This window comes from Rhodohalobacter sp., assembly GCF_041686455.1.
In the GTDB taxonomy this organism is placed as follows: domain Bacteria; phylum Bacteroidota; class Rhodothermia; order Balneolales; family Balneolaceae; genus Rhodohalobacter.
This window is the reverse complement of the sequence record NZ_JAWLDW010000003.1, coordinates 1-57,671: the sequence shown is the minus strand read 5'-3', so window position 1 is coordinate 57,671 and position 57,671 is coordinate 1. Positions and strand designations below refer to the sequence as shown.

Genomic DNA, 57,671 nt, shown 5'->3' with positions numbered 1-57,671 from the left:
TTGTGCATTCCCAGCGGATCAAAAAGATTATTTTTCATCCATTCATCGAAAGGAGTATCCGTAACCCGTTTTATCACTTCGGTCATCAGCGCATATCCGGTATTGTTGTAGTTGAACTCACTGCCGGGAATATTTTGCAGTTCCGGCTGACGCTGTACAATGTCGATGATTTTATCGATATCCAGATTCGAACTTATATTTCGGCCTGTCATGACCATTAGGTTAATAAACTCCCTGTATCCGCTTGTATGTGTAATTAAATTCCGAAGAGTAACGGTGTGTTCAAATTCAGGAAGTTCGGGGATATATTCCCGGACATCATCATCGAGGGAGAGTTTCCCTTCTTCCTGCAGCAGCAACAGACCGAGTGCAAGAAAATGCTTGGAAGTGGAGCCGATATTATGGAGCGTATTTTCGGTCATGGAAACATCATATGTGAGATTTGCCATTCCATAAGACTCCTGAAATATGACCTCCCCGTCTTTCATGACCAAAACGGCGGCACCGGGCACATCATCTCCGGTATATTCTACCATCATCTGATTTATCCTTGCCGCCGGTTCCGTGGCAATCGGTTCCACCACGTCAACCCTGATGGAGTACTCTCCTTCATCCTCTTTAAAGGGTTTTATCTCAATTCGGTAGGTTCCGGCGTTCTTCGTATTAAACTGAAATGAATCTCGACCCACTGCTGAAGCGTCAAATTCAGCGGCTTTTTCACCTGTGGGACTGTAAATTGTAACCACAGCATCAACACTCTCCTGAATGACGAAACCGTGTACAAATTGTTCTTCCTCGAGTTCAAGGGGGTATGTGTGAACTGAACCCGCAGACAGCGAATTTTCAATGGATTCCCCAACAGTTATAGGTTGTTCCGATTGAACTGAAGTTTGAGCAAAGCTTGTGGCAGCAACTAAAAGAAATGAAAAAGTGAAACAGAGAGAAGGTAATGTTTTCATGATTCCCCGATTATTTGATGTGTGGACTCTCAATTATTTAAACATATATACTGATAAATATGAATTGTTCAAATCCTTCGTAATTCTACGTAAATCAAATGTACGGAGTTTCACCCATGGTTAATCCGAAACGCATGTTACAACATCCTTGTTTTTACAAATGAATAGACGAAACCAATTAATTTAAATTGAAAATGAGTTATGAGTAAGAAAATGAAAGCTGCTTATTATGAAGAGTTTGGCGAATTAAATCAGATTAAAGTCGGAGAGTTGGATAAACCGGAACCGGGAGAGGGTGAGGTGCTTATTCGGATTCAATCGGCAGGAGTGAATCCTGTGGATGCTGCAGTGGCTCGCGGAATGTTGAAGGATGCCATACCCGCTGAGTTTCCCGTGATTCCCGGCTGGGATGTTGCCGGCGTGATTGAAGAGAGGGGACACTCCTCACGAAGATTTGCAAAAGGAGATAAGGTTTACGCCTATGCCCGGAGGCCTGTCATTCAACACGGAACGTTTGCAGAATACATCTCCATACCCGAAAGCTATGTAGCAAAGAGTCCGGAAAAACTGACTATGGAAGAGTCCGGAGGTGTTCCGCTAACCGGATTAACCGCCTACCAATCTCTGTTTGACGCTGGTAGATTGAAAGGAGGGGAGACCATTATGATACTCGGAGCCTCCGGAGGAGTCGGTTCTCTGGCCATTCAGCTAGCCAACTGGAAAGGAGCTACGGTTATTGGTGTTGCCGGATCTTCAAACCAGGATTACATGAAAGACCTTGGTGCCGATTACACCATTGACTACAGCAAGGGTGATGTCGGTGAAGCCGTTGATAAGATTGCTCCGGATGGAGTTGATATGATTTTTCACTGTTCCAGGGGAGACTCCTTGGCTCAGTCGCATGACAGACTCAAGGAGGGAGGCCGACTCATCTCCATCACCAATAGTGATCCGGAACGAAGAAATGATGTACAATTTCAATATGTGTTTGTGGAACCGAACGCCGTTCAGCTCGCTCATTTAAGTGAACTGGCTGACAGTGGAACGCTGAAGGTACCCGTCTCCAAAACATTTAAACTGGATGATGCTCAACAGGCTCTTCAGGAGATCGAATCACTGCATACCAGGGGTAAAACAGTGATTACACCTTAAAATGACATAGGTTCGATGAAATGTTTTGAATAAAAAATTAAACAGTAGAATTTATTGCCACGGAATCACGGAATACTAGGTACACCTCTGTGATTCCGTGGTTTTTATTTGACAGACTCCCCAAAGGCGAACTATTTCTTTTTAACGTTAATCCTGATTCTAAAATGTCTTAAAAAATAATTCAAAAATATTTTGTAAGGAATTGATCTTTCTTGTGTCATACAGTCAGATAGGTTGAAACCAATCGAATTGACGTGATGATTATCAAGACAGAGGCTTTTGAGAGGGAGTTTGAGCGGTTCCTTTCAGAAGTTAGTCCTATAAAAAAGGGAGCGGCCAAGGGGATAGTCGCTCCTTTTTTTGTTTTATCTATTATTCTATATCATTCTCTTTTCGGATTCTCCAACGAAACGTCTCGCATCTCTGCGGGAAAAATCCTCCATGATTAAGACATCTTCAATTTCGGCCTCTTCAAACATCTCTTCTCCATCATTATTGGTAATAACCAACCGGCCATTTTCGTAATCGATCTCTTCGATTTCATCAAGGGGAATGGTAATGGCACGATCCAGCAGTGTTTGAACCCCGCTGCTTATTGCAGACCGTAAAACATCTCCAAAGTGGCCAGAATCATCCGATTCATTTTTTCCGCGAATATCATCGGCAATCTTTTCTAAATATTCGTCTGTAAACTGAAGATAGATGGCACTGTTTGTAAGCAGAAGGGTAACACTCTTCTCTTGTGTGGTAATGTGGTACTCTGCATCGTTTTTTGGATACCGTGGCACAATTTCAGCTTCTGTTTGATTTGAAGAAATAAATGTACCGTTCTCTTGTGCTGCGGTCTGCAGTGGAAAAGAGATAAATAAGAGTATGACGGCTAACGCAGACAGTAAATATCTTTGAATCGGATGTATCATAAACGTTTGATTTAATGACCGGTTAATCCTCTCTACGATTTTGAAAAGATTCGGTTTCACCGATTGTAATGATCAATAAAAAAACCGGCACTGTGATGAACACAATGCCGGTTTGATAATCATTTAAAATGAGAAAGATTGTTTAAGAAGCAGATCCCAGATCACGAATAATTCGAGCCAGTTCCATAACCTTATCACTGTTGGATGATGAGGCTGCACTGTTAGACACGGAAGTCGCAACTTCATTCAGAAGTCGAGATTTTCCGGAATCGTTACTGTTTTCAGCCTCATTCAGGCCGTTTCGAATCATCTGAATAGTACGCATATTCAACTCACGATTTCTTTCAAGCTGATCAGTATAAGCCCGCGCCAAAGCATAGGTTGTTGGCCACTCGTATTTGGGCTGTCCCTGAGCATTTTTGTATTCAAGTACAACGGTATTGGCTGCATCAATCTCGTTCTGAGTCAGAAATTCACTTGGCGTCAATTCAAATATATCGAGGCCTCGGGCAATTTCTGAATTTACAAGATAGCCATTGTACCAATAAATAGACCAGCTGCCCCCGGTTTCCACTCGCTCGGGGTTAATTGGACCACGATCATGGAATGCGATCTCAACAGGGTTTTTGGGATCAGTGAAATCGAATAGATTAATTCCCCCTTGGTACCAGGACTGAACCATAATATCGCGATCCGGAATAGGAATCATTGACCCGTTGTGGGCTACACAGTTTTCTGCTGATGTTTGTGGAGCCGGCATTTTGAAGTAGCTCTGAAATTCCATAGTTCCATCATCATCGATGGAGTAGATTGCATTTGCTCCCCACTCGTATGGATCAGTTTCTCTACATTTTGGCTGTGTACCGCCACCCCATTCGTCAGTAAAAAGAACGGTAGTTCCGTCATTGTTAAACGTAGCTGAGTGCCAGTAAGAGAAGTTTGAGTCAGCAACTGCATCAATTCGTGTTGGGTTCACGGGATCTGTAATATCCAGTAACAGTCCGTAACCTTCACAAGCACCGCCTGCGAGTCCTACTTCTGGGTAGAGAGTGATATCGTGACATTGGTTCGGCCCAACGTCTTCTCCGCGGCCTCTTGCTGCCAATCGTTCTTCCATAAACTGAGTATAATATGTATCCAGATTTTCACGAAGTGTGGTGCTGTCAGCTTGTGAAGGTTCCCCTTCACCGCCTCGTTCTTCAACAATCTGTTCAAGGAAAACTTCTACAAGTCGGTTATTTACCACACGCGGTGAACCATCATAGTTTGCTACGAACCGCCCTTCTTCACGTGCTCTTTCAATTGCAGCGAGCTCTTCCGGTGCAGGACCGTGAGTTGGAGGAGCTGTCAGGCCTTCAAAAATACGGGGAGAGTTTGCAATCGCCGCCTCTTCAGGATTAGCCAGGGGAACTTTGATCACTTCAATACGGAACAGTGCACTTTCAGGATCTTCATCCGGGAAAGCACTTGAACAACCCGGTAATTCCTCTTCCGGACGTACAGGCGCAGAACCTGAGATGTACACGAAGATGTTCTCATCGTCATTAGGATCTTTCAGCACTGAGTGGGTATGTGAACCACGGCAAGTCTGTACATTGGAAATATACTCTGGATTTTCTATATCACTGATATCAAAAATTCGAATTCCGCGAAGCCTTTCTGAACTAACAGTTTCTCTGACGCCATCGGTACCACAGTCTAATCGACCGCCTAGTCCTTCACCTGAAACAAAAAGCAGGTTTTCGTAAATAGAAACGTCACTTTGAGAAGCGGGGCATAAGAAATCAACCACAACTTCCGGATTTTCAGGGTTGGTCATATCCCATACAATGAAACCGTTATAATTCCCCTGGATGATATAGTTATCTTTAAAGGCTAAATCTGTTGCCCAGGATCCCAGAAAATCTTCTGGCGGGGGTGTAGCAGAAAGCAGGTTTAAATTCCAGATGGCTTCTTCGTAATCAAAAAGGCCATCGTCGAGGCCAACACGCGGATCAGGATCCGGTTGTTCTATTTCGGTTATTGGAGACAGGGTAGGCTGAACATTTTGTTCAGGCATGTCGGAGGATGCACAGCTATACACAGCCAATAAAGAGGCAAATGCAAGTACCATCCCGGGTAGTAATCGTTTCATACTTGAAGGATTGTTTGTTTGGGTTTTTAAGAGATCGATTTGGAAAATAGAGAGCAGCTAACCTATTCCTGACCTACAGCATAATAGTTTTTTAGCACAATGAAGAGCTTAACAGGGGGCAGTAGCGTTTAGTCGATATTTTCCAGCATTAATTTCATTCTTTCAATTTCTGTAACCTGCTCAGCATTGATACCTGAGGCAAGTTCAAAAGACGCCGTATCGGAAGCTGCACCGTCTGCGGCAAAAAGTTCTTCAACCATAATAACGGCGCCATTGTGGTGTTCAATCATATAGGTTAGAAAAAGGCGATCAAATTCTTTACCACGGGCTGCCGCAAGATTTTCAAGCTGTTGCTGAGTAAGCATACCCGGCATACCACTGTGATCGTGCATCATGTCTGACCCGTGCTCCATATTGTGTTCCATATCATGATTCATTTCCGAATCCATATCGTGGTCGCCGTGCTCGCTATGATCGCCCTCCGATTCGGGCTGTTCCATTTCAATTGTCATGTTGATACCATCGATATGAACAATGGGGACCGATTGTCCTCTGTCGCGCAGCCATCGCTGCATGAAGGCAATTTCATCAGACTGGGCATTGATGATGCGGCTTGCAAGTACTTGTACTGATCGGCTGGCTCCATTCTCCGGTGCCAGTCGAGACATAATCAGAGCCTGTGAGTGGTGGCCGATCATACCGACCATAAAGTCTATATCAGCCTGGTTAAAATTCATTCGGGACTGCTCAATACGGTCCCAATAAATTTCTTCCATTTCTGCGTGGTTTTGTCTCTGTGTTTCTATAGCCTGGCCCTGAGAAGTCTGCTGCTGTGTGGCCGGTTCGGAGGCTTGCTGTGTCGTTGAACATCCAACAAATAGGAAAAAGAGTATTGCTGCTATACTAAAAAAGGGAATAAAAAATCGGTTCGAAATCATTACTAACATGCACTCAGTTCAGATAAAATTCAATGATTCTGAACGTTACATCATATTTTTAAGTAATCAAAAACGAATTGAAGTGAAAAAGTGTAAAAAATTACCAGTTATACGAATATTGTTCATTCACAACCATGTTTATAAAACAGAGTTGTGAATGAACGGAGAATCAATAATCAGCCGAACCGGTACAGAAATTAATTCTCCTCATCTTCTTCGTTATTTTTGCCCATCAGGGATAAAACTTCTTCACCGGAAACTTCTTCTTTTTCGATGAGAAGATCCGCCAGTTTGTCAAATGCTTCCCTGTTCTCTTTCAGGATATCAATAGCTCTGTCATAGGCTTCCCGAGATATAGCCTGAACTTCCTGATCAATTTCCCTGGCGGTTGAATCGCTGTAACTTTTTTGACGGGTCATATCCCGGCCTAGGAATACATCCTCTTCCTCGCTGCCAAATGCTAGATGACCAAATTTTTCACTCATTCCCCACTCTACAACCATTTTGCGGGAGAGTTTAGCTACGCGCATCAGGTCGTTCTGAGCACCACTTGTGGCAGTGTTAAAAATAAGCTGTTCGGCTGCCCGGCCTCCCATAATCACGGCCATTCTGTCCAGCAGGTATTCTTTGTTGTAGAGATACTTTTCTTTATCGGGCAGTTGCATGGTTATACCCATCGCTTTGCCTCTTGGGATAACAGACACTTTATGTAGAGGGTCACTATTGGGCAGCGCTGCGGCTACAATCGCATGGCCTGCTTCGTGGTATGCCAGAATTTTTTTCTCTTCATCATCTATTTGCATCCCTTCTCTCTCAAGTCCCATCATAATTTTATCACGCGCATTCTCAATGTCTTCCATGATGATTTTTTTGCGCTTATTTCTTCCGGCGTAAAGTGAAGCTTCATTGAGCAGATTTTCCAAATCGGCACCGCTAAAGCCCGGCGTACTGCTGGCAATTTTCTTAAGATCAACACTCTCATCAATGGATTTATTTCGGGCATGAATTTTCAGAATCTCATACCTTGAATTCTGAGATGGGAGGTCAACACTGATCTGCCGATCGAATCGACCCGGTCGCAAAAGAGCTTTATCCAGAATGTCAGGTCTGTTCGTAGCAGCCATCACAATTACATTTTCACTCGGTTCAAAACCGTCCAACTCTGCCAGAAGCTGATTTAGTGTCTGTTCTCTTTCGTCATGTCCACCACCCAGACCGGCGCCTCTTTTTCGTCCTATGGAGTCGATCTCATCAATGAAGATAATAGCCGGAGATTTCTCCTTTGCCTCCTTAAACATTTCGCGTACTCGTTTGGCGCCCACACCTACAAACATTTCCATAAAATCGGATCCCGTGATGGTGTAAAATGGAACATTTGCTTCGCCGGCAACTGCTCTGGCCAGAAGTGTTTTACCTGTACCCGGAGGCCCCATCAAAAGAACACCTTTGGGTAATTTTGCACCAATTTCTTCGAACCGGCTTGGATCTTTCAGAAACTCGATAATTTCGCGAAGTTCGGTTTTGGCTCCATCCATTCCGGCAATGTCATCGAATGTGGTTTTGTCCTTACCGGGTTCCTGAAGCTTCGCCTGGCTTTTGCCGATGTTAAACATTCCTCGTCCTTGCATTTGCATTCTGCGGTAGAAGATATATCCGAAAATGAGCAGAAAGAAGAGAGGCATGGAGAAAATCATGAAGTACCACCAGAAGCCATCCGATTCAGACTCTGCTGAGATTACTACATCCTTATCCTCGAGCATGTCGGTTAACCGGTCGTCTCCAAAAGAGGGAATCACCGTGATAAAATTTTTATAGTTTGTAGTATCAGTATCGGTAATTTGAAGTTGCTGCTCGGTACGGAAGGTTCCGTCAATACGATCTCCCTGGATGTGGACACGTTCTACATTATCGTTTCTAAGCTGCTCTTTAAACGTACTGTATTCAATTTCGGGCTGCGTGCCGAAAAATGCATTGCCGTCTGTAAGTATCCAGTAACCGAGTACAACAAATACGATGAGGTAGAACCAGTAGATAAAACCGGTTGGACGCTGAGCCTTATTGGGCCCTTTTTTGGGGTTTTCGTCCGAATTTTTATTTGATGGGTTAGATTTATTTTTCAAATCTGTGAATTTCTTTTTGGTTGAATGACAAATAGAGTGGTTTCTGTAAGCTACTATAACTTAGATAAAATAGGTTTTTATAAATTCGTTCGCGAATAGAATGATCTTAATAGCTGATTCGATGAACTCGATGAATAAACTATGGAGCTGGGCTGTTAAAATCGATCAACAATGTCGTCTACAATAGATCGATTCCTTACTGCACTGACAATGGATGCTCCCAGAATCAAAATATGGATGACAGGCGTAAGCCAGCTAAAACTGATTCCAAAATAGCCCATGCCTAATCCAAACATGTAGTTAAGCACAAAAGAGATCAGATAATAGAATATATAAAGGACGCCAAACGTGGTAAAAAATATCATAATCCTGTCCCCATATTTCCCGGTATGCTTTTCCCGGATTTCCTGTTGACGGATCTTCTGTTCTCCGGTTTTAAGCTCACGTTTTAATCTGTTTAGCTCTTCTCTCTTTTTAAGCTCAAGACGTCGCTTTTTTGCTAATTTTAATCGCTCTTTTTCATCCATTTATCAGTACATATTTTGAAGGTCATCTCTGCAATGATGAAAAACTACAAAAACATGAGGTCATAATAATTTTAGGTTAGCTAAAATTTGAAATAGACGAAAAGCCTGCCATGGTTTTTGCTGTCTTTATCAATGCGATGATATTTCTGTTTGATATGTTTTTGATCCAGAAACTTTAGCACCCTTTTCTTTAATTGTCCCGATCCTTTTCCGGGTATGATTTCTACAGTTTTAATTTTCTTTTGGATGGCTTCATCTATGATATTTTCCAGTTCCCTGTCAATTTGATCCCCTTTGTTATAAATGTCGTGCAGGTCGAGTTTCAATTTTGCCATAAAGCCGGATTAAATGAGTATTTATTTATGAAACATATTCCGAAGTTCTGAAATTCACAAAAATCACGTTATTTTAACAACAAATCTCATTAGAATGAGATGAAAGTTAATTCAAACAGCAGCAATATTATGGATCTGCATATCACAGGTAAAGTCATCAAGATATTAGAAGAAAAATCGGGTAAGGGAAAGAACGGACCCTGGAGGAAACGCGATTTTATTCTCGAAACGGAGGGAGATTATCCGCGCAAAATCTGCATCACGCAGTGGGGAGATCAAATTGATAAAAACTCTGTAACGAAGGATGAGACTGTAACGGCATTCATAGATATTCAAAGCAGAGAATACAAGGAGAATTGGTATACCGATGTAAAAGCCTGGAAGATCGAGAAAGGCGCTCCAGCAAAAGGAGAAGGAGCATCAGACGAAGTAGTGATAGATTTTGGAACCGACAGTGATGATGAAAGAGCCCCCTTTTAGAGAATAATTATCCGCATTTTCTAATTTATCACTACTCTGTTTGAGCCTGTTAAATTTTTCGTTGTTGCGCAAATAATAGCGTATTTTATTTGTGATAAAATTATCTACAAGTCGAGGGTAACCATTGCAAAAGATTTCTAAAAAAGGATTAGTATCAGCTTTATCCATTACACTTGGGCTGTTATTGATCTTCTACTTTGGGTGGAGGTCTGATCAGAATCAAATCAAGGATGCGAGAACACAAACTGTAGAATCAACAGCAAGTCTACTCTCAGAACTTATTGAAGAAACGGTTAATGAGAATCTTCTGCTGCTTGCCAATCATAAATCAAGAGTGGAGTTTACGAATGGTCAGTATTTCGAAAACTTTGAGTTCGAAACAAACCTTCTTTTAAATGTGAAACCGGCATTTACCTTTTTTGAATGGATTGATCAGGATGGAGTAATCCAATTGATTGAACCCTACGAAGGGAATCGGGAAGCGGTAGGTCTCAACATCCTCGAACTTGATTACCGTCGCGATGACTGGATGGAGATGAAAAAGGATTCATCCATTAATATGACTCCCTGGAGCGATCTGGTTCAAAGCGGAAGTGCCTTTTTGATTGATGCCCCTATCTACTACAATAATGAATTTAAAGGGTCTTTAACGGTGGGAATGGATTTTACCGATGATTTTGATGATATCATGGCTGGACGAGACATGTTCAGTGTAGAAATCCGTGATGAAAACGACCGGGTATTCTATGAATATTCGAAGAATAGCTCGCCGGGAGATGAGCAATTCAAGAGTACTCAAAAATTAAATTTCATTAGCGGATCATCGAATAAATGGTCGCTTACACTAAGTTTGGATGAGGATTATTTTTCTTCCGGTATTCTGTCTTCAGGGCAGATCAGTCTGTTTTTCCGAATGCTGATCGCACTGCTGTTTGGTAGCGCGATCTACTTTATGATTGCGGCTTATCGGGCAAATAAGCAAAATATAGAATCTCTAAAAGAGAAGGAAGTGTTGATCTCAGAAATTCATCACCGGGTTAAAAACAACCTGGCGGTTATTTCCAGCCTGATTGATCTGCAAAGGCTTGAAACAAATGATGAGTATGTTATAGACATTTTACAGAAGACACAAAACCGAATTCACTCTATTGCAGGCGTACACGAACTTCTCTACAATTCTGATGACCTTTCAAGTATTCCATTTCGGCAATATTTAAGCAACTTGATTAACAGGCACCTGGACGTCTATGTGGAAGACAAAAAGAATATCGATGTAAAAATAGACAGTTCCGTTGAAACATTAAGTATTAATCAGGCGCTGCCGCTTGGAGTTTTATTTAGTGAATTGGTCACGAATTCTTTTAAACATGCATTTAAAGATAAAAACGAGGGAGAGATTCTTTTAAAAGTCAGATCTGATGAAGAGTATGTTCATGTCCAGTATTCTGATAACGGTCCGGGATTTAAAAAAGAAGACTTTGAAAAAGGTAAGGGACTCGGTATCACGATAATCAAAGCACTGATAGGTCAGTTACACGCTGACTATGAGCTTGCTTCAGAACATGGGTTTAATCTGAAATTCAGTTTCAAGCGAAATTCCTGATAATCTACGGTTAGAGGGAGTCTGGATCTGTATCTGAATTTCTGGCTCTGCTTCGAATTTGTTCACGAATTTCATCCGGACCAAGCTTGATTTCGTCTTTATGCCTTCGCTCTGCTGCCTGAATTGAATCGCGTTCTGTTTTGAGGCGATCCTGTATATCTTTCACTCTTTCCATCTGGGCATCTATATCGGACTCATAAATCTCATGTGATCTGCTGAACTTATCCTCCTCAACACCGTAACTCTGAAAGATTTCTTGCCGCAGTTCATCTTTATCCCGCTCCCCCAAAACTTCCTGATCCATTTGGTTGAGAATTGCGAGCTCTGTCATGATGGTTTTATACAACTCCTCTTCAACCAATTCCGGTTCCTTCTCACAGGCATAAAATGTGAGAGGAAATAGCAATATCAGAGCAAAAATTAAGTAATTCTTCACGCTTTTCGATCCGGTTTTTTAGGGTTTAACGGTCGCATGGTCACTTCATTAATAAGCAGATTGTCGGGTGTTTCAATCAGATGTATTAATGTATCTGCAACGTCACCGGGCTGCATCATATTTGAATGAGTTTCGCTGCCTACATTTTCAAAAAAGTCTGTGGCAATAGACCCCGGAAACATAGCTGAGACTTTGATCTTATCGTATCGAAGTTCCTTAAACAGAGCCTCGCTGAAGCCTCTTACACCGAATTTTGTTGCGTTGTAGCCGGAAATTTGTGGATTTCCCAGTAGTCCAGCAACAGATGCAATATTAAGGATATGGCAGTGCTCCGGATTATCTTTCATAAGCGGAACAATAAGACGGGTCAGATAGAAAATACCGCTTAAATTAGTATTGACCATGGTATCCCAATCTTCTACGGACAGATCGTCTACATTGCCAAACTTGGCAAGCCCGGCATTATTGACGAGTATATCGGGAAGATGGTTTTCTGAAAATTGATCTGTTACCCACTTCTCAAGGTCTTTATGTTTTGTTACATCCATTTGAACGGGTATAAAACGTTCACCTAGCTTAGACTGTATCTCTTTGAGTTTATTCAATCGGCGTGCAAGACCGTATACGGTAGCTCCTTTTTCAATCAATTTATGAGCAAATGCGGTGCCAATTCCGCTGCTGGCGCCTGTAACGATGGCAACTTTATTTTTTAATTCCATTAGATAGGATCAAATTTTCGTTAAATTAGTTGTTTGACAATATAAAACATGAAAAGCAGCAATCATTCCAAATTGATAAGAAAAAATGTCAATTTTATATCTCGATATCGGTAACTCCCACATAAAATTAGCCCAAAAAAAGGGAATTGAGTGGGAGATCATCTACAAGGCGTCAAACGGATCTGCAGACAGCATCTCTGAGGTGATTAAAGAATATCCTGGTACAGAATTGATTGTAATAAGTTCTGTGCGTAAAGATGTTCTGAATAACTTACTACAGGCTCTTCATTTTGTGGATATAAATGTTCTGACCAACACACTTATCGATCGGGTCAATCTGGATTATAAATCTCCCGAAACGTTAGGTATGGACCGGTTTTTGACCTGTTATGGTGCATTATCAGCCACAGATAACGATGTAATTTGTATCGATGCGGGGACAGCCTGCACGGTTGACTGGATGACGAACGAAGGAGTTTACAGGGGAGGAGTGATCATGCCTGGTTTAAAGCTTTTCCATAAGGCAATTGATAATGAATTTCCGGAACTGCCTTCAGTAGAGTATCGCACACCCGGTAACTGGCCGGGGAAAACCACAAAAGAGAGTGTTCAATGGGGTACAGGAGGATCTTTTGTCTTGGCCATTGAAGGATTTATCCGAAAATACCTGGAGCACACGGATTCCGAAACCGATCTTTTCATAACCGGGGGAGATTCACTCTATCTAATGGAAAATTTAGAAACTTCTCTAAAAGTGCATCACAGGCCACACCTGATATTTGACGGGATGGAGATGTTTTTGAATGAATTGAAGCATAACGGTTAAGAAGAGAGTTTTCCTTCAATTAACGCGGTAACCATTTCCAATGCGACCAGATTTTCTCCACCTCTGGGTATGATAATATCCGCATATCGTTTACTTGGTTCAACGAATTCGAGATGCATGGGGCGTACATATTTTTCATACTGATTGAGAACGCCATTCAAGTCCCGGCCACGATCGTTGATATCCCTCTGCAGTCTTCTCAGTAGCCGGACATCACCATCGGTATCCACAAAAAGTTTGATGTCCATAAGTTTTCTGAGTTTTGGTTCACTGAAAATCAAAATACCGTCTACCAGAATTATGCGGTGAGGTAGAGCAGATATAGAATCATCCGATCGGGTGTGTTCTACAAAATCATAAACCGGAATATCTACCGGATAACCACTTCTTAGGGCGTCGAGATGGCGGATCATCAATTCTGTTTCGAGGGAGGAGGGATGATCAAAATTTTGCTTAGTTCTCTCTTCGAATGGTAAATGGCTTAAATCCCTGTAGTAGGAGTCGTGTTGTATAAGAAGAACTCTGTCGGGCCCAATAGAATCAATAATTTTACTTACAACGGTTGTTTTCCCCGAACCGCTGCCGCCGGCAACCCCAATAATTAATGGATTATCATTCGTTGCTTGCTTGCCGTTCTCCATTTGCTTTGATGCTTCTATCATATTCTAATTTAAAATCCCGTATTGCCCTGAAAATTGCAGAAGCCATAATGGTCTGGCCATAGTCACTATTTAAAAATCTTGCCTCAGAAGGATTAGATAGGAAACCAAGTTCAATTAGAACAGCCGGAGTGGAGGCGTGCCACAATGCTTCGAGACCTGCCTGTTTTACACCGCGAGACCTGCGCTGTGCACGATTTTTAAATTGATCTTCAACCATGGAGGCGATGCGTTCACTAATGGCTAAATTACCGGTATTGGTAAGCTCATAAACCAGCAGTTCCTCTTCACTGAGATCGAGTGAGCCGGGGCCATTTTCCAGATCAACCACACTGTTTTCTCGTTTCATAACTTCCAGTGCAGATTTGCTTCGCGCCAATCCAAGAAAAAACGTCTCTGTACCGTGAGCAGAAGGGGAGTTTACTACTGAATTCACGTGTATGGAAACAAAAAGGTCACCTTTATTTCTTGTTGCAGTCAATCCACGTTCACTCAGCGGCACAAATGTATCATCCGTTCTTGTGTAGACCACTTCCATTTCTGGTATGTGCTCTCTTATGTATTCGCCCACCTTTAAGGTCACAGCAAGAGCGATGTCTTTTTCATAGAGCCTCTTGGATCTGTTTTGAGTGCCCGGGTCGTGCCCTCCATGACCCGCATCCAGAATAATTACATTAAATTCCTGATTGTCTCTAATCCGAAGAAATGAGTTGTCTGCTTCTTCATCATCTTCAAATCCGTGAAGGTCTGCGATATAACTCGTAAAGTCGATTTCAGATGAATTAGCCGTAATTTCATCTATTTCAGATGAGGAAATAGTCTCCATTGCCAACAGCAAGTCATTGCCATTCTGATCGGGATAGGCTTTGGTTTTGAAATAACTTTCCGCACGTAGAGAAATTTCAACGCCCATTCCGTCATCAACCGGATAAAGATCAAAATGATTGAACGTATTGGTTTCCGGAGGATACTGAAAATTCAGGGTGTCGAGATCCTGGGCAAATAAAAGCATCTGAATTCTATCGGAAGATGGCTGTTCAACTTTCACGGAATCAACCATATCGGAGAGGTGATTGCGAACAACAAAACCTTTACCGTCACTTCGCTCAGAGATAGATATCCTGTTAAGCTCAGTCTGAGCAATAAGTGATTCGGCCGGTATGAGCAGCAAAATCGAACTACAAAGTAAGAGAAGGGCAAGAAATTTACTCTTCATTTGACTAAAACATTCATTATTCAGAGCAGCCTGTTTGATGATTTTTTAAATGTAAACAAATTTTTGTGTTAAGTATAATAAATGCAACTAATGAGTAGAGTTACATCCAATTATTTTTAAAAATTTGTCTATGTTACATCAAACGGGCTGTACAATCTTTCAGTATACTCAAAAATGAATAAAAACTATCCATCAGTAACAGATCATCTAGAAAAGCAGATTGATGAGAGTTTTGATAAGGCTTATTCCAACTTAAAATCAGATTTCAGAAACGAACTTTTAGGTTGGTTTCAGAAAACCTACAAAGAGATTTTAGGAATTAAGAAAGAGGATGATCTACGCAAAAAGCGTGTGATTGATACTTTGAACAAAAATATCTCTGATCTATGGCATGTTGTAGAGAGATATGATGAAAATCTGTGGTCCGAAAAATGGAAAGAACTAGTTGATGAAATAACAGCACCGCTGCCGGAAACAGTGGTAGAGTATCAGTCTGAAGAGCGTTTCATGGAACAGGAGGAAGACTCCTACAAACTGAAGCTTCAAAAAAAGATCAAGCGACTGGCCAGAACGGTCAGTATGACATTTAAGAATGATAAGAAAGGCTGGAAACAAGTAATTCAGCTTAAAAAAAGTACAAAACTTGAGCTTGCAGGTTTATCGGAATTACCGGAAGAGCTGATGGGTGAGGAGTTTGAACTCCTGAGCCGGGCCATTGGTAAGCTGTTAGAACAAGAACCGGTTAAAGAACAGCCTTCCGAGGCTGAGACAGATGAGAGTTCAGAGAATGGAGAAGGTGGTGAGTCGTCTGCTGATAAGCCGGAGCCGAAAAAGAATGAGTCTGAGAATATAGAAAAAAGCGCTAAAAACGGTTATAGGGTTCAGGTTATTGATGAAATTGAGTCTCATTTGCAGGACGCTATTCAAATTCTGAAAAATGTAGACACCGACTCTTTTGTCTCAGATAGAGTTTTTAATGAGTGTTATCAAGCGGCTGTGAGAAGCGGTACTGTAGAAGATGAAAGGAAATTACTGGAAGAAGATCAGTTAGATGGGAAGTTGTCTGCAAAAGAGCTTCTTCTGAACAAAAGACAAAAAGAGTGGCAAACTTTTATAAAGTCTCAATATTCAGACTTTGCGATTCAGATCGAAATTGCAAGATTTTCCTTTCTTGCCGAAAGAGCACGGGAAGAGATCCTGGGATTTACCCATCGGTTTTTCAGGGATTATGGGTATTTGCCATTAGAGAATACCGTTACAAGGATTAAAGAGATATCGGAAGTATTAAAAAATCAAAAAGCTGATAAGCTTCCTGCTAAACTTGTGCAAGAGCTCAGAGCTGAGATTTCTGAAAAATTATCGTATGAACTTTTGGAAACGATAGGAAACCAAGAGAGCCAGCAGCATTTGATCAATCAGATTCAGAAAACAATTACAGATCTCCAGCTTGGGTTTTACAACTTTACTGAGACATTTACACTCGCAGAGAAAAGATCGATTGTCGAGGGTAGGCCTCAGGTAAAAACCGACAGTGTAAAATGGAAAAAACTTGCTACACGATATGTGCAGGAGAATGCGCTGCGGGAAATGGACCCCGAAAAATGGGAGTGGGTAACCTTTTTTAAGGAACTCTCATCTGAGGCAGAAGAGATTATGCAGGTAGTGGATGTAAACCTGCTATCCGCAAAAGAGTCTGAAAAGGAGAAAGATGAAGAAGAGTCTGTACTGGAAATTGCGATTTCCGGGACAGATCGGGCCGTGAGCCAACTTGAAGCGGCTATAAAGCGTGTACGTGAGCGTCAAAACTCATATGAGAAAATCGTTAAAGAAGAGTTTCCCAAGAGTATTGAATCTCTAGCCGAGAGTATGCTTTCAAGGTCATACGATGATCTGGAGATGCAGGATAAAGCGCTTCAGGTAAAAGCCAAAGCCTATAACTGGCGGGAAAGGTTCCTAAAGAACTACTACAAATCCCTGGAAAAATTTGAGCTGTTCAGGCGCTTTTTTGTGAAAAAGTTTAAGGAGCTTAAAAGTATATTAAGCCGGTTTCTGGGTTTTAAAGACGAGGGGTCAGTAAGCACAACTGAAAAACGTAATCTAGCGGAGTACCTGGCAAAGGTTAATGTTCATCATAAATTTCCATTCGTTTATAAGCGTATGTTTAGTTATGAATTTGAGATTGATGAACGCTTTTATATCCAGCCGCAGGGATTGTTTACGTATTTCGAGCAGTCCCTTGAGGATTGGAACCTAAATATCGATACCAACTTTTTAATTGTCGGAGAACGTGGCAGCGGAAAAACACTGGCTCTTAAATTTATCGGTCAGCGATTTATTGAGGATCAAAAAACTATCACTGTCAACTTTATGAACACAATTCATAGAGAGAAAGATCTTGTTGATACGATTTGTAAAGCATTTGGATATGAAGGTATTGAAACCCTTGATGAGCTCATTAAAAAGATTCAAAATAGAAGAACCCGAACTATTTTGATTGTGGAGAATATCCACAACATTTTTGTTCGAAATATACATGGCTTTGAGGCCATTGAGAGTTTTTGGGTGTTGATGGCCTCCACGAGAGATAAGTTGTTTTGGGTTGTAACCTGTTCAGCGTTTGCATGGAAGTTTTATGAGAAGATGTTCGGTGCAGATCAATATTTTTCCCATATCGTACGTACTGATAATCTGGACCGTGAGATGCTTGAAAAATCTATACTAACCCGTCATAAGGCCACAGGGTACGAATTAACCTTTGAGCCGGGCACAGCTACGCAAAAGAGCAGAGCATTTAAAAAAATCATGTCTGATGAATTAGAAAAGCAGGAGTATTTGCACGAGCAGTATTTTAATCGATTGAATCAAATAGCGGAAGGAAATTTATCTATTGCCATGAATTTCTGGCTGCAGTCGATTAAAGAGTTTGACGACAGATCGGTTAAACAGTTACCCACTGAAGTTGCTGATCTGGATAAACTTGAGGTACCGTCCCGGGATGTTCTTTTCACACTGGCTGCATTGGTTCTGCATGAAAATTTAACCGAAGCACAACTTTCCATGGCGCTTCATCAGGATGAAGCTGAGAGCCGGTTGATGCTGGCAAGGCTAAAGAGTAAGGGAATTGTACAGATCAGTGATGAGGGATATAAACTGAATCATCTTATTTACAGGCAGGTTGTGAGATTGCTCAAACGCAGAAATATTATTCATTGAGGGGGGATCAGGCCATGAAGTATAAATGCATATATCAACTCTTCAGAATTGGAATCAGTATAATCTTATTAATGATTTCAGCTGAGCTTTTTCACGCAGAAACGGTTCGTGCAAATAGTGCTGAACCCTTTTTAGCTGACGAATGGGTAATGGATGAAGTGGCTGACCAGCAGCAAAGTACAGCGGAAGAGGACAATCAGTCCGGTGAAGAAATAGCTAAAGAGAACAGTGAAATCGCTAAAATTCGTGAGTTAATTTCACTTAGCAAGGTTTTTTACATCATTGTTATACTTGTTCTTACCTATTTCATTAACAAGTATCTAACACTGATTCTGGACAACCTTTCTGAGAAGGCAACAAACTACAGACTATTTATTAAACGCCTTGCACCGATTAGCCGCATAGTGATCTGGTCTTTTGCGATCTATATTGTGATTGCAGGCGTGATCGCTCCTCCATTTGAGACGATAGTTGCCATTGGTGCATCGGTTGGTATTGCCGTAGGTTTTGCATCTCAGGATATTTTGAAGAATATTTTTGGAGGAATAATCATCATACTGGACCGACCGTTTCAGGTAGGAGATAAGATCGAAGTTGGTCAGCACTATGGAGAAGTATTAAATATTGGCCTTAGATCTTGCCGGATTGTTACACCCGATGACTCGGTTGTATCTATTCCGAATGCTGAACTGATGAATACTGCCGTTTCTAATTCAAACTCAAGTGCACTGGACTGTCAAGTGGTTGCGGAAATTTACCTACCGGCAGCGGTAGATATTCAAAAGGTAAAGCAGATTGCTTTCAAAGCTGTCTATGCTTCATCCTACACTTATTTAAATAAACCGGTGGCTGTAATTGTGCTTAACGAAATGGAGAATAGGCACTTTCTTTATAAGCTTAGAGTAAAAGCTTATGTGGTAGATATTCGGTTTGAATTTTTCTACAAAAGTGATCTCACAGAGATGATTGTGGACGAGTGCAATAAACTTGGAATGGTTCCGGCATCAACTGCAGATATAGCTGTAGCAAAAACAGAAGATTAAAGAAGCTACGTATTGTCCCGAACCTCGCCCGGATTCCACGCATAACGTCCTTCACCGATGCATTTTCCATCTTGAAGTTGCAGGGTAGGTTCTGTAGCAAAATCTGCGGTAGAGAATGTGTCTGTCTCTTCATTTCTTGCAGCATCCAGTTTATTGTAGTCACTTACTAAATCTTCCAGCTCTCCACGGTCAGTATCTTTTGATGAATAAACCAGGTATCCCCAGGGGCCGCCTGCGGGCTTTACGCCAATTGGCATAATAGCACACTGTTCGATGGAGTCAGCTTCAGCATTCCCGATGAGTTCATCAATTTCATCGGCAACTTGTTCGATTGTTTTATCCTGTTCTACTGCGGCACAGGAGAATAGAAATAAGGTTGTGCTGACCAAAATTAAAGTAAGTGTAGAAAAATCCATTTTACTAGTTGTTGAGATTATGTCGTTCAATTATATCACCGGCATTCCACGCATACCCTTCACCGTGGCAACTTCCATTTTCGAGTGTAAGAGTTGGTTCCGTGGCATAATCGCAAGTAGAACCGTAACCTTCTTCTTTCATTCTGATCTCATCCAGTTCATTATATCTTTCTACGAGTAATTTCAGTTTTTCAGGATCACTCTCCTCCTCCGAATAGACCAGATATCCCCAGGGACCGCCACAGGGTTTTGCACCGATTGCAACTACACTGCAGCTGCTAAGTGATTCCGCACGGGCATTTCCCACTTCCTGATCAATTAATTGTGCTACTTCATCAATAGACAGATCTTCAAAATTGTCCATAGATAACTCTTCACAGGATGTACTAAAGATAAAAAAGATCGTAAGAATAAAGTATATCGTAATGTTTGACAGTACTTTCATAGGCCGGAACTGATTAGGAGACTTCAATTTATCTACGTTGGCAGTTCGATAATATTATATCGAAAATGTTGCTTCTAAAACTGATTTATTCTCTCTCCTGAATTTTTCTGACTATAGCTGTCACCCATCTGCGTGGAAAATATTTTATAATGTTTGCCATAATTTTATTCACCACCCCATAAATGGCCACGCGTTTTCTATTCACCATAAGTGCATTGAATCCGTATTTTGCTACTTCTGCAGATGACGGCATAGAAAACCGGTCCATCAGTTTCGATTTCTCCATATTGGCGGTTTCCTGAAATTCAGACTGAGTAGGGCCTGGACAGAGAGCTGTAACCGTAATATCATGTTCTGCGACCTCATTAGCGAGTGCCTCACTAAAAGCAAGGACATAGTGTTTTGTTGCGTAATATACACTCATTAAAGGGCCGGGTTGAAAAGCAGCGGTAGAAGCAACATTCATGATTTTTCCACTTCCGTTTTCGATCATACCGGGCAGAAACAGATGAGTCAAGTGTGTGAGTGATTTGACATTCAGATCTATCATGGTTGCTGTTTTGGCCCAATCGGCTTCTGAAAAAAAGCCGTAGTCACCAATTCCGGCATTGTTAATCAAAACCTCAATCTGAAGATCTTGATTTTCACAAAATTTAAAGAGAGTATCCGGAGCATCAGCTTTTGATAGGTCGGCTGCAAATATGTGTACACTGACAGAATGGGCATTTTCTAACTCTCCTTTCAGAATCATCAAACGTTCTTCACGCCGAGCCACTAAGATCAGATTAAAGCCTTCGCCGGCAAAAATCTTTCCCATTTCAAAACCGATGCCGCTGGATGCTCCGGTGATTAATGCATATTTACTCATCTACTGTTATTCGCCTTTATATTTGTAGATCGTCCAAGCAGTGAGTCCCAGTAATACTGTAGCAGAACCCACTAAAAGTGCTAAATTTACATCTCTCTGAATACGTTCGGCACGATTAAGGTATTCGGAACCAATTCCTTTTTCAGCGATTAGTTTTTCCAACTCTTCCCTAGATAAATCCTTAAGCTTCATAATTAAACTCCTTTGATTTTTTATTTTAGAAAATTAAGTGATCTGTTTAGTCACTTAATACTATAACATACAGTAATTTGAGAGAGTTCAACTCTTTCATTTGAAATTCAGAATTTAAATGGATCAAAAATTATAATTGCTGAGAAAAATTTACAGTTCAATTCATTAAGACATTATGCCTATTTACAAAGCAGGGATACAATGGAAAAGAAATGGTGCCAGGTTTCTGGATCATAAATATCAGAGAACGCACACATGGACGTTTGATAATGGTCTCAGATTGAAAGCTGCCGCTTCACCACATATAGTCGGGGGTGCTTTTACAGACCCTTCAGTTGTTGATCCTGAAGAAGCTTTTACAGCTTCTGTAGCGAGTTGTCACATGTTATGGTTTTTATCGTTTGCAGCCGGCAGTGGATTTGTGGTAAACAAATACTCGGACCATTCTGAAGGAACGCTCGAGAAGAATGGTGAAGGGAATTTGGCTATGACCAAAGTACTTATACAACCGGTGGTAACATTTGAAGCAGAAAATGCTCCCAGTCAGGATAATTTTCTCAAATTACATCAGGAAGCACACCGAAAATGCTTTATAGCGAATTCGATAAAATCTGATATAGAAATATCACCAAAGATGGAAACAGACCAGAATTTATGAGGCGGAATCTAAACCATTAACACCGGCAACTTTTAAACTCAGCAGTAGTGAAATACCGTAGCTGAAATGCATGATTACGCCGGCCAGTAATATTTTTCCGGGGAACCAGGTATTCATATAAAATAATCCAAATGAATCTCCGGCTGCCGATGATACTAGCGGGCCAACAACGGCACCTGAGAATATTGATATCATAATTCCGAAAATTATTCCCTGGATGAACCAATTTCCGGGAATCCGGTTTTGTAAAAATACAACCCAGAAAAGAGCCATCAATATTCCACCAATAATGTATGCTGTATTTGCCCATGAGATTGAGTAGACTTCCGCTCCATGAACATGATTCAGGCTTTGATCTATCAGATAGGCAATATCAATAGTTGGTAAACCTAATCCGGCCTGAAGAAAGGAGACCATAGCCATGATAAAAGTTGCGATGAAACCGCAAATAACGGTGCGCCAGAATGTTTTTGAACTAATCATAGATTACTCTCGTAAGTGATTAAACTGGTTTAAGTTGCGACAGATGAAAAAGAACAACCGCATTTGGTAAAATGATGAAAGTTTAGGAGATCCCGAAATTTATTACAAAAAAAAACGAGGTGTAAATCTTAGCTCTATCCTTTAAACTCTTCCAGCTGTTTTTTCAGCTTTTCAAGATTGGTCTCGGTATCCGCTTTTTTGTGTTTCTCTTTTTCAACAACCTCATCCGGCGCATTATTGACAAAACCTTTGTTGGAAAGCTTTTTCTCAACACCTTTCAGAAATCCTTCCAGCCGATCAATCTCTTTTTGGATTCGTTTGCGCTCTTTATCCAAGTCGATTAACCCTTCGAGAGGCACATAAATTTCTGAACCGGCAACAACGGATGCGGCTGATGCATTTGGTTTATCAGCATTAACATCAAATGTGATTGATTCAACAGGCAGAAGTTTTCGGTAAATCCACTCTGCACTCTTCAACTGTCCGGTAAGTTCATCACTTTTTGGTTTGATGATGATATTCAAGTCAGCATTAGGCGACAGATTCATCTCCGCCTGAATATTCCGAACTGACGAAATCTGATCCTGCACGGTTTTGAAAAGAGAGACGGAGTTTTCATATGCTTCACCCTGAGTTTCAGGCCAGGAGCTAATGGTCAGTGCCTCTTCTTTAGATCGCTCCTGAATTCGCTGCCAGATCTCTTCTGTGATGAACGGCATGAATGGATGAAGCATTTTCATCAGTATTTCAAAGAAACCGAGTGCTCTCTCCAGATTCTCTTTTGGCATGTTTTTGCCGTATTCATCCGATTTACAGACCTCGATATACCAATCGCAGAAATCATCCCAAACCAGAGAATAGATTTTTTTCAGAGCTTCATTAAGGCGATACTTTGAAAAATCATCTTCCATTTCACTCAACGTGGATTGGATACGGCCCATCATCCATTTGTCGGCCACGTTCTTCTGATCAATCTCGGTAGTTGGTGAATATTCAACTCCTTTTTCCATATTCATGGTAAGGAATCGGTATGCGTTCCAGATCTTATTGGAGAAATTTCGTCCCTGCTCACAGAGTGATTCATCAAACAGCAGGTCGTTTCCTGCAGGAGAGGCAAATAGCATTCCCACACGGGTTCCGTCGGCACCATATTTCTCAATCAGCTTCAGAGGGTCGGGTGAATTACCTAGAGATTTAGACATCTTTCGGCGCTGTTCATCCCGAACAATACCGTGGTAGTAGACGTTACTGAACGGTTTTTCGTCGGTGAACGCAAAACCGGCCATAATCATCCGTGCCACCCAGAAAAACATGATTTCGGGCGCTGTTACCAGATCCTGAGTAGGATAGTAGTACTCGAGTTCTTGGTTTGCTTTTTTGTTTTTGATGAACTCCGGGTCAAAAACGGACATTGGCCAGAGCCATGAAGAAAACCATGTATCCAACACATCTTCGTCTTGTTTGATATCGGTTTCCGTTAAACCTGAATTTCCTGATTTTTCTTTGGCTTTCTCTAGAGCTACTTCAGCAGTTCTGGCAATCACATACTCCTCTTCACCGTCTCCATAGTACCAGGCAGGAATTCGATGTCCCCACCAAAGCTGACGGGATATGCACCAGTCACGGATGTTTTCCACCCAGTGCTTGTAGCTATTTTTGAATTTGGAAGGATGAAACTGAATTTCATCGTTCATTACATTATCCAGAGCCGGTTTACTGAGTTCGTCCATTTTGCAGAACCACTGAAGGGAGAGTCGCGGTTCTATAACGGCATCCGTTCGCTCGGAGTAACCGACCTTGTTGGCTATCTCTTCAACCTTAACCAGCAGCTTCTGCTCTTCAAGGTCTTGGATAATCAGCTTGCGCGCCTCAAAGCGATCTTTGCCAATGTAGTGACCTGCAACATCAGCAACGGTTCCGTCTGCATTTAGCATGTCCACGATTTCAAGATCGTGTTTTACACCAATTTCATAGTCATTCTGGTCGTGAGCCGGTGTGATTTTCAGACAACCGGTACCATACTCTTTATCAACATATTCATCTGCAATGATTTCCACTTCACGGTTCACCATTGGGATGATAGCTTTTTTGCCTACCAGGTGCGTGTAGCGGTCATCGTCCGGGTTTACACAGACAGCTGTATCCGCCAGAATAGTTTCGGGCCGGGTAGTGGCAATCGTTATAAATTCATCAGAATCCTTAATCGGGTATCGAACGTGGTAGAGCTTGGACTGAACTTCCTTATGAATCACCTCTTCATCACTCAAGGCAGTTTGAGCTGCCGGATCCCAGTTTACCATTCGCTGACCGCGATAGATAAAGCCACGTTCATAAAGTTCGATAAAGCAGTCGATCACCGATTCATAGAGCTCATCTTCCAGTGTGAACCGGGTACGCTGCCAATCGCAGGAGGCACCTAATTTTCGGAGTTGCTGTAGAATGATTCCGCCGTGTTCGTCCGTCCAGTCCCAGGCGTGTTTTAAAAATTCATCGCGGGATAGATCACTCTTTTTGATTCCTTCTTTGCGAAGTTTTTGCACTACCTTTGCTTCCGTTGCAATCGAGGCGTGATCGGTTCCGGGAACCCAGCAGGTGTTATATCCCCGCATTCGGGCTCGGCGCACCAGTACATCCTGGATCGTGTTGTTGAGCATATGGCCCATGTGGAGAACACCGGTCACATTGGGAGGAGGGATCACAACTGTAAATGATTCACGATCGTCGGGCTCAGAGTGGAAGTAATTATTTTCTTCCCAGAAGGAGTACCACTTATCTTCCGATTCAGTGGGATCGTAATGCTTGGGGAGGTCTTGAAAGTTGTCAGATGAACTCATAAAAAGATTTTCATTCAGGTAACATAGTTTCACAAAAAAGGAGAATACAGAACGAATTGTTCTGTATTCTGAATTAAGTCTACACTAAAAAAACTGTTTATTTTACTCGGACCATTCGAACGCCGAAATGTCCGTCACATCCATGTTTGTGAGGGAATGTCTGGTAAGCATAGCCATCTTCGACAAGAACCTCTTCAGGCAGAAACTCATCCAGCTTTTCGAGCTCATAGTTGTCATACTTTTCAAGGAATTTCTGAATCTGTTCCCAGTTCTCTTCCGGCTCCAATGAGCAGGTGCTGTAGACAAGGCGCCCGCCGCGTTTCACATGGTTGCCTGCTTCATCAAGAAGTTCTTCCTGAAGTTTAACGGAGTTTTCCAATTCCTCTTTGGTGCGTTTCCACCTCAGATCAGCTCGTTTGCTCAGTACTCCTGTTCCGGTGCATGGAGCGTCTAAAAGTACACCATCGGCCAGCTTAAGATTTAACTCACGAACATCATCCTGACGAATTTTGATGTTCTCTGCATTGTAGTTCAGGGCATTTTCAGCAAGCAGTTCAAGCCTGCCGGGATTGATGTCTACAGCTACAATGCTGCCTTCTGCATTCATCATGTCTGACATTACGATACTCTTGGTTCCCGGTGCTGCACAGAGATCGTAAATGGTTTCGTCCGGTTCCGGCTCAACAATTGTTGGAGCAAAACCTGCGGCAATATCCTGGACGAGACAGATTCCTTTTTTCAGAAGGTCTTTTGCAATAAAAGGGGCTACACTATCTACTTTAAAATATCCGGGCAGCCAGTCGCTCTCCTCAAACTCGATATCGAGTTTCTCCATGCGGAGTTTAAAATTATCAGTTTTGGTACGAAGGTTATTCGCACGAACGTAGTAATTTGGTCGGGTGTTGTTGGCTTGCATCAATTGGAAAGCCTCACGCTCACCAAATCTTTTTACCCAGCGTTCTACCATCCACTCAGGGTGTGAAAAAGTTGTTGCAATAAGTTTTGTTCTGTCTTCAAAGGCAGGTTTGGGCAGACTTTCAATATCACGCTGGATGTTTCGTAGAATGGCATTGACTAAATCTCCGGCCTTTGAGCCGAGTTTGAGCTTAGCCAGATCAACTGATTCGTTGATAGCAGCATAGTCGGGTGTGCTATCCATAAAGAGCATTTCATAAAGTCCGAGGCGTAAAATGTTCTTCAAAGAGAACTTCATTTCCTCTAGCGAAATACTGGAATAATTTCCGATGATAAAGTCAAGGTAACTCCGCTTACGTAGAATGTTTTGAACATACTCCCGAACCTGAGCCCGCTCCCTCGATTCCAGATCGTTGGCCACTGAATAGTCGAGGTTTTTTGTTTCATCAAATTTTTCAAGTAGTTCAATACTGACTGATCGCGCTGTAAGTTCCGTATCCAATGGTTTTTCCCGGTTTTATAAATTCAAATTTCAACAATTCGAAGCCGAATATGATCGGTAAGGAGTCGAATTTTAAAGAGTCTTAAAGATAGTAGATTGTGATACTTTTTGCTAATGGTTGATCCCGATAAAATTGAATCCGGCCTTTCCGTAATAATCCAAAGTTTCTGAGTACTTTCGGTAATAGAAAATATGGTACGGTTATCCATGAGCGCCTTTTCACAATTTGAGATTTGGACATTCTTCACCGGGCTGGGAATATTTCTCTTCGGTATGCATATGATGAAAGAGTCTATACGGATTCTGGGTGGCGCTGCATTTAAAACCATTATTCATTTAAAAACCTACCGTAACCCTGTTCTAGGGGTTTTAGCGAAGTATTTAGTACGGCAATTCTACAGAGCAGTTCTACAGTATCACCGATAGTGTAGGTACTTGGCGGAACGGGAAGAAAAGTTGATTTCTGCCTTAAACGATGATGAAAAAAGAATAGTGAATAAAAATATTAATAGATGTGATTGCACTTTGATTTTTGAGTGAGAAGTGGGTAACTTTTTGAGCTTTCACGGGGAAGGTAAAAGCCGATCAGATTTCGGCACTCCTGCACCGCTCGAAAGAAGAAGTAAAACAGTTTACAACACGCGTAAAGACATAAAAAACGATTATAATCGAATGAATAAAGGAACTGTAGCACAAGTTATTGGCCCGGTAGTAGACGTTGATTTTGGTAAAGGAGAGCTTCCCAAAGTAATGAGCGCACTCTACATAGAACGCGAAGACAAAACAAAACTCTATTTAGAGGTTGCTCAACATCTCGGAGAAAGCAGAGTAAGAACCATTGCGATGGACTCCACGGATGGCCTTGTTCGAAATATGGATGTTATTGATACAGGTGGTCCACTCTCTATGCCTATTGGTGAAGATATTCGTGGCCGTCTGTTTAATGTTGTTGGTGAAGCCATTGATGGTATTGAACAGCCTGAAGGTGAAAGGAGATATCCTATTCACCGTGAAGCTCCCAAATTTGAAGATCTGGCTACAAGTAGCGAGATGCTTGAGACCGGTATTAAGGTGATTGACCTTCTCTGTCCTTACGCAAAGGGTGGTAAAATTGGTCTTTTTGGTGGTGCCGGTGTAGGTAAAACGGTATTGATTCAGGAGCTGATTAATAATATCGCCAAGCAGCACGGTGGACTTTCCGTATTTGCCGGCGTTGGTGAACGTACACGTGAGGGGAATGATCTTCTTCGTGAGTTCCTCGAGTCAGGAGTAATTAAGTACGGCGACGAATTTATCGAATCCATGGAGAAAGGGGAGTGGGACCTTTCTAAAGTAGACAAAGAGAAATTGAAAGAGTCTCAGGCTACATTGGTATTTGGCCAGATGAACGAACCACCGGGAGCCCGTGCTCGGGTTGCACTTTCCGGTTTGACTGTTGCGGAGTATTTCCGTGATGAGGTTTCCAAAGATATTCTACTCTTTATTGACAATATTTTCCGATTTACCCAGGCGGGTTCTGAGGTATCAGCGCTGCTGGGACGTATGCCTTCAGCTGTAGGTTACCAGCCAACCCTGGCTAGTGAAATGGGTGATCTTCAGGAGCGCATTACTTCAACTAAAGATGGATCTATTACATCAGTTCAGGCGATTTACGTACCTGCGGATGACTTGACTGACCCTGCTCCGGCTACAACGTTTTCTCACCTGGATGCTACAACAGTATTGAGTCGTGCATTGACACAGATAGGTATCTATCCGGCTGTTGATCCGCTTGATTCTACATCTCGAATTCTGGATCCAAAAGTTGTTGGTGATGATCACTATGATACTGCACAGGAAGTGAAAGAGATTCTTCAGAAGTACAAAGATCTTCAGGATATCATTGCTATTCTGGGTATGGATGAACTTTCAGACGAAGATAAGACTGTTGTAAGCCGTGCCCGTAGAGTACAACGTTTCCTCAGTCAGCCATTCTTTGTAGCTGAGCAGTTTACCGGCCAGAGTGGTGAGTATGTGAAGATTGATGACACTATTAAAGGATTTAAAATGATCCTTGAGGGAGATCTGGATCATCTTCCAGAGAACTCCTTTCACTTAGTCGGTACGATTGAACAGGCTCAGGAGAAAGGTGAAAAACTTCTTGCTGAATCAGAAGAATAATTAAACCGGAGAAAACCGTGTCCAATACTTTTCAAGCACAACTATTGACACCTGAAGGTTCACTGTATGAAGGTGAGGTTGAGGGTGTACAGGTTCCCGGAAAAAGCGGTAATTTTTTAATGCTCTTTAATCACGCACCGATTGTATCATCACTTGGTGTGGGTCGCATCATTATAAAAAAACCGGACAGCAGCGAAACCATTTATGCTGTGAGTGGTGGTTTTGTAGAGATGAATGATAACAACTTGACCATACTGGCCGAAAAGGCTGAAGAAGCATCTGAAATTGATGTCGACGAGGCTAAAAAATTACGCGAGGATGCCAAAGAGCGATTAAAAGATGTGAAGAACGATCGCGAAAAAGCTGAAAAAGATCTGGCAATTGCTGATAATAAGCTGAAAGTTGCCCAGTAACTTTTTATTCAGTTAAAAAATTAAAAACCCCGATTTGTGAATGCAGATCGGGGTTTTTTGTTTAAAATTTAACAGGTAATCCAAATACTGTTGAAACAGGAGCTCCATTCACTTTTCCGGGTGTGAATTGCGTTGCTCTTATCGTAATTTCAACCAGTTCAGCGCACTCATTTGGCTCTTCAATGTAATTATTCATTTTTGATATAATTCCATTCTCATTCACGATGAAGCGGTAAAGAACACTCTCACCATCTAATTTATCACAATCTTCAGATGGATTGTTAGCCACTGTCTTTGAAATGCGTAATTGAAGATCTCGTAAACCGTTCACTGCGGAAGGAAACTCATCAACGATGTTCCATACTTCATTGTAACTATTTTCATCAATCCAACTATAGGAATCTGCCTTTCCGGATTTTCTTCAATAGATTGAGCAATGGTGTACGGTTCTGGGATTGCAGGACGATTCTCTTTGTTGGGACTAGTTTCAGTTGATTTGCAAGCTGTTCCAAAAAGGATGAATGAGAAAGTGAGTAGTATCAGCTGTTTCATATTTTAAGATGATATTAATTAAATAATTTAGTCAAATAATGTTAAATGAAAAGTCACCTTTTTGTGATGTTTTGAAACCGGAATCTTTTTATTGCGTCAAATGATTTGAATTAGAATAAATAGTAAAATTTAAATCATCAATAGTATTGATTTCCGCTACTTTAGATATATTATCTGACCATAAACGATAACTGACATCTTTTTAATTATGATTAAAGCTACAGTATCAAAAATTTTAATTACACCTCTCTTGGTTTTTGTGTTGGCAAGCTGTGCAGCAACTCAACAGACTGCCCCGGCAGAATCAAATGGAGGTCAACAGAAAGAAACTATAGACTTTGATAAGGCTGTGGATAAAAGCTTAGCCTACGAAGGATTATTTACGATCTATCAGGATACAACCGATGGTTCTACTAAAATGGCTATCCATAAAGATCAGCTCGATAAGGAATTTATCTACTTTGGAATGTCGCAGGATGGTGTGCTGGAAGCAGGCCACTTCAGAGGAAATTTCAGGGACAATAAGATTGTAAAGGTCAGACGATATTTTGATAAAATTGAGTTTGTACATGTAAATAATCGCTATTGGTTTGATGAGGAGAGTCCGCTGAGTCGCGCTTCGAATGCAAATATTTCAGATGCACTTCTTTTTAGCGGTAAGATTACAGCTGAGGATGATACATCAGGAATGTTGCTCATAGATGCTGATCCATTGTTTTTATCCGAAAGTCTGCATCAAATCAAACCGAGCCCCAATCCGTTTAGCGGCCCGGGACAATATTCAATTGGTAATCTAAGCCGTGAGAAAAGTAAGTACACCGCTATTAAAAGCTATCCGAAGAATTCAGATATTTTGGTGGAATATGTGTATGAATCTCAATACCCAACAGGTTCAACCAGCGAAGCAGTAACGGACGGAAGATCCGTCAAGATTGCCTTTCAGCATACGTTTATTGAAATGCCTGAAAATGAATTTGAACCGAGATTTGCGGATCCGAGAGTGGGTTATTTTACAACTTTGATGGATGATCAGGTGAGTACAAACCCAACTCCTTATCGGGATTTAGTCCACCGATGGAATTTGGTCAAAAAAGATCCAAACGCTGAAATATCAGAACCTGTAGAACCGATTGTCTGGTGGATTGAAAATACTACACCGCATGAATTCAGGGAAACCATAAAAGAAGCTACACTGGCCTGGAATGAAGCATTTGAAGCCGCCGGGTTCAGAAATGCAATTGAGGTAAAAGTACAACCCGATGACGCTGAATGGGAAGCAGGAGATATTCGATATAATGTTTTACGGTGGACATCTTCCCCGATTCCACCGTTTGGCGGTTACGGGCCAAGTTTTGTCAATCCACGCACCGGTCAAATTCTGGGATCAGATATTATGCTGGAGTGGGGATTTTTCAGAAATCGTATGTTCGAAGAAGATATTCTTGCTTCAGGCCTAAATACCGAGATGCCAATCCATGAGGCGATGGATGAAAAGTTTTGTACTTACGGGCAACATTTTTCTCAGAACAACCAATTTGGAATGAGCGCACTGAGTTTGCTGGATGCCCCCGAAGAAGAGCTGGAAGGATTTCAGAAAGAGGCGATGACCATGTTAATTTTACACGAACTGGGCCACACATTTGGACTCAACCACAACATGCAAGCCAGTACGTTGCACTCCCCGGAGGATATTCATAATGAGGAGCTGGCGAATACATTAGGCTTGACCGGTTCAGTGATGGACTACTCATCCGTGAACGTGAACAGAGACCTTGATAATCAAGGACGATACTACGACACCAAACCCGGCCCTTACGATATCTGGGCGATTGAATTTGGTTATAAACCTGAACTAGATGATGAGAATGAAAGAGAGTCTCACCTCGAAAGGTCGACTGATCCTGAGCTCGCATTTGGTAATGATGCGGATGATATGAGAAGTCCCGGTAAGGCGATTGACCCTCGTATAATGGTCGGAGATATGTCATCAGATCCGGTCGCTTATGGCGTGGAGCGAATCGAGATGACTAAGGAACTGATGGATGGACTTCTTGAGAAGTTCGGTACCCGTGAAGGGCAGTCGTACCAGGAGCTTCGCAACGCATTTATGTCTATAATGGGACAACAGCGAACACAAACCGGTGTATTTTCCCGTCAAATCGGAGGTGTTTACCGCGATCGAGCTTTTATCGGTCAGAAGGGAGGAGATATACCTTTCAGACCGGTTCAGGTAGAAGAGCAGAAAGAGGCGATGACCTATTTGGATCAATATCTGTTTGCACCGGATGCATTCAGCACTTCTCATGAAGTTTATAATTATCTCCAGATTCAGCGACGTGGTTTTAATTTCTTCTCAATGTCGGAAGATCCAAAGATTCATGATTTAGCACTTGGCATGCAGTCAAATGTGTTGAATCATCTGATGCATCCGAATACGATGAAGAGAATCACCGATTCTCGAACCTATGGTAATACCTACACGGTGGCAGAGGTGGTGGGAGATTTAACAAGTGCAACATTCAATGCTGATGCCGGAGGAAATGTGAACACATTCAGGCAGAATTTACAGATTGAATATGTGAACCGTTTGATCTCAATGCTTGAAAGTGATAGCCACGACCATATTGCCAAGTCTGCTGCGCTCTATAACTTGCAAAACATCCGTTCTATGATGGATAACAAGGGATCTGTTAATGAAGAGACCAGAGCACATGCAGCTCATATTACAACAGCAATTGATAAAGCCCTGGATTAAATCAAATCAAAAAAGCTGAGTTGAATTTTTAAAAATTAAACTTGGCTTATAAGATTTGTGATTAGAGCCCTGCAGTAGTGCGGGGCTTTTTTTATTAAAACTCTTTTACGAAATGAGATTCTTTTCTGTCAAAACCTACCTTTTTCAGATAGTTATTATGATCTTCATTGCCCGTAGGCGTCACTATTTTACGAATTCCGTCCTTTTTTAACTCTTCTCTATTTTTTTCAAACAGAAAGCTACCGATTTTAAAATCACGATAGCTTGGAATTACAAAATCAAGATCCATTTCCAAAGTGCCGTCATCTTTCAAGTTGCCAATAACTAACCCGGCCGGCACCATATCACTCAGCACAAAAACAACGTAGTTATAAGATTTTTCGAAAGAGAATTCAGGCTGGTATGTTTTGATATGATCTCGGTAAAATTCTAAAAATTTGGCCAGATAGTTACTCTCGTCATTAGATCTGAGAAGTTGGAAATAGTGATCGTACCGGTAAATTTTTACCAGGTAGTAAATATTTACCAGAACAATAAATGCATTCATTAGTGCTACCGGCCAGGCATTGATCAGTATACCATATACTGTAAAGGTTAGAGAACCGAGCAGATTAATAATTCGCAGTTTGACGATAGCGCTCATCATCAGAGAGATAGCTACCAGCAGCGAAGCCAGATAGCCAATAATTTCATAAATAACGGCTTCTTCCATGATGTAATTTATTTATCAGTTTGAATGTTTTTCTAAAATAACAGTGCGTTCACCGAAAATTTCAAGTGTAGATCCATAATATTCGGCCATCCATTGAAACGTCCTTTCAGAATAGAAAGTAACATGTGTGTCATCTTTTCGATAGTGCCAATCCGGAAATTCATCAAGAGAGGGGACAATTTTAGTCATGATTCCCAAAAAACCGCCGGCCTTCAGGCATGACCAAAGCAGGTCGAACTCTTTTCTTGGATTAAAAAGGTGTTCCGCTGTTTCCGTAGTGGTAATGAAATCATATTGATGGTCAAAGACAGATTGGTCAGGAGCGTAGAATGGATCGTAAATATTTACTCTATGTCCATCTTCTTCGAACATAACACTTAGAGTAGGGCCCGGGCCTGACCCAAAATCGAGTCCAAGGCTATTAGGTGAAAGCTTTTCACTTAGTGGTTTGTATAGCTGACTTAAGAAATTTCGATACCGCTCATCCGCAGGATCATTTTCGTGTAAGTCGTACCTACTTTTTTCTTCATCAGGATCGAGCCGCTGTCCGGGTTTTACGAATATAAGATCACAGTTCGTGCAATGCAGATAGTCGTAACCGTCGGCCTCGCAAAAATCTTCTGCCTTCTTTGAAAGACACAGAATGCAGTTATTCATGATAAATGATGAATATTCAAGATTATTCGGGATTGATTCCGGTGGGCAGTGAGATTACTTGGTGTGAGCATATTCCAGAAGCTGATCCATAGTCACAAAATCCAGTACTTTTTCGTTGGTAGCTTCGAGATCGATCGTAGGTGCAACTCCTGCATCATAGGCTTCTTTCCATCGCAGCGCACACAAACACCATTTATCACCGGCTTTCAGTCCGGGGAAGCTATACTGTGGCATGGGTGTTTTTAAAGGATTGCCCATCTCCATGGAAAAATCTAAAAATTCATCGGTCATGATCGCACAAACCAAATGTCGCCCGGAGTCCTGTGGACCTGTGTGGCAGCAGCCGTCACGATAAAATCCGGTTAGTGGTTTTTTACTGCACTCTTTTAATGGTTGGCCAAATATATTTTTTGCTGATTTCTGCATCTATTTTTCCAGAAAAGTTAGTTCTTTACTATCCGGATTCAGAGATCTGTAAAAGCATGATTTCCGATGAACGCCCAACTTATTCTTGGTATGACAGACTCCATCACCTTCCAATCTTACTTTATAGACTAAAGCGTCCTGATCGCAATCAACCAAAATCTCATCGATCCAGATGGTATTCCCCGATGTTTCTCCTTTTACCCAGAGTTTATTTCGGCTGGTGCTCCAGAACGTGGCCTTTTTGGTTTCAAGGGTTCGATCTACAGCCTCTCTATTTACGGAAGCGATCATTAAGATATCGCCGGTTTCGGATTCCTGAACGACCACGGGCAAAAGTCCGCCTCGCTTGTCAAATTGAAGGTTGAACTGGTTGCTTTCTTCTATTTCAGAATTATTCATAAATAATTGGTGGTATGATTCCGATCAGTGATTGTCTTTTTTATCTCCCCATGTTGTATAATCGCCCGATTGATCTACCCGATCTTTGGGTACTTCTCGAAGAGGCTCACACTCACTAAGTGTATCGTATAGCTGTTTGGGCAGTCGCTGATACCAAGCGGTACCTTCCGTTTTCCATTTGGCCATTTCGTCGGTAACGTCCTTAACGATCTTGGCAGGGTTTCCAACCACAACCTTTCGATCCGGAATTTCCATTCCTTCTTTAATGAATGCAAGCGCACCGACGATACACTCTTTCCCGACGATCACATTATCCATCACTACCGCATTCATTCCAACCAAGGAATTCTCCCCGATAGTGGCTCCATGAATTATGGCACCATGACCGATATGTGCTGATTTTTTCAATGTAACCGTTACACCCGGAAACATATGAATGGTGCAGTTTTCCTGAACATTACATCCATCTTCAATCACAATTTTCCCCCAGTCGCCCCGGATGGCAGCTCCAGGCCCGATGTAGACATCTTTTCCGATAATTACATTTCCGGTTACTGCCGCCAAAGGGTGGATGTAGGCAGATTCATCAATTACCGGTTTGTAACCGTTAAATTCGTAGATCATGTGTCTTGGTTTGCAGAAATGTAGAACATGTCAGCGTGCCGAAAGCATTCGGTACCTGACAGCGTTATTTTTCGGTAATATCTTAGTAAATATATCACGCTAACAGGTCCGTCAGTTTACGGACGCTGTCAGGTGAATATTCAAAATTTAACTGTTTCCTTTTGGAGTAAAAGACTGAATCCCAGTAATTTCTCTTCCCAGGATTAGTCCGTGGATGTCGTATGTTCCTTCGTAGGTGTTTACAGACTCCAGGTTAACCATGTGGTGAATGACTCTGTACTCACCGGTAATTCCGTTCCCACCGTGCATATCACGCGCGACCCGTGCAATATCCAATGCTTTGCCCACATTATTTCGCTTGGCAAGGGATGTCATGGCATGGTGATCCCGCCCCTCATCTTTTAATTTCCCAAGCCGAAGTGCCAATAGCTGCATGGATGTTATTTCAGTCAGCATGTTGGCCAGCTTCGTTTGCGGTAATTGGTTGGCTGCAATCGGGTGACCAAACTGCTTACGGTCCAATACATACTGTCGTGCTTTCTGATAGCAAAACTCAGCAGCACCTACAGCACCCCAGGCAATTCCGTAACGTGCGCTATTCAGACACATAAATGGACCTTTCAGTCCGCGGATATCGGGAAATACATTTTCATCAGGGACAAACACATCTTCAAAAACCATCTCTCCGGTGGAAGATGCCCTTAAACTCATTTTGTATTTGGTAGCCGGGCAGGAGTAACCCTCCATGCCTTTTTCAACGATAAAACCACGGATAACCGGTTTGTCATCTTTATGCTCTTTGGCTTTTGCCCAAACAATTCCCACATCCGAAATGGGGGAGTTGGTAATCCACATTTTGGCTCCGTTCAGAATCCATCCGCCGTCTGTTTTAACAGCTGTTGTAACCATCGACCCGGGATCTGAACCGTGATCCGGCTCGGTCAACCCAAAACATCCGATGATTTCACCGGAAGCAAGTCTTGGCAGGAAACGCTCTTTCTGCTCTTCGGTTCCAAATTGGGAGATGGGATACATCACCAGGGAAGATTGAACAGACATAAAAGATCGGTAACCGGAATCGACGCGTTCAACTTCACGAGCTACGAGTCCATAAGCCGTCTGGCTGGCACCGACTCCGCCATATTTGGGATCAGTAGTTGCTCCAAGAAGCCCAAGATCGCCCATTTCTTTGGCGATATCCATATCAAAAATTTCTTCCTGATTTCCTTTAAGTGCACGCGGTTCCAGTTTGGTTTGGGCATACTCGCGGGCAGTCTCCATGATCATTTTGTCATCTTCGTTCAACTCAGATTCGAAGAGGTATGCGTCGTCTATGTTAAATTGTGAATTTCCCATGTTGGTAGATGATTAAAAGTCGGGTTTTGTTTTCTATATACGTTGCAATGTAATGAATTCAGTGTGGCAAATCATTCACGTAAATAAATTTTTGGAATAAATTATCTGAATCACTGATCGTGAAAACCAGATATAATTAGAGTCGTATTTCCTTCGAAATGCGACTCTATATTAAATCAATTGGCCGTTATAAATTAGCTGTTATAGCCCAGCTCATTTTTAATTTCACGGGCCAGGATCAACCGTTGAATTTCAGAGGTTCCCTCACCGATGGTCATCAGTTTCGAATCACGCAAAAATCTCTCAACGTGATACTCTTTGGTGTAACCGTAACCGCCATGAATCTGGATCGCATCAAGTGAAGCTCGTTCTGAAAGTTCAGAAGCGAATAGTTTCGCCATTGAAGCTTCTTTCGTGTATGGACGTCCCTGATCTTTCAACCAGGCAGCTCTGTGAACTAAAAGTCGCGCAGCATCAATCTCAACGGCCATGTTAACCATTTTATGTTCGATAGCCTGAAAGTCACCGATTGAGCGACCAAACTGCTTACGCTGCTTGGCGTATTTCATAGACTCTTCGAGTGCACCGCGGGCAATCCCAACGGATAGGGCACCGATTCCAATTCGTCCGCCATCCAATACCTTCATAGTATCGACAAACCCTCTTCCCAATTCACCAAGTAGATTGTCTTCAGGTACTCTTACATTTTCAAGCACAACCTCGGCGGTATCGGATGAGTTCATGCCTAACTTATGCATCGGTTCACCGGGTTTTACGCCGTCCATCTCGCGCTCAACAATAAAAGCACTGATCCCTTTGGTACCCTTGTCAGGGTCAGTTTTTGCAAGCACTACATATGTACTGCCTACGGTAGCCTGAGTTATAAAAGTTTTCGCACCATTGATGACCCATTCGTTTCCTTCTTTCACAGCAATGGTTTTCATATCAGAGGAGTCACTTCCCGATCCCGGTTCGGTAAGACACCATGCTCCCAGTTTTTCACCTTGAGCAAGGGGAGTGAGATATTTTTTCTTCTGTGCATCATTTCCTGCAAGTGCAATGTGGCCACTACCCAAGGATGTGTGAGAAGCTACTGTTAGAGCAAGGGATGCATCCCAGCGCGCTATCTCTTCCAGTGCAAGGCAAAAACTTACAGTGTCAAAACCGGCGCCGCCATATTTCTCTTCATGGTATATGCCGAGTAAACCCTGATCGGCAAGCATTTTAATAATGTCGTGTGGAAATTTTTTATTGGTGTCACGTTCAATCACTCCCGGAGCTATATGCCGATTGGCAAAATCGCGAACAGTATCGCGAATCATGGCTTGATCTTCAGTCAGATCAAATGATAGTGAGGATGATTTTTCAAGTACGTCTAGTGTCATTTTTAAATAGTTTTATTTTTTGGTACCGCTTCCAAAAGGTAACGATTTTTTGCCTGTTTTCATTTATGCGGTTTCAAATTTTTACGTGAAGGAAAGGGCTATTTTCGGATAAGATAGCTCATCTGCCAAAGTACCTGTGGCTCAATTGGTAATGAAATTTAAAAGAATGGAACAATGTGATCTGAGAAATGTTTATAACTATGACTGCAATACTAATTTAATACCACACATATTATGTTTACTAAAAAAACATCTCTTCTAATTGCACTTTTTCTTTTTGTAGGGGTGAGTTGTTCATCGCCGGGAAGTCTGACTTCTGAAGAGATTACCAATGTAGCCGGAGTAGTTATGACAGCAGATTATGAACGAGTAGCCAACGCAGAACTGCACTTTACTGCAGATGATCTTCGTACTACCACAACAGAAGATGGAACTTTTGTTATGAATGAAGTAAGTGTAGGTACACAAACCGTTTCAATTAATTCAGAATCGCACGGTACTGTTGAGAAAGAGGTAGATATTGTAAATAAAGGAACCAGACTTGAATTTAAACTTGATTAACAATATCGCAGGATTATAATCAAAAAAGGCTCTCCGGAATAAATTTCGGAGAGCCTTTTTTATGTGCTTAAGATTTGTTTAACCAAAATTCCATGTCACGCCACGACCAATTTCAGGATCGGGAAATTCCCAACTTACTGCTCCCTGATCACATGCGAACATACATGTACCACACTCTATACAGTCTTCCACCTGAAAGTGGACTTTCCCATCTTCGTCTTTTGTATAGCAGTTTGCAGGGCAAACGTACGTCGTACAATGATGCGGACAAGTTGAGTTGCATATATCTGTTTCAACCTTAATATGAGGTTTGATCTCAGATTTTGCCTGGTTACGATAGCTTACCAATCCAAGTCGTTCGGGTAAAGTCAGGAGTTTCATGGCTTTGAATTATTTTAAAACTTGTTCGTATTATAAAAAATTTGAAAATTTCTCACGTCTCACGTCTCACGTCTCACGTCTAGAGGGCTTTCGCTCCTTTTGCTCCAATCTTAACGAGATCCCAGTAAGAAGCGTGCTTTTTCACTGAATCGCTAAACATATTTCTTGCTTTCTTTGTGGGTTCATTTTTGATGCTAAAGAAATTCCGTCCGAAATCGCAGATCAGATTTGGCATCTTATCGACCATAAACGGATCGTGCAACAGATGAACAGCATCCTGAAAGTTGTTGATGTCTTTCATTACATAGCTATCTTCCAACGTATCCTGATATGCTTTCATTGCAGATTCTCCAAAATCGCCTTTCTCTTTCGCTTTTGTGATGGCTTCGGCTGCCAATATTCCGGACCGCATCGCATAATCCATTCCCTGTATGGCTTTCCCGGCATTCATCAGCAGGTTGGCTGCTTCACCGCAAACCGTCAATCCGGCTTTGTAAAGCTTTTCAGGCATCACACGCTTATCACCGGATGACACGACGTGAGCAGAATATTCCACAACTTCCCCGCCCCGAATCATATCAGCAACGGCAGGATGTTTTTTGAAGTGATTCAGAATATCGTACGGAGTTTGTTCTTTTTCACGTAGATCTTTCAATCCCAGAACCAATCCGATTGAGACGGTATCTTTATTCGTGTAGAGAAATCCGCCGCCTTCAACGCCGTTTGTTGCGTGCCCGACAAATTCGTTACTCATTCCGCTTCGGCCATTTAACTGAAAACGGTTCTCAAGAACATCCTGATCAAAACGGATAATCTCTTTCACTCCGGTTAGCATGTGATCGGCCGGGACGTATTTATCCTGAAGTCCGACCTGACGAGTCAGAAGGTTGTTAACACCTTCAGCTAAAATAACTGAATCTGCATAAAATTTATCTTCACCGGTTCGAATTCCTACAACTTTTCCGTCCTCTTCCAATACTTCCTCAACAAGGATGTTGGGTGCAACAAAAGAGTCCATGGCATAATCACTTTCAGCAATAGCTTTTTCCACTTTGCCGGCAAGCCATTTGTCAAACTTGGATCGAAGCACTACTACGCCGTTATATGGGGCTTCATTAAAGTGAGATGATTTAAAATCAACGGAGAATGATGACTGCTCATCCATAAAGGTAAGTCTGCGGTGGTTGATAAACCGATCCCAGCCGGCATCTTCCTCTTCCCAGTAATTGGGAACCAGCTTGTTTAGATCACTGCCCCATAAAACTCCGCCGGATACATTCTTAGACCCGGGAAATTCACCCTTTTCAATAAGGAGGAATTTCATGTTGTTTTTGGCGAGCGTCATGGCAGCGGCAAGTCCGGCCACACCGGCGCCGACGATGATACAATCAAATTTTTCGTCCATAGTGATTTAGTCGTGAGTCTTGATATGTGAGTCTTGAGATGAGGGTTAAGGTCCCTCACGACTCAAGAATCTAATCTCATATCTAATTCTGTTTGATTTTTTTCAGTTCTTCGATGAATGGAGGCAGGATTTTATAAAGGTCACCAACCAGGCCGTAGTCTGCAATATCAAAAATAGGGGCGTCAGGATCTTTATTGATGGCTACAATCACTTTACTGTTTGCCATACCAGCAACGTGTTGAATTGCTCCTGAAATGGCAACTCCAATGTAAAGCTGAGGCGAGACCACTTTTCCGGTCTGACCAATTTGAAGGCTTGGGTCGTAATCGCCTGCTTCTGTTAATGCTCGTGAAGCACCGATTCCGGCGTTCAGTATGGAAGCAAGTTCAGAGATCATATTTCGTCCCTCTTCATCTTTCACTCCGCGACCGGCAGCTACAACAGCTTCTGCTTCCGAGAGATCAACACGATCAGAAGATGAGCTGATAATTTCTTTGAGGGTAATTCGAAGCTCATCATCGTTGAAATTGAAATCAATAGCTTCTATAGACGCATCGCTTGATTTTTCTACAGCATCATAAGAACCGGATCGAACAGATATAATAACCGGACTGCCTGTTGCTTCTACAGCTGAAATAATTTTTGATGCCATAACCGGACGTTTGCCTTTAACCCCGTTCTCGGTCAACTCAAATTCTGACATATCACTAAGTGCTGCAGCTTCTTTATTTGCTGCAAGCGCTCCTAATACATCCTTAGAACTTTCCGTTGATGGGAAGGCAACCAGTTGTGGCTGAATGTGGTCTAAAGCAGTAGATAGTGCTTTCAGAACCGGAGTGTTCAAGTGATTTTTAAAAATCGGATTTTCAATGGTGTATATTGTATCTGGGCCGTATTCTTTAAGCTTTTCCGCAATGTCTGATGCATTTGCATCGATAACCAGTGCAGCAGATTTTAAGCCGTTATCAGCTGCCAGCTCATTACATCTTGATAGGACCTCAAGAGAAGATCGTTTTATTTTACCGTCGTTTACAGAGATGACTGTTAAAAGAGTACTCATGAATCAATTCCGTTTTGTTTTAAATGACATTTTCTTCAGTATCGAGTAGTTGGGCAACCTCACGAGCAATTTCGTCAGGTTCTCCTTCATACTTTTTGCCGGCTTCCCGCTCCGGTTTTTCTTCAAAGCCCAACACTTTGGTTTTTACTTCATCGGATGAGATATCAGCTCCAAGATCGTCCAGCGAAATAGTATCAACCGGCTTTCTCTTCGACTGCATAATACCTTTTAAACTCGGAATTCGAGGATCATTCATGTCATTCGAGCAAGTAACCAAGCCGGGGGAAGGAACATCAATAATTTCCTGTCCGGCATCACCCTGACGCTTCACCGTCAGTGTACCGTCACTAAATTTCAGGTCAACAGCATTTGTGGCGTAGGGCAGATCCAGCAATTCAGCCATCATCGATCCGGCCAATCCGGCATCCGTATCCTGGCTCTGTTTTCCGCAAGAGATAAAGTCATACTCTTTATCGGAAAAGAATTTTGCTAAAATTTTAGCATAGGCTGAGGAATCAAACTCTTCATCACCATTGGTAACAATATGAGTTCCTTTATGTGCACCCATGGCTAAAGCTTTCCGAAGGGTTTCTTTTGCTTTTTCGGGACCGGCAAGAACAACTTCCACTTCTCCGCCGTGTTGCTCGGTTAAAACAAGGGCCTCTTCAACTGCTGAGGCGTCGTATGCGTTCAATACATTGCGATCTGCATCTTGAATGAGTTGTCCGTCTTTAATTTGCAAGGGAGCGTAAACATCGGGTACTTGCTTAATACAAACGTAGAATTTCATGCTTGATGGTTTATTTTTTGGTTAGCGTATGAAACCGCTTTTTTAGCGTTTTTTAAATATACAAAACGTGAATAAAAAAACTGCATTCGATTCCCGACATGAAGCTCTAAAAATTCCGGGTTGTAAGAAATTCCGGGCTTACCTATCATCCAACAGGTTAGAAGGGTTGCTATGGCTAAAAAACATCTTTTCATCACTATTTTTCTTATTTCTTTCTATGCATGCGATGTCTTCAATATCGATGAGGACGCGCCCGTTTACCCTTCACAGCTTAGCAAACTGGAGTTGGGGGAGCTGATTGCGTTAAATGAGAAGTTTCAATCCCAAAACAACAATATCTGCTCCACGTTGAATGAGTATGGTTTAACCGGGTATAGCACTGTTCTTTTTGATGGAGAGGCGGGGCCATGCCTTGATCGTGAGCCGGTTCAAATTGAACTCGCTGAACCTGATACACTTCTTTCAATCGCTTCGGAGGCATTGATTTCGAATAGTGAATTTACTGGTGTTTCAGCTGTAGAAGATCTTGTACTGCTGGAAATGGAACCACTTCGGGGATGTATCAGCTGTGATGACCAAAGTAGTGAAGGTAAAATTATCGAGTGGAAATTCGTATTCGAAAATCAAAAAATAAATGGTCTTGAGGTGTATGACTCTTCCATTACTGTTTTTGTTGATGCAAATGGGGTTAATCGTATTTGGGGAAATTGGTTTGAACAACCCATTATTCCGCTTCGGGCCAGTTTTCTTCCGGAAGAGATTGCTGATAATTTAGAAGGCCAGACTTTGAAATGGAATGAAAATGGAGAAGAGTATCAACAAACGATCACTGCCGATCAATTGAAATTACCTGAGGAGAAAATCATCATACCGTTCGAGAATGAAGAGAATAACAAATTGGAATTAAGAGTCGGCTGGAAAATAGAAGTTCCCAGTGAGAACACACCTTTTGGTGGCTGGGTCATCATAGGAGATATAATTAATGGTAGAATTTTAGAAGTTGATAAACTCATGAAAAGTAATGACTTTTAAGCTATCTTAGTAGAAGCCTGAAGTATTTTGTAACAAAACAGTAACTCACACTTCTTGTTTATGTAAACATGTGTTCAATGTAAATGCTTAAGGAGTAGGAGTTCTTTTGAAGCGAGTTCTCATAGTAGAAGACGATCTAATAATTTCCCTTACAACCGAAAAAATGGTTGAAAAACTGGGCTGTCAGGTTGTGGCTTGTGTCACTTCCGGAGAAGATGCCATTAAAGCGGCTAAAGAGAACAATCCAGACATAATTTTAATGGATATCCGCTTGAACGGCTCGATGGATGGAATTGAAGCTACACAAGAGATATTAGCAAAACTGGATAGTACCCGCGTTATATACGTTACCGGAAACACGGATAACGCTTACAAAGAAAGAGCCGAAAAAACCGGCTACGATGCCTATCTGATTAAACCGCTAAGAATGGAAGATCTCAAGTCCATTATATGAGTGTTCGATTTATGATGTAAGATGCGTTATATTCTTCAACTGCTTTTGGAGGATAAATCAGCTGACTATTTTGGCACTAAAAAATAACCAATCACTCATATTCAAAGCTCTTGTTGCGGGCGTCGCAATTGCGATGGGTGTAAGCTGGATGCACGACGCGGCCATAGAGGAAAGGGTCATAACGCTTAGATATCTTATGCTGGGGGCGGCCGGTTTTATCTCTTTTGTAACACCCTACCTGTTATTTCCCGATTCGAAATCGAAGCTTATTCAGCTCGGTAACATATCGGGTAGAAATCTGATTTCTTATCTTTTTAATCGAACCTTTAGTTACTATCTCTACTTTTATCTGTTTATTCTGGCAACACTTTTTGCCGACACTCTATCAGTGGGTTCTGAATTAATTGTAAAATTTTCTTATTCAGTTTATGCTCTGCTGTTTATCACGGGGCTTCACTCTTTAGCCCTCTACATGTATTTAAAAGTAGGGCCGCAGTCTCAGTATTGGCAAGAGAGTGAAAAAGGAAAAGAGTTGCGATTCAAGCTTGCAAACTATTTTAAATACCCGATGGATCCAGGTGCCATACCGAGCCTCGTCAATACGGTTGTACTGGCCCTATTTGGAATGCTTTTCATCATCATTGGTACAGTTGTCGGAAACTCAATGGGATTTATTGCAGAGGCAGCTCTCTCGCTGGTTGTTTTCTTGTTAGGCGTTGTATTATATATCGCAAGAAACAGAAAACCTGAGAGAAAATACTATCATACCAACAGTTTTTTCAGTGAATTTTTTGGAGCATCAGAGGGTGAAGATACCATCACTGCAAGGCGCGAAGTGGATCAGCTTTGGTGGGTTCCATCACCTATAAGAGTAAATGTTTGGCAGTATCTTCAGCAGATTGATCGCAAAATTCCTGCCGGCAGAGCTGTAGCTGCAGGGCATGTTTTAGTTTGGTTGGTCGCTTATCAAAAACCGGATATTAACTTTATGGTGGGGATTTGGACTCTATTCGCCGTAACCCATCATCTTTTTATACTGCTCACAATGCAGCGAAATTTCTCTCCTCACTGGATGTTGAGATGGCTTTCACCAATAAAAAGTTGGGTATTTAGCTGGTTTTGGATGCAGGTCAGATGGTTGCTGCCGCTTGTAATTAGTATGAATGCACAACTTTTTGTATTTGGCGTTCCACGGGGTTCAGACCAACTGTTCATTATAGTAGTGTATCTGACATCGGCAATGGCGGTGGCATCTGTTGGTGGGTTTAGACTAAAAAAATCGATTTTATAGAATGATTGAGATCAAAAATCTTACAAAACAGTACAAATCAGGACATCCAATATTTTCTGGCTTTACCAAAAATATAAAGCAGGGGATGGCTGTTGGGGTTGTTGGACCAAACGGTTCAGGAAAAACCACGTTTCTTCGAATTTTATCGGTAAACTCATTTCCCACAGAAGGATTCGTGAAGTACAAGAATATCGATATCCACCATCAGCCTGCTGAATATTTAAAATATGTTGGGCTTGTACATGATGAGGAGACACTTCCGGATCATCTGACGGCGTCAGAACTGTTGGAGTGGGTATTAAGAAACAGAGATCTTTGGGATGAGTCATCAGGGAAAAAAATTGAAGATATTTTCAATCATCTCTCATTGGATGCACGGAATGAACAGATCGGTACATTCTCTACGGGAATGAAAAAGAAAACCCAAATAGCAGCTGCCCTGATATCAAACCCCGAACTACTTATCATGGATGAACCGCTGAGAGGACTCGACAAAGAGACGAGAATTGTGGTCATGAATTTACTTAAAGATGTAAAATCTCAGAATACCACTATTTTTATGTCGTCACATTATGTGAGTGAAGAGAATGAACTGTTTGATGAAATGATTCAATTTCCTCTTTAGTTAACATTCACCTAGATATTAAAACGAAACTGATAATCATACTACAATTTTGAATACATGGCTGAGATTACACTACCTGAAGTTGAGCTCAATATTTACGGTCCAAAAAATCCGGTTGAAGTCCCCGTCGTTGAGAATTACATCATCACCAAAGAATCGAGTCCGAATTTTGTAAGACACATTACATTTGACGTGTCCGGAACTGAATTGGAGGGTAGGTTTAAAGTTGGACAGTCGATTGGAATATTGCCTCCGGGAAAAAATGAGAAAGGTCGACCTCATAAACTACGACTTTACTCTGTATCCTCTCCAAACAGCGGTGAAAATGGAAAGCAAAATTTAGTATCCACAACGGTTAAAAGAACCATCGAAGAGTTTGAGGGCAAACTTTACATTGGTGTAGCCTCTAACTACCTGGCTGATTTGAAGCCCGGTGAAATGGTGAAAGTAACGGGTCCCAGCGGGAAAAGATTTTTGCTTCCTGAAAACGAGAAAGAATTCAACTATCTGTTTTTTGCCACCGGTACAGGAATAGCACCGTTCCGCGGAATGATCATGGAGCTGTTTGCCAAAGGGGATTATCAAAATGATTGTGCACTCATTTTTGGTTGCCCGTACCGGACGGACTTGCTCTACTCAGACTATTTTGAGAAAATGGCGCAAGAGCATAGCCACTTCCACTATTTAAAAAGCATTTCAAGAGAAAGCCGAAGAAAAGACGGATCCAAGCACTATGTGCAAACTAAAATAGAAGATGAGGAAGCGTTGCTTCTGCCAATCCTGAGAAAGAAGAATACTTTGATTTATATCTGTGGGCTGAAAGGTATGGAAATCGGTATTTATAAAGAACTACTTCGACTTGGGCTTGATGAGTATCTTGATATTCGAAAAAAATTGCCCGAAGATCTTAATGATATTCCTCGAAATGATTTCAAACAGTTTATGAAACCATCTGCTCGTACCTTTGAAGAGGTATATTAATACGTGCTCCACTTTATTGGCTCGTATTTTACAGACATCTCAGTTATGAGCGCTATCCTTTAGATTTTGAATTATGTGTTTGCAGATTATTCATTATACAAAGCACATATTCTATAACTATTGCTTGATTTTATTAATGGTTATTTATTGAAAAAGTAGTTTCAATCTTGTAAATCGGGGCCGATATTTTTTAAGGAAACGAATCTGTAGGGCTTAATTTTACCGCCATATTTTTCGGTATATACTTGTGTAAAAACAGCTCCAAGTAGGATGGTTTGAATATTATAGTAAACCCAGATTATAAAAACGACAAGGGAACCGGCAGCTCGATAAGCAGCTTCAATTCCGGTTGCCGAGAAAAAGAAACCAATCAGAAGCTTACCAATCAGAAAAAGAATAGTTGTTACGAATGCTCCGATTAAAACGTCGGTCCATCTGGCGTGAACATCGGGAAGTATTTTAAAAATCAGTGTGAAGAAAATAATGGCAAAGATAAGTGTCACCAACTGAGCGATAATTCCATAAATATTTAGCTCAATGTTTGGAAAAAGCTCACTGAAATATGTAGAACCAATAGCCAGTACAAATTCTGCTGCCAATGATGTTAGCAGTAATAGGCTAAATAGGATAATCATCACGAAAGCCAGCAAACGGTTTAAGAGATAGTGCCAAATAGAATTAATTGTTATATCTGCAACATTCCAGATTTTATTCAGGGTGATTTTAAGCTGACTGATAACCGTTGTAGCCCCGAATATTACCGTGCCGGCCGCAATAACTGTTGTTACAAGTCCGGCCTGATCTCGTCCACGTCCTGATATGTAATCAATTAAATTAGCCAAAACTTCTTCATCAAGATACTCGCCGAGGTATTCTGAGGCCTGTTGTGCTACAATCTCTTCACTCAAAAAAATGCCGCCCAAAAATACAATAAGGATAAAAAGCGGAGTAATTGAAAAGATTGTGTAAAAGGCAATAGCCGCCCCATGTACCATTATTTCGTCATCGACTGCTTTTTGGACTGTAGCTCCGATGACGTCTTTTATCTCAAGCGCAATTTTTTTGAGTTTATTAAATAAGAGCATTCAATACAGTGTCTAACTCTTCAATAGTATTATAAAAGTGGGGCGCAATTCTCAATTTTCCCTCACGAGATGAAATCGTAATATTTTTCTTTTTTAGGGTTTCCACAAACGCTTCCGTATCTGTTATATCTGTAGTAGTAAATGTAACGATTCCTGCTCTTTCTTCCCGTTCTTTTGGACTGATTAGTTGAGTGTTGTTTTGCTGAGATAATTTTACAGTCAGATAATCTGTGAGGTTTAGTATGTTCTCTGTAATTCTACTCAGACCAATACTATTCAGGGTTTTCAGAGAAGCGTTCATACCGGCAAACCCGATCATATTTGGTGTTCCAATCTCTAGATGTTGTGATACCGGCAGCCATTTTTGGTCAAAGTTTGAAAGTTCCCACGGCTCTTGAACCGACAGCCAACCCGTTTTATAAGGTTTTAACTGCTTGCTTAATTTTTCTGAGAGATAGAGAAACCCGGTGCCCATTGGACTCATCAGCCATTTGTGTCCTCCGGCTGACAGTGCGTCTATGTTGCAGGCTTGCACGTCGATGGTACCGGCGCCCAAATATTGGATGGCGTCTACAACAAACAGGATGTTATGTTTTTTACAAATAGCTCCGATCGCTTCCAGGTCTGCTTTAAATCCTGTAAGGTATTGAACTGCGCTTATTGAAAATAGCCGGGTATTGGATGAAATAGCAGACTCCACCATGCCCGGAGTTACTCTATTGTTCACCGGTTCTATATACCGAACGTTCACACCAAATCTGTCCAGAATTCTGTATGGCTGAACATTGGTTGGGAATTCCATGTGGTTCAATAATATCTCATCACCCTCATTCCAATCAAGACCTTCGGCAACAGCTGTTATTCCCTCAGAAGTGTTAGACATAAAGGTGATCTGCTCGGTACTTTCTGCATGAACAAAACCGGATATTAAATCACGGGTTTCCTGAAGAATAGACATTCCCATTTCTATGTTGTCAATTTTACCGGAATGCCTGTCGGAAATAAATTTTTCAATTGCTTGCTTTACAGCCCAGGAAATTGGACTGATAGCAGCATGATTTAAGTAGACACGTTCGGTCTTTGTATGGGGGAAGTTCTCACGAATTTCGGTTAGTTCTGATTCTGAAAATATGGTGTCTCTGCTCATTTTTATTTAGCCTTGTAAGGTTCTATTTGAGTCACTCCGGCACTAACGGCAAATTTCATAGCATTGGCAGGATCAATTTTTAAAATCTGTACTCGCTCCGGGTCAACCAGAAAAAGATTACCGGAAAAGTTGTACGAGTGAGGACAGTATACTGCGACTCTGTTTTCAATATTAAGAATACTTAAGTCTCGCTCGGTTATAAACCCGATTCGATCCAAACCATCGGCGAAAGTAACAATCACCGGTTTATTGAACTTCTTTTTATCCCCTAAAAACGCTTCTGAGAAATCTTTAAAAGCTGTGTAGATAATTTTGATAAAAGGAATCCGTGATAAAATGGATTCAAAGTAGTTGACAAGGGGGCGGGTTAACGCCATTGAGATAATAAATCCCAGAAGAGCAATGAAAATAAATGAAGTAATTAAACCCAGTCCAGGGATATGAACCGGCAGCCATCCAAATAGAATAGGATTAACGGCAGAATCCAGCCAGTCAACGAGAAATACAATTACAAAGATTGTAGCGTAAAGAGGGAAGATAAAAAGTAACCCTCGCAGAAAATAGTTTAAAACGGTTTTCATAAGACAAAATCAATTAAAAGATAGCTCAATATAAAGAAGTGTTTGGCTAATGAGAACGAAATCGGAAGATTGAAATGAGGTTATGTTTAAATTTTGCTATTTTAAAAAGCTTATTAGGAAAACATATTTATTAAATATTTTTTGAATTTATGTCATTAAAAACGGCTGCTCAAATACGCCAGGATTTTTTGGATTTCTTTAAAGATAAAGGACACCTCATTGTAGACAGTGCCCCTGTTGTGCCAAAAAACGATCCATCTCTGTTATTCACAAACGCAGGGATGAATCAGTTTAAATCGATTTTTTTAGGAGAACAGGAGGGACTAAAAGATGATGGTAAAATATGGAATCGGGCAGCCGATACGCAGCGTTGTATTCGTGTAAGCGGAAAGCATAACGATCTCGAAGAAGTAGGGCACGATACTTACCACCACACTCTGTTCGAGATGCTCGGTAACTGGTCATTTGGCGATTACTTTAAGGAGCAGGCCATCGAGTGGGCATGGAAGCTTTTGGTAGATGAATGGGGCCTCGACCCTGATCGCTTATATGCTACTGTTTTTGAGGGGGATAAATCTGATGGACTTCCTGCCGATGACGAATCAGCAAAGCTTTGGGTTAAAAAGACCTCTATCTCTCCGGATCACGTGCTTAAGTTTGATAAAAAAGACAATTTCTGGGAAATGGGTGAAACCGGACCTTGCGGACCCTGCTCCGAAGTTCATGTTGATCTGCGGTCGGACGAGGAGAGAAAGAAGAAGCCCGGCGCTGAACTTGTAAATATGGATGATCCCCGAGTGATGGAGATCTGGAATCTAGTATTTATTCAGTTCAACCGGCAGAAGGACGGTTCGCTGGAAAAACTACCGGCACAGCATGTGGATACAGGAATGGGTTTTGAACGAATTTGTGCTGTTCTTCAGCAAAAAACATCCAATTACGATACGGACGTTTTTCAACCTATCATTCAGAAGATTGCAGATATGGCCGGTAAAACGTACGGAGATGATGAAGAGACAGATATTGCCATGCGGGTGATATCAGATCATATTCGTGCGGTCAGTTTTTCCATCATGGATGGGGCTTCTCCGTCCAACGAAGGTCGCGGTTATGTGATTCGCCGAATTCTCAGAAGAGCAATTCGCTATGGGTGGGACCGGCTGGATTTCAAAAAACCGTTTATGAGTAAACTGGTTCCTGTTTTGGCTGAGCAGTTCTCAGACGTTTTCCCCGAGCTGGATGGACAGGTTGAATATATACAGAATGTAATCTTAGCTGAAGAGAAGAGTTTTCTAAACACTCTTGGTCAGGGAATTGAACTGTTCAATTCTATGATTGAAGGAGAAGAAAAGCTGTCGGGTGATGACGCATTTAAACTGCACGACACATACGGTTTTCCGATCGATTTAACGGAATTGATGGCCCGCGAAAAAGGTGTTGAAGTGGATACCGATCGTTTTGATGAACTGATGAAGGAGCAGAAAGAGCGGGCAAGGGCAGCCGGAAAGTTTACCTCTTCACAAAAAAGTGACCTGAAATGGGAAGTGATGAAAGGAGGACAGTCTGAGTTTGTGGGTTATGACGAAGTGAGTGTAGAAACGACGATTCTTGCAACGGCTGAGAGTGAAGAGAGTAAAATTATACTGCTCGAGAAAACACCATTTTATGCGGAATCCGGCGGACAAGTGGCTGATATTGGTTTTATCAAAAATGGAGATGAAACGATTGAGGTGAAGGATGTTCAAAAGTCGGATGACGGACATCTGCACTATGTAGATCGACTTCCATCCAATCCGACCGGAAACTGGATTGCCGAAATCGATGTAAATCGTCGAAAGGAAATAGAAAAACATCACTCAGTAACCCACATCATGCATGCCGCCCTTAGGGATATTCTGGGAGATCACGTAGCTCAGAAAGGTTCGTTGGTAGCGCCTGACAGACTCCGGTTTGATTTTTCTCATTTCGAATCTGTAAAACAGGATGAGCTCGATCGAATTGAGCAGCAGGTAAATGAAAAGATTCAGGAAAATATTCCACTACTCGAAGAACGTAATGTCCCAATTGATAAAGCGCGTGAGAGAGGAGCAATGATGCTCTTTGGCGAAAAGTACGGTGAACACGTTCGTGTGATCACGTTCGACCCGAACTATTCGGTAGAGCTATGTGGTGGCACACACGTTGATGCTACAGGTAAAATCGGGTACTTTCGTTTTACGGATGAGTCATCGGCCGCGGCAGGGATCAGAAGGGTTGAAGCTGTTGCAGGTAAGAAAGCGGATAGACTTCTGAGATCGGAAAAAGAGCAGCTTCAAAAAGCGCGTGAGCTCATCGGTGCGCAAAAAGAATTGGTATCCGGCATTCAATCTTTGATTGAGAAAAACAGAGAGCTTGAAAAAGAACTTGAAAAACTGCTTCAAAGTCAGGCGGGTGATTCTCTCGATCAGATTCTCGAAAACGGAAAGGATATTTCCGGTGTTCAGCTCTATACAGGCAAAGTGGACGGAGCCGACATGGATACATTAAAGCAACTTGGATACGATGCTTTGGAGAAGACGAAAAAAGAAAGTGTTGTTATCCTGGCGTCAGAAGATGAAGAAAAAGAAAAAGTCTACATTATGGCCGCGGTAACTGACGATGTTATTCAAAAAGGTGTGAAAGCCGGAAACATGGTTTCACAGCTGGGAAGAATTGTTGGCGGAGGCGGAGGCGGACAACCTAACCTTGCAACTGCCGGCGGCCGGTTTCCTGAAAAAATTGAAGATGCATTTAAAAAAGCTGAGGAGTTAATAAAGGCAGAGATCTAACTTTAAGATCAGGGCATCTGTAAACTTCTTAAATAATGGGTATATTCAACGCAAATCAGAAATTGTTTAAAGATTAACTGTAAGTATGGCAAAGAAGAAAGAAACAGAAGCTATTTTTACTCCCATCGGGATTGACAGTGGCAATAACGGCCAAATTGAAAAATCAGTAGAACTGCCTGATCCAACGGATAAATCACACAAAGACTTAGGTCTTTCGGATGATGATGTAGTCCATATGTTTGAGCAGATGTTTTTGCAACGCCGGTTTGAAGAGCGTGCAATGCAGCAGTATCAAAAAGGGAAATTTGGTGGATTTCTTCACCTTTATATCGGCCAGGAAGCTGTATCCACAGGAACAGTAAATGCATTGAACGATGATGATGATATCATCACAGCTTATCGTGACCATGGCTGGGGTTTACTTAGAGGAGTCTCCCCAAAATCCGGTATGTCTGAGCTTTTTGGAAAAGCTACTGGATGCTCAAAAGGAAAGGGCGGATCCATGCACTTTGCAAATGTTGAAGAGCATTTCTGGGGTGGTTACGGAATTGTAGGCGGACATATTCCTATCGGCGGCGGTATTGCGTTTGCTAACAAATACCAGGAGAATGATCGGGTTACGGCAACTTTCTTTGGAGATGGAGCTGTAGATCAGGGATCACTTCACGAAACTCTTAACATGAGCCAGCTTTGGAAATTACCGTGTATCTATGTTGTTGAGAATAACGGGTACTCCATGGGTACTGCTGCACGGCGCCATACTGTAAATGAAATTCACGAACGTGCTAAAGGTTATGGAATGAAGAGTGCTGTATTTAATGGAATGGATGCACTTACGGTTTACGAAAACATGAAGAATATCGCCGATGAAGTTCGTAAAGATAGCATGCCTTGGTTTGTTGAAATTCGGACATATAGATATCGCGGCCACTCCATGTCCGATCCTCAGAAATACAGAACCAAAGATGAGCTGAAAAAATACCAGGAGACAGACCCGGTAGAGCGTATGAAGTCATACTTGATTGATGAAAAAATAGCAAAGAAAAAGGACTTGGAAGAGATCGAGCAGCGTATCGAAGATGAAATCCTGGAAGCCATAGAATTTGCGGAAAATGCCGACTTCCCGGAAGATGAAGCACTCTACGAGGATATGTTTGCGGATACACCACACTTTCATGACAGAAAGTAATCGACTCAAAAAGAAATATTAAAGACAACGATTTATAGAAATGGCTGAATTACAATTTAGAGAAGCAATTCGCGACGCAATGGACGAAGAAATGGCTCGCGACGAAAAAGTCTTTTTGATGGGTGAGGAAGTTTCCGAGTATAACGGTGCCTACAAAGTATCGGAAGGACTTTTGGATAAATATGGTTTTAAACGGGTAATTGATACTCCTATTTCTGAGCTTGGTTTTGCCGGAATTGGGGTTGGTGCTGCGATGAACGGTTTACGCCCAATCGTTGAGTTTATGACGTTCAACTTTGCCGTGTTGGCAGCTGATCAAATTATCAATCACGCTTCCAAAGCGAGATACATGCTGGGCGGTCAATTGAATACACCGATTGTATTCCGGGGGCCCAATGCTTCAGCCGGCCAGCTTGGTGCAACTCACTCCGTTGCCTACGACTCGATGTATGCTCAATTTCCGGGATTATCCGTGATCTATCCATCCGAACCGGATGATGCGAAAGGGTTATTAAAGTCAGCGATCCGGAACGACGATGCCGTTCTTTTCATGGAGTCTGAGCAGATGTACGGTTTGAAAGGTGAAGTATCTGATGAGGAAGATTATATCATCCCTATCGGAAAAGGTAAAATTAAGCGTGAAGGGGACGACGTTACGGTCGTGGCTACCGGGAAAATGTACCATATCGCTAAAGAAGCGGCGAAACAGCTTGCAAAAGACGGTGTGGAAATGGAAATTATTGATCCGAGAACGATTAAGCCGCTGGACATTGAATTAATAGTCGAATCGGTGAAAAAAACGAACCGGTGTGTAATTGTGGACGAATCTCATCCGTTTGGCGGATTGGCATCTGAAGTTGGATTTTTGATTCAGCGTGAAGCATTCGACTACCTGGATGCACCTGTTCGAAGAGTATCCTTGCCGGATGTAAACGCGCCGTTCTCCAAGCCGCTTTTTGACCTATGGTTACCGGATGCTAAAAATGTAATTGATGCTGTAAATGCAGTGATGTATAGAAATTAGAGGTTAACTAAGGAGTGGTTCTGATTCCACTTAGCAGTATGATTTAAAAATATAAAATAGAATTAAGCAACAGAATTATGGCTATAAAAATTGAGATGCCGAAGTTAAGTGACACCATGGAAGAGGGTGTCATTGCGAAATGGAACATCAGTGAAGGGGACAAAGTTGAAGCCGGTGATGTAATTGCCGAAGTTGAGACAGATAAAGCTACAATGGAGGTCGAGGCTTTTGATCCGGGCACAGTTCTCAAAATTTTAGTTGATGAAGGAGATGCTGTTCCTTTGGGTGGAATAATGGCTATTGTTGGTGAAGAAGGAGAAGATATCAGTGATTTACTGAAGGAGGCTGATAGCGCTAATGGAGAGTCTTCATCTGAAGATAAATCTGAAAAAAAGAGCTCCGATAAAGAAAAGAAAAAAGAACCTTCTGATAAAAAAGAGTTTGATCCCATTTTGGAAGGAGTCGATTCCGGTAATGGTAAAGAAGAAAAAGAAGAAGTAGATGAAGAAACTGATCAAACTGATGATGATGGCAGAATAAAGGCATCACCGTTGGCGAGAAAAATGGCAGAGGATAAAGGTATTAAGCTTTCTGCTGTGGATGGATCTGGGCCTGAAGGCAGAATCATAAAACGCGATATTGAAAATTATAAGCCTTCTGATGCGAAGAAAGAGGGCGCGGTACAAGCTCCTTCATTTGCTTCGGAAGAAGACGAAGAGATTAAGATTTCTCAAATGCGCAAAGCGATCGCTCGCCGTCTCAGCGAGAGTAAGTTCAATAACCCACACTTTTATGAGACGATAGACATCGACATGGAGAGAGCAATTGATGCCAGGGTTGCCTTGAATGAATTCAGTGAAGTGAAAATCAGCTTTAACGATATTGTTGTGAAGGCAAGTGCAATGGCCCTTAGAAAGCACCCTGAAGTTAACTCTTCCTGGTTGGGTGACACCATACGTAAACACGGTGACGTCAACGTGGCCGTGGCTGTAGCTATTGATGAAGGGTTAATGACTCCGGTTTTAAATCATACCGATAAGAAAACACTGCAGCAGATTTCAACAGAAACCAGAGAGCTTGCCGGTTTGGCACGCGATCGTAAACTGCAGCCGGAACAGATGGAAGGAAGTACTTTTACTATTAGTAATCTTGGCATGTTTGGCATAGAGGAGTTTACAGCAATTATAAATCCTCCGAATGCATGTATTCTTGCAGTTGGTGCTATACGAGATGTACCTGTGGTTAAGGATGGGGAGGTTGTACCGGGCAAGCGAATGAAGGTAACGCTGTCCAGCGACCATAGAATCGTTGATGGGGCGAAAGCTGCACAATTTCTTAATACATTAAGAACAATGATTGAAAATCCGTTGGCTATGATGCTTTAGGCTCATATTCCATCTCTTTTCTTTAAAAGCCGATTGATTCAACTCAATCGGCTTTTTTTATGCTCTATATTATTAACTCAAGTGGAAGATCAAATCGATTTGTAGTCAAATTATGCTAAAGGCAGAAAGACAGAAGTTATCCAGTTTTGTAGATGCGTGTTAACCGACCCCACCAAATAAAATTGCAGGAAGTTAGCTTTTAACAAGCAGAATGCAAGGATTTGTGCGGTCAGAATTCTGATACTCATATCCTTTTTGATATTCACACTCTGTTCAATTTCTCCCGTCAGTAAACCCCTCTAATGATCGTACTGACAACGTTTTATTAGACCAGAAAAAGTCTAATAAATGTAAAAACGATGTTTACAGAATACATGAATAGATTCCTTCGGAGGCAGGGTGTTTATGTATAAATTAGAGTTTTATAATATTAATAAATTCTAATATATTGAGTTACATACATCATGCTTTACGGAGAGAATCATGAGAAAAAGAATAAAAATAGTCATACTCGTAGTGGCAGCTATCGCATTTACTGCAGCTGAAGTAAATGCACAACAGGCATCAAGTGCGGCTATGCAGGTAAAAGTAGAAGTGATAAGCGGTAGTCAGGTATCAAAGAACAAAGTTGCTGAATCTTTTCAGATAGTAGAAGATGAGATTACCTATGGAGATTTTGAACTGAACCTTCCCGATGGAGCCCAACTTATTACTGAAGGAGATCAATCGGTTTTAATGAGTAACGGTACAGATCATTGGAATATGAGAGCTGAAATGAAAATTGACCGAGAAAAAGACGGAACAGTTAATGTGAAGTTTATTACCCGTGATAATAAAACAGAGAACAAGAAGGGAACCATATACCGCGGTACGCAAGTAGCAACGATTCAATATCTATAGATGGCAATGCGAAACATGCCTGCTATTCGAGAATAAAAATTTCAAGAGGTTCCAGGCCTGTGCGGTTCCTCACCTCTTCAAATATTTCTATAAATCTTGCCCAGGTTTTATACTCACTTTGATCAAACAATCGAATAGATTCCTGATCGGTATCTATGGATAGGCGCCGACCGGTAGACCTGAAATATTCCGTACTTTTTTCAGAAAATTCGCCGGTATCTGATATCTCACCCAAATAGATTCTAAACATTAGGTCTAGTGCCAGAGAGGTTTCCGGGTCAACTTCAATACCGGGATTATCTATTATGCCGGAATTAAGTAACCGTTCCTGAACTTGATCTGCCATGGTAAAATCCGTATATGAACCCGCAATAACAGTAAATTTCTCACTTTCACCTGCCTGTAGTCTTCTAACATCTGTTTGAATATCCAGTTCGTCTTCAATTTCATTTGATAATTGAAGAGCATCATTCTCTGTATCAAATTGAGAAATTGGGATGATAAAACGGGCATAGGTTTCTTCAACAGACGACTCCCGTTTGGTACATAAAGCCACAATTGCATATTGGTTGAGCGGATCCTGCTCCCTGAATAGTAACAGCTGAAGCAGCGCATCCGATATATTTCCAATAGGTGAAGTTCTCAAACCAAAAAGTTCAGTGGTTTGGTTGTAGATGAGATAAATCTCCTCGTTCAATCGATTACCTATTTCAACAGACTTCGAGTATGCTTCACGAATATTTCCAAAGCTTCCTACTTGGATGGGGTAGCTGCATGTAAGTCTCTCCTCACCCCGCAGAGGTTCAAACTCCATTGTAGGAATGTTTCTCAGAGAGTCATCCGAAGCATCCTGAAACTCCACCTCTTCCAGAATTTCAAGAATTTCAGGTTCATCTGATGTGAGAGTATCTGTCTTTGTGTCTTCAGCAGCCGGTGCTTGT

At 41.7% G+C, this 57,671-nt stretch carries 58 protein-coding genes (1 of these 58 running past the window's edge); 22 read left to right on the top strand and 36 right to left on the bottom strand.

Annotated features, from left to right (window positions below; translation table 11 throughout):
- On the bottom strand, positions 1-959 hold the start of the coding sequence (locus ACESM0_RS00915; protein ID WP_372902723.1) for a serine hydrolase domain-containing protein. It extends 1,045 nt beyond the left edge of the window; 959 of the gene's 2,004 nt are visible here — the first part of the coding sequence; the start codon lies at positions 957-959; the stop codon falls past the left edge of the window.
- 201 nt (positions 960-1,160) lie between these two features.
- Here ACESM0_RS00915 and ACESM0_RS00910 point away from each other — a divergent pair, with 201 nt between their 5' ends.
- Positions 1,161-2,111 (top strand): NADP-dependent oxidoreductase, encoded by a 951-nt coding sequence (locus tag ACESM0_RS00910; protein ID WP_372902721.1) that lies wholly within the window; start codon positions 1,161-1,163, stop codon positions 2,109-2,111.
- 377 nt (positions 2,112-2,488) lie between these two features.
- Here the strand turns inward: ACESM0_RS00910 and ACESM0_RS00905 are convergent, their stop codons facing one another.
- From ACESM0_RS00905 to ACESM0_RS00880, 6 genes are all read right to left on the bottom strand, one after another.
- Positions 2,489-3,031, bottom strand: a complete 543-nt coding sequence (locus ACESM0_RS00905) for a hypothetical protein (protein ID WP_372902719.1) — start codon at positions 3,029-3,031, stop codon at positions 2,489-2,491.
- A gap of 142 nt (positions 3,032-3,173) precedes the next feature.
- Positions 3,174-5,165: an LVIVD repeat-containing protein gene (locus ACESM0_RS00900; protein WP_372902718.1), complete on the bottom strand. Its 1,992-nt coding sequence runs from the start codon at positions 5,163-5,165 to the stop codon at positions 3,174-3,176.
- A 128-nt stretch (positions 5,166-5,293) separates the two neighbouring features.
- Complete coding sequence (locus tag ACESM0_RS00895; RefSeq protein ID WP_372902716.1) at positions 5,294-6,112, bottom strand: DUF305 domain-containing protein; 819 nt, start codon at positions 6,110-6,112, stop codon at positions 5,294-5,296.
- Between the two features lie 188 nt (positions 6,113-6,300).
- Positions 6,301-8,223, bottom strand: a complete 1,923-nt coding sequence (ftsH, locus tag ACESM0_RS00890; RefSeq protein ID WP_410332717.1) for an ATP-dependent zinc metalloprotease FtsH — start codon at positions 8,221-8,223, stop codon at positions 6,301-6,303.
- Between the two features lie 155 nt (positions 8,224-8,378).
- Positions 8,379-8,750 carry a hypothetical protein gene (locus ACESM0_RS00885; RefSeq protein WP_372902714.1) on the bottom strand — a complete coding sequence of 124 codons (372 nt, stop codon included), beginning with the start codon at positions 8,748-8,750 and terminating at the stop codon, positions 8,379-8,381.
- Between the two features lie 80 nt (positions 8,751-8,830).
- Positions 8,831-9,085, bottom strand: a complete 255-nt coding sequence (locus tag ACESM0_RS00880; RefSeq protein WP_372902712.1) for a Smr/MutS family protein — start codon at positions 9,083-9,085, stop codon at positions 8,831-8,833.
- A gap of 99 nt (positions 9,086-9,184) precedes the next feature.
- On the opposite strand from ACESM0_RS00880, the gene ACESM0_RS00875 reads away from it, so the two are divergent.
- Together ACESM0_RS00875 and ACESM0_RS00870 are read left to right on the top strand one after the other, a co-directional pair.
- Positions 9,185-9,565, top strand: coding sequence for a DUF3127 domain-containing protein (locus ACESM0_RS00875; RefSeq protein WP_372902710.1), 381 nt, complete (start codon positions 9,185-9,187; stop codon positions 9,563-9,565).
- Between the two features lie 124 nt (positions 9,566-9,689).
- Positions 9,690-11,168, top strand: coding sequence for a histidine kinase dimerization/phosphoacceptor domain -containing protein (locus tag ACESM0_RS00870; RefSeq protein ID WP_372902708.1), 1,479 nt, complete (start codon positions 9,690-9,692; stop codon positions 11,166-11,168).
- Positions 11,169-11,178: 10 nt separating this feature from the next.
- Here the strand turns inward: ACESM0_RS00870 and ACESM0_RS00865 are convergent, their stop codons facing one another.
- On the bottom strand, positions 11,179-11,604 hold the full coding sequence (locus ACESM0_RS00865) for a DUF4296 domain-containing protein (protein WP_372902706.1): 426 nt from the start codon (positions 11,602-11,604) through the stop codon (positions 11,179-11,181).
- Entirely contained in the window at positions 11,601-12,323 is a 723-nt protein-coding gene (locus tag ACESM0_RS00860) for an SDR family oxidoreductase (protein ID WP_372902704.1), read from the bottom strand. Before ACESM0_RS00860 ends, ACESM0_RS00865 begins: the two co-directional genes overlap by 4 nt.
- Positions 12,324-12,408: 85 nt before the next feature.
- Between ACESM0_RS00860 and ACESM0_RS00855 the strand changes: the two genes are divergently transcribed.
- Entirely contained in the window at positions 12,409-13,149 is a 741-nt protein-coding gene (locus ACESM0_RS00855; protein WP_372902702.1) for a type III pantothenate kinase, read from the top strand.
- Here ACESM0_RS00855 and udk read toward each other — a convergent pair.
- Positions 13,146-13,811 (bottom strand): uridine kinase, encoded by a 666-nt coding sequence (gene udk / locus ACESM0_RS00850; RefSeq protein ID WP_372902700.1) that lies wholly within the window; start codon positions 13,809-13,811, stop codon positions 13,146-13,148. The genes ACESM0_RS00855 and udk overlap by 4 nt on opposite strands.
- Positions 13,762-15,024 carry an N-acetylmuramoyl-L-alanine amidase gene (locus ACESM0_RS00845; protein ID WP_372902698.1) on the bottom strand — a complete coding sequence of 421 codons (1,263 nt, stop codon included), beginning with the start codon at positions 15,022-15,024 and terminating at the stop codon, positions 13,762-13,764. The genes udk and ACESM0_RS00845 overlap by 50 nt, the downstream gene beginning before the upstream one ends.
- 174 nt (positions 15,025-15,198) lie before the next feature.
- Here ACESM0_RS00845 and ACESM0_RS00840 point away from each other — a divergent pair, with 174 nt between their 5' ends.
- A complete protein-coding gene (locus ACESM0_RS00840) occupies positions 15,199-18,237 on the top strand; it encodes an ATP-binding protein (RefSeq protein WP_372902696.1) in 3,039 nt (1,012 codons plus the stop codon).
- Positions 18,238-18,308: 71 nt separating this feature from the next.
- Entirely contained in the window at positions 18,309-19,280 is a 972-nt protein-coding gene (locus tag ACESM0_RS00835; RefSeq protein WP_372902694.1) for a mechanosensitive ion channel family protein, read from the top strand.
- 5 nt (positions 19,281-19,285) lie between these two features.
- Here the strand turns inward: ACESM0_RS00835 and ACESM0_RS00830 are convergent, their stop codons facing one another.
- The 4 genes from ACESM0_RS00830 to ACESM0_RS00815 all read right to left on the bottom strand — a co-directional run bounded on the left by ACESM0_RS00830 (position 19,286) and on the right by ACESM0_RS00815 (position 21,201).
- Entirely contained in the window at positions 19,286-19,696 is a 411-nt protein-coding gene (locus ACESM0_RS00830) for a hypothetical protein (protein ID WP_372902693.1), read from the bottom strand.
- A gap of 4 nt (positions 19,697-19,700) precedes the next feature.
- Positions 19,701-20,060, bottom strand: a complete 360-nt coding sequence (locus ACESM0_RS00825; protein WP_372902691.1) for a hypothetical protein — start codon at positions 20,058-20,060, stop codon at positions 19,701-19,703.
- A 166-nt stretch (positions 20,061-20,226) separates the two neighbouring features.
- Complete coding sequence (locus ACESM0_RS00820) at positions 20,227-21,009, bottom strand: SDR family NAD(P)-dependent oxidoreductase (protein ID WP_372902689.1); 783 nt, start codon at positions 21,007-21,009, stop codon at positions 20,227-20,229.
- A gap of 6 nt (positions 21,010-21,015) precedes the next feature.
- The gene (locus tag ACESM0_RS00815; RefSeq protein WP_372902687.1) at positions 21,016-21,201 is read right to left on the bottom strand and encodes a hypothetical protein; all 186 of its coding nucleotides are present in this window, start codon (positions 21,199-21,201) and stop codon (positions 21,016-21,018) included.
- A 175-nt stretch (positions 21,202-21,376) separates the two neighbouring features.
- Here ACESM0_RS00815 and ACESM0_RS00810 point away from each other — a divergent pair, with 175 nt between their 5' ends.
- A complete protein-coding gene (locus tag ACESM0_RS00810) occupies positions 21,377-21,859 on the top strand; it encodes an OsmC family protein (RefSeq protein ID WP_372902685.1) in 483 nt (160 codons plus the stop codon).
- Here the strand turns inward: ACESM0_RS00810 and ACESM0_RS00805 are convergent.
- The 4 genes from ACESM0_RS00805 to ACESM0_RS00790 all read right to left on the bottom strand — a co-directional run bounded on the left by ACESM0_RS00805 (position 21,854) and on the right by ACESM0_RS00790 (position 26,802).
- Positions 21,854-22,342: a hypothetical protein gene (locus tag ACESM0_RS00805; RefSeq protein ID WP_372902683.1), complete on the bottom strand. Its 489-nt coding sequence runs from the start codon at positions 22,340-22,342 to the stop codon at positions 21,854-21,856. The genes ACESM0_RS00810 and ACESM0_RS00805 overlap by 6 nt on opposite strands.
- A 134-nt stretch (positions 22,343-22,476) precedes the next feature.
- A complete protein-coding gene (locus ACESM0_RS00800; protein WP_372902681.1) occupies positions 22,477-25,176 on the bottom strand; it encodes a valine--tRNA ligase in 2,700 nt (899 codons plus the stop codon).
- Between the two features lie 97 nt (positions 25,177-25,273).
- A complete protein-coding gene (gene rsmB / locus ACESM0_RS00795) occupies positions 25,274-26,593 on the bottom strand; it encodes a 16S rRNA (cytosine(967)-C(5))-methyltransferase RsmB (protein WP_372902679.1) in 1,320 nt (439 codons plus the stop codon).
- Between the two features lie 23 nt (positions 26,594-26,616).
- Positions 26,617-26,802, bottom strand: coding sequence for a hypothetical protein (locus tag ACESM0_RS00790; RefSeq protein WP_372902677.1), 186 nt, complete (start codon positions 26,800-26,802; stop codon positions 26,617-26,619).
- Between ACESM0_RS00790 and ACESM0_RS00785 the strand changes: the two genes are divergently transcribed.
- The 3 genes from ACESM0_RS00785 to atpC all read left to right on the top strand — a co-directional run bounded on the left by ACESM0_RS00785 (position 26,801) and on the right by atpC (position 29,166).
- Positions 26,801-27,019, top strand: a complete 219-nt coding sequence (locus ACESM0_RS00785) for a hypothetical protein (protein WP_372902675.1) — start codon at positions 26,801-26,803, stop codon at positions 27,017-27,019. The two genes, ACESM0_RS00790 and ACESM0_RS00785, sit on opposite strands and share 2 nt — an antisense overlap.
- 246 nt (positions 27,020-27,265) lie before the next feature.
- Positions 27,266-28,753 carry a F0F1 ATP synthase subunit beta gene (gene atpD / locus ACESM0_RS00780; RefSeq protein WP_372902742.1) on the top strand — a complete coding sequence of 496 codons (1,488 nt, stop codon included), beginning with the start codon at positions 27,266-27,268 and terminating at the stop codon, positions 28,751-28,753.
- Between the two features lie 17 nt (positions 28,754-28,770).
- Positions 28,771-29,166: an ATP synthase F1 subunit epsilon gene (gene atpC, locus ACESM0_RS00775; protein ID WP_372902673.1), complete on the top strand. Its 396-nt coding sequence runs from the start codon at positions 28,771-28,773 to the stop codon at positions 29,164-29,166.
- 61 nt (positions 29,167-29,227) lie between these two features.
- Here the strand turns inward: atpC and ACESM0_RS00770 are convergent, their stop codons facing one another.
- Together ACESM0_RS00770 and ACESM0_RS00765 are read right to left on the bottom strand one after the other, a co-directional pair.
- Positions 29,228-29,455 carry an energy transducer TonB gene (locus ACESM0_RS00770; protein ID WP_372902671.1) on the bottom strand — a complete coding sequence of 76 codons (228 nt, stop codon included), beginning with the start codon at positions 29,453-29,455 and terminating at the stop codon, positions 29,228-29,230.
- A 38-nt stretch (positions 29,456-29,493) separates the two neighbouring features.
- Positions 29,494-29,718, bottom strand: a complete 225-nt coding sequence (locus ACESM0_RS00765; protein ID WP_372902669.1) for a hypothetical protein — start codon at positions 29,716-29,718, stop codon at positions 29,494-29,496.
- Positions 29,719-29,926: 208 nt separating this feature from the next.
- Between ACESM0_RS00765 and ACESM0_RS00760 the strand changes: the two genes are divergently transcribed.
- On the top strand, positions 29,927-32,473 hold the full coding sequence (locus tag ACESM0_RS00760; protein WP_372902667.1) for a zinc-dependent metalloprotease: 2,547 nt from the start codon (positions 29,927-29,929) through the stop codon (positions 32,471-32,473).
- 94 nt (positions 32,474-32,567) lie between these two features.
- On the opposite strand, the gene ACESM0_RS00755 is transcribed toward ACESM0_RS00760, so the two are convergent.
- From ACESM0_RS00755 to ACESM0_RS00725, 7 genes are all read right to left on the bottom strand, one after another.
- A complete protein-coding gene (locus tag ACESM0_RS00755; RefSeq protein ID WP_372902665.1) occupies positions 32,568-33,185 on the bottom strand; it encodes a GNAT family N-acetyltransferase in 618 nt (205 codons plus the stop codon).
- Between the two features lie 15 nt (positions 33,186-33,200).
- The gene (locus tag ACESM0_RS00750; RefSeq protein WP_372902663.1) at positions 33,201-33,842 is read right to left on the bottom strand and encodes a class I SAM-dependent methyltransferase; all 642 of its coding nucleotides are present in this window, start codon (positions 33,840-33,842) and stop codon (positions 33,201-33,203) included.
- A gap of 54 nt (positions 33,843-33,896) precedes the next feature.
- Positions 33,897-34,268: a DUF2237 family protein gene (locus ACESM0_RS00745; protein ID WP_372902661.1), complete on the bottom strand. Its 372-nt coding sequence runs from the start codon at positions 34,266-34,268 to the stop codon at positions 33,897-33,899.
- The gene (gene hisI / locus ACESM0_RS00740) at positions 34,269-34,667 is read right to left on the bottom strand and encodes a phosphoribosyl-AMP cyclohydrolase (protein WP_372902659.1); all 399 of its coding nucleotides are present in this window, start codon (positions 34,665-34,667) and stop codon (positions 34,269-34,271) included.
- A 24-nt stretch (positions 34,668-34,691) separates the two neighbouring features.
- Positions 34,692-35,291 (bottom strand): transferase hexapeptide repeat family protein, encoded by a 600-nt coding sequence (locus ACESM0_RS00735; RefSeq protein ID WP_372902657.1) that lies wholly within the window; start codon positions 35,289-35,291, stop codon positions 34,692-34,694.
- Positions 35,292-35,438: 147 nt separating this feature from the next.
- Positions 35,439-36,647: an acyl-CoA dehydrogenase gene (locus ACESM0_RS00730; protein ID WP_372902655.1), complete on the bottom strand. Its 1,209-nt coding sequence runs from the start codon at positions 36,645-36,647 to the stop codon at positions 35,439-35,441.
- 194 nt (positions 36,648-36,841) lie between these two features.
- The gene (locus ACESM0_RS00725) at positions 36,842-38,032 is read right to left on the bottom strand and encodes an acyl-CoA dehydrogenase family protein (RefSeq protein ID WP_372902653.1); all 1,191 of its coding nucleotides are present in this window, start codon (positions 38,030-38,032) and stop codon (positions 36,842-36,844) included.
- A gap of 234 nt (positions 38,033-38,266) precedes the next feature.
- Here ACESM0_RS00725 and ACESM0_RS00720 point away from each other — a divergent pair, with 234 nt between their 5' ends.
- Complete coding sequence (locus tag ACESM0_RS00720; protein WP_372902651.1) at positions 38,267-38,593, top strand: hypothetical protein; 327 nt, start codon at positions 38,267-38,269, stop codon at positions 38,591-38,593.
- A 78-nt stretch (positions 38,594-38,671) separates the two neighbouring features.
- On the opposite strand, the gene ACESM0_RS00715 is transcribed toward ACESM0_RS00720, so the two are convergent.
- From ACESM0_RS00715 to ACESM0_RS00700, 4 genes are all read right to left on the bottom strand, one after another.
- Complete coding sequence (locus ACESM0_RS00715; RefSeq protein ID WP_372902649.1) at positions 38,672-38,974, bottom strand: ferredoxin family protein; 303 nt, start codon at positions 38,972-38,974, stop codon at positions 38,672-38,674.
- 79 nt (positions 38,975-39,053) lie between these two features.
- A complete protein-coding gene (locus ACESM0_RS00710; protein ID WP_372902647.1) occupies positions 39,054-40,379 on the bottom strand; it encodes an FAD-dependent oxidoreductase in 1,326 nt (441 codons plus the stop codon).
- Positions 40,380-40,461: 82 nt separating this feature from the next.
- Complete coding sequence (locus ACESM0_RS00705; protein ID WP_372902645.1) at positions 40,462-41,439, bottom strand: electron transfer flavoprotein subunit alpha/FixB family protein; 978 nt, start codon at positions 41,437-41,439, stop codon at positions 40,462-40,464.
- Positions 41,440-41,458: 19 nt separating this feature from the next.
- Entirely contained in the window at positions 41,459-42,229 is a 771-nt protein-coding gene (locus ACESM0_RS00700) for an electron transfer flavoprotein subunit beta/FixA family protein (protein WP_372902643.1), read from the bottom strand.
- Between the two features lie 171 nt (positions 42,230-42,400).
- On the opposite strand from ACESM0_RS00700, the gene ACESM0_RS00695 reads away from it, so the two are divergent.
- The 5 genes from ACESM0_RS00695 to ACESM0_RS00675 all read left to right on the top strand — a co-directional run bounded on the left by ACESM0_RS00695 (position 42,401) and on the right by ACESM0_RS00675 (position 46,612).
- The gene (locus tag ACESM0_RS00695) at positions 42,401-43,261 is read left to right on the top strand and encodes a hypothetical protein (RefSeq protein ID WP_372902641.1); all 861 of its coding nucleotides are present in this window, start codon (positions 42,401-42,403) and stop codon (positions 43,259-43,261) included.
- A gap of 106 nt (positions 43,262-43,367) precedes the next feature.
- Entirely contained in the window at positions 43,368-43,715 is a 348-nt protein-coding gene (locus ACESM0_RS00690; RefSeq protein ID WP_372902639.1) for a response regulator, read from the top strand.
- Positions 43,716-43,785: 70 nt separating this feature from the next.
- Positions 43,786-45,006 (top strand): hypothetical protein, encoded by a 1,221-nt coding sequence (locus ACESM0_RS00685; RefSeq protein WP_372902637.1) that lies wholly within the window; start codon positions 43,786-43,788, stop codon positions 45,004-45,006.
- 1 nt (position 45,007) lies between these two features.
- Positions 45,008-45,631 carry an ABC transporter ATP-binding protein gene (locus ACESM0_RS00680; RefSeq protein ID WP_372902635.1) on the top strand — a complete coding sequence of 208 codons (624 nt, stop codon included), beginning with the start codon at positions 45,008-45,010 and terminating at the stop codon, positions 45,629-45,631.
- A gap of 57 nt (positions 45,632-45,688) precedes the next feature.
- Complete coding sequence (locus ACESM0_RS00675; RefSeq protein ID WP_372902633.1) at positions 45,689-46,612, top strand: FAD-binding oxidoreductase; 924 nt, start codon at positions 45,689-45,691, stop codon at positions 46,610-46,612.
- A gap of 161 nt (positions 46,613-46,773) precedes the next feature.
- Here ACESM0_RS00675 and ACESM0_RS00670 read toward each other — a convergent pair whose 3' ends face one another.
- The 3 genes from ACESM0_RS00670 to ACESM0_RS00660 are packed head-to-tail and all read right to left on the bottom strand — an operon-like array spanning position 46,774 to position 49,425.
- Complete coding sequence (locus tag ACESM0_RS00670) at positions 46,774-47,697, bottom strand: YihY/virulence factor BrkB family protein (RefSeq protein ID WP_372902631.1); 924 nt, start codon at positions 47,695-47,697, stop codon at positions 46,774-46,776.
- Positions 47,684-48,844 carry an aminotransferase class V-fold PLP-dependent enzyme gene (locus ACESM0_RS00665; protein ID WP_372902629.1) on the bottom strand — a complete coding sequence of 387 codons (1,161 nt, stop codon included), beginning with the start codon at positions 48,842-48,844 and terminating at the stop codon, positions 47,684-47,686. The genes ACESM0_RS00670 and ACESM0_RS00665 overlap by 14 nt, the downstream gene beginning before the upstream one ends.
- Before the next feature lie 2 nt (positions 48,845-48,846).
- On the bottom strand, positions 48,847-49,425 hold the full coding sequence (locus tag ACESM0_RS00660) for a DUF502 domain-containing protein (RefSeq protein WP_372902627.1): 579 nt from the start codon (positions 49,423-49,425) through the stop codon (positions 48,847-48,849).
- A 149-nt stretch (positions 49,426-49,574) separates the two neighbouring features.
- Between ACESM0_RS00660 and alaS the strand changes: the two genes are divergently transcribed.
- From alaS to ACESM0_RS00635, 5 genes are all read left to right on the top strand, one after another.
- Positions 49,575-52,232, top strand: coding sequence for an alanine--tRNA ligase (alaS, locus tag ACESM0_RS00655; RefSeq protein ID WP_372902625.1), 2,658 nt, complete (start codon positions 49,575-49,577; stop codon positions 52,230-52,232).
- Between the two features lie 85 nt (positions 52,233-52,317).
- Entirely contained in the window at positions 52,318-53,421 is a 1,104-nt protein-coding gene (gene pdhA / locus ACESM0_RS00650) for a pyruvate dehydrogenase (acetyl-transferring) E1 component subunit alpha (protein ID WP_372902623.1), read from the top strand.
- A 40-nt stretch (positions 53,422-53,461) separates the two neighbouring features.
- Positions 53,462-54,445: a pyruvate dehydrogenase complex E1 component subunit beta gene (locus ACESM0_RS00645; RefSeq protein ID WP_372902621.1), complete on the top strand. Its 984-nt coding sequence runs from the start codon at positions 53,462-53,464 to the stop codon at positions 54,443-54,445.
- A 77-nt stretch (positions 54,446-54,522) separates the two neighbouring features.
- Positions 54,523-55,830 carry a pyruvate dehydrogenase complex dihydrolipoamide acetyltransferase gene (locus tag ACESM0_RS00640; protein ID WP_372902619.1) on the top strand — a complete coding sequence of 436 codons (1,308 nt, stop codon included), beginning with the start codon at positions 54,523-54,525 and terminating at the stop codon, positions 55,828-55,830.
- Positions 55,831-56,313: 483 nt separating this feature from the next.
- Complete coding sequence (locus ACESM0_RS00635) at positions 56,314-56,730, top strand: hypothetical protein (RefSeq protein WP_372902617.1); 417 nt, start codon at positions 56,314-56,316, stop codon at positions 56,728-56,730.
- A 22-nt stretch (positions 56,731-56,752) separates the two neighbouring features.
- On the opposite strand, the gene ACESM0_RS00630 is transcribed toward ACESM0_RS00635, so the two are convergent.
- Positions 56,753-57,671, bottom strand: a 919-nt coding sequence (locus ACESM0_RS00630) for a hypothetical protein (protein WP_372902615.1), incomplete at its 5' end; no start/stop codon positions are given.

What these genes read in the sequence shown, in the direction of transcription:
- ACESM0_RS00715 (WP_372902649.1), bottom strand. Translation starts at nt 38,974, where the DNA reads ATGAAACTCCTGACTTTACCCGAACGACTTGGATTGGTAAGCTATCGT.
- ACESM0_RS00800 (WP_372902681.1), bottom strand. Translation starts at nt 25,176, where the DNA reads ATGAGTTCATCTGACAACTTTCAAGACCTCCCCAAGCATTACGATCCC.
- ACESM0_RS00825 (WP_372902691.1), bottom strand. Translation starts at nt 20,060, where the DNA reads ATGGACAATTTTGAAGATCTGTCTATTGATGAAGTAGCACAATTAATT.
- ACESM0_RS00730 (WP_372902655.1), bottom strand. Translation starts at nt 36,647, where the DNA reads ATGGGAAATTCACAATTTAACATAGACGACGCATACCTCTTCGAATCT.
- ACESM0_RS00700 (WP_372902643.1), bottom strand. Translation starts at nt 42,229, where the DNA reads ATGAAATTCTACGTTTGTATTAAGCAAGTACCCGATGTTTACGCTCCC.
- ACESM0_RS00640 (WP_372902619.1), top strand. Translation starts at nt 54,523, where the DNA reads ATGGCTATAAAAATTGAGATGCCGAAGTTAAGTGACACCATGGAAGAG.
- atpD (WP_372902742.1), top strand. Translation starts at nt 27,266, where the DNA reads ATGAATAAAGGAACTGTAGCACAAGTTATTGGCCCGGTAGTAGACGTT.
- ACESM0_RS00750 (WP_372902663.1), bottom strand. Translation starts at nt 33,842, where the DNA reads ATGAATAACTGCATTCTGTGTCTTTCAAAGAAGGCAGAAGATTTTTGC.
- ACESM0_RS00665 (WP_372902629.1), bottom strand. Translation starts at nt 48,844, where the DNA reads ATGAGCAGAGACACCATATTTTCAGAATCAGAACTAACCGAAATTCGT.
- ACESM0_RS00695 (WP_372902641.1), top strand. Translation starts at nt 42,401, where the DNA reads ATGGCTAAAAAACATCTTTTCATCACTATTTTTCTTATTTCTTTCTAT.
- ACESM0_RS00845 (WP_372902698.1), bottom strand. Translation starts at nt 15,024, where the DNA reads ATGAAGAGTAAATTTCTTGCCCTTCTCTTACTTTGTAGTTCGATTTTG.
- ACESM0_RS00660 (WP_372902627.1), bottom strand. Translation starts at nt 49,425, where the DNA reads ATGAAAACCGTTTTAAACTATTTTCTGCGAGGGTTACTTTTTATCTTC.
- ACESM0_RS00830 (WP_372902693.1), bottom strand. Translation starts at nt 19,696, where the DNA reads ATGGATTTTTCTACACTTACTTTAATTTTGGTCAGCACAACCTTATTT.
- pdhA (WP_372902623.1), top strand. Translation starts at nt 52,318, where the DNA reads ATGGCAAAGAAGAAAGAAACAGAAGCTATTTTTACTCCCATCGGGATT.
- ACESM0_RS00645 (WP_372902621.1), top strand. Translation starts at nt 53,462, where the DNA reads ATGGCTGAATTACAATTTAGAGAAGCAATTCGCGACGCAATGGACGAA.
- udk (WP_372902700.1), bottom strand. Translation starts at nt 13,811, where the DNA reads ATGATAGAAGCATCAAAGCAAATGGAGAACGGCAAGCAAGCAACGAAT.
- ACESM0_RS00860 (WP_372902704.1), bottom strand. Translation starts at nt 12,323, where the DNA reads ATGGAATTAAAAAATAAAGTTGCCATCGTTACAGGCGCCAGCAGCGGA.
- ACESM0_RS00855 (WP_372902702.1), top strand. Translation starts at nt 12,409, where the DNA reads ATGTCAATTTTATATCTCGATATCGGTAACTCCCACATAAAATTAGCC.
- ACESM0_RS00905 (WP_372902719.1), bottom strand. Translation starts at nt 3,031, where the DNA reads ATGATACATCCGATTCAAAGATATTTACTGTCTGCGTTAGCCGTCATA.
- ACESM0_RS00840 (WP_372902696.1), top strand. Translation starts at nt 15,199, where the DNA reads ATGAATAAAAACTATCCATCAGTAACAGATCATCTAGAAAAGCAGATT.
- ACESM0_RS00895 (WP_372902716.1), bottom strand. Translation starts at nt 6,112, where the DNA reads ATGTTAGTAATGATTTCGAACCGATTTTTTATTCCCTTTTTTAGTATA.
- ACESM0_RS00720 (WP_372902651.1), top strand. Translation starts at nt 38,267, where the DNA reads ATGTTTACTAAAAAAACATCTCTTCTAATTGCACTTTTTCTTTTTGTA.
- ACESM0_RS00760 (WP_372902667.1), top strand. Translation starts at nt 29,927, where the DNA reads ATGATTAAAGCTACAGTATCAAAAATTTTAATTACACCTCTCTTGGTT.
- ACESM0_RS00810 (WP_372902685.1), top strand. Translation starts at nt 21,377, where the DNA reads ATGCCTATTTACAAAGCAGGGATACAATGGAAAAGAAATGGTGCCAGG.
- ACESM0_RS00670 (WP_372902631.1), bottom strand. Translation starts at nt 47,697, where the DNA reads ATGCTCTTATTTAATAAACTCAAAAAAATTGCGCTTGAGATAAAAGAC.
- ACESM0_RS00755 (WP_372902665.1), bottom strand. Translation starts at nt 33,185, where the DNA reads ATGGAAGAAGCCGTTATTTATGAAATTATTGGCTATCTGGCTTCGCTG.
- ACESM0_RS00880 (WP_372902712.1), bottom strand. Translation starts at nt 9,085, where the DNA reads ATGGCAAAATTGAAACTCGACCTGCACGACATTTATAACAAAGGGGAT.
- ACESM0_RS00725 (WP_372902653.1), bottom strand. Translation starts at nt 38,032, where the DNA reads ATGACACTAGACGTACTTGAAAAATCATCCTCACTATCATTTGATCTG.
- ACESM0_RS00680 (WP_372902635.1), top strand. Translation starts at nt 45,008, where the DNA reads ATGATTGAGATCAAAAATCTTACAAAACAGTACAAATCAGGACATCCA.
- ACESM0_RS00735 (WP_372902657.1), bottom strand. Translation starts at nt 35,291, where the DNA reads ATGATCTACGAATTTAACGGTTACAAACCGGTAATTGATGAATCTGCC.
- ACESM0_RS00765 (WP_372902669.1), bottom strand. Translation starts at nt 29,718, where the DNA reads ATGAAACAGCTGATACTACTCACTTTCTCATTCATCCTTTTTGGAACA.
- ACESM0_RS00710 (WP_372902647.1), bottom strand. Translation starts at nt 40,379, where the DNA reads ATGGACGAAAAATTTGATTGTATCATCGTCGGCGCCGGTGTGGCCGGA.
- ACESM0_RS00805 (WP_372902683.1), bottom strand. Translation starts at nt 22,342, where the DNA reads ATGATTAGTTCAAAAACATTCTGGCGCACCGTTATTTGCGGTTTCATC.
- ACESM0_RS00820 (WP_372902689.1), bottom strand. Translation starts at nt 21,009, where the DNA reads ATGAGTAAATATGCATTAATCACCGGAGCATCCAGCGGCATCGGTTTT.
- ACESM0_RS00885 (WP_372902714.1), bottom strand. Translation starts at nt 8,750, where the DNA reads ATGGATGAAAAAGAGCGATTAAAATTAGCAAAAAAGCGACGTCTTGAG.
- ACESM0_RS00705 (WP_372902645.1), bottom strand. Translation starts at nt 41,439, where the DNA reads ATGAGTACTCTTTTAACAGTCATCTCTGTAAACGACGGTAAAATAAAA.
- ACESM0_RS00635 (WP_372902617.1), top strand. Translation starts at nt 56,314, where the DNA reads ATGAGAAAAAGAATAAAAATAGTCATACTCGTAGTGGCAGCTATCGCA.
- ACESM0_RS00910 (WP_372902721.1), top strand. Translation starts at nt 1,161, where the DNA reads ATGAGTAAGAAAATGAAAGCTGCTTATTATGAAGAGTTTGGCGAATTA.
- ACESM0_RS00900 (WP_372902718.1), bottom strand. Translation starts at nt 5,165, where the DNA reads ATGAAACGATTACTACCCGGGATGGTACTTGCATTTGCCTCTTTATTG.
- ACESM0_RS00785 (WP_372902675.1), top strand. Translation starts at nt 26,801, where the DNA reads ATGAGCGCCTTTTCACAATTTGAGATTTGGACATTCTTCACCGGGCTG.
- ACESM0_RS00790 (WP_372902677.1), bottom strand. Translation starts at nt 26,802, where the DNA reads ATGGATAACCGTACCATATTTTCTATTACCGAAAGTACTCAGAAACTT.
- ACESM0_RS00875 (WP_372902710.1), top strand. Translation starts at nt 9,185, where the DNA reads ATGAAAGTTAATTCAAACAGCAGCAATATTATGGATCTGCATATCACA.
- hisI (WP_372902659.1), bottom strand. Translation starts at nt 34,667, where the DNA reads ATGAATAATTCTGAAATAGAAGAAAGCAACCAGTTCAACCTTCAATTT.
- ACESM0_RS00745 (WP_372902661.1), bottom strand. Translation starts at nt 34,268, where the DNA reads ATGCAGAAATCAGCAAAAAATATATTTGGCCAACCATTAAAAGAGTGC.
- ACESM0_RS00815 (WP_372902687.1), bottom strand. Translation starts at nt 21,201, where the DNA reads ATGAAGCTTAAGGATTTATCTAGGGAAGAGTTGGAAAAACTAATCGCT.
- ACESM0_RS00835 (WP_372902694.1), top strand. Translation starts at nt 18,309, where the DNA reads ATGATTTCAGCTGAGCTTTTTCACGCAGAAACGGTTCGTGCAAATAGT.
- alaS (WP_372902625.1), top strand. Translation starts at nt 49,575, where the DNA reads ATGTCATTAAAAACGGCTGCTCAAATACGCCAGGATTTTTTGGATTTC.
- ACESM0_RS00675 (WP_372902633.1), top strand. Translation starts at nt 45,689, where the DNA reads ATGGCTGAGATTACACTACCTGAAGTTGAGCTCAATATTTACGGTCCA.